41 protein-coding genes and 1 pseudogene (1 of these 42 running past the window's edge) are annotated in these 57,671 nt (G+C 58.0%); 21 read left to right on the top strand and 21 right to left on the bottom strand.

What is annotated here, in order from left to right:
• Positions 1–338 precede the first annotated feature (338 nt).
• Positions 339–1,452: pseudogene (locus CJ255_RS04490) on the top strand (IS1-like element ISBeg1 family transposase).
• Positions 1,453–1,778: 326 nt separating this feature from the next.
• Positions 1,779–2,900: a class F sortase gene (locus tag CJ255_RS04495; protein ID WP_097642898.1), complete on the top strand. Its 1,122-nt coding sequence runs from the start codon at positions 1,779–1,781 to the stop codon at positions 2,898–2,900.
• Positions 2,901–3,212: 312 nt separating this feature from the next.
• On the opposite strand, the gene CJ255_RS04500 is transcribed toward CJ255_RS04495, so the two are convergent.
• Positions 3,213–4,844, bottom strand: coding sequence for a protein O-mannosyl-transferase family (locus CJ255_RS04500; protein ID WP_097642899.1), 1,632 nt, complete (start codon positions 4,842–4,844; stop codon positions 3,213–3,215).
• Positions 4,845–5,020: 176 nt separating this feature from the next.
• Between CJ255_RS04500 and radC the strand changes: the two genes are divergently transcribed.
• Positions 5,021–5,719 carry a RadC family protein gene (gene radC, locus CJ255_RS04505; RefSeq protein WP_097642900.1) on the top strand — a complete coding sequence of 233 codons (699 nt, stop codon included), beginning with the start codon at positions 5,021–5,023 and terminating at the stop codon, positions 5,717–5,719.
• 70 nt (positions 5,720–5,789) lie between these two features.
• Complete coding sequence (locus CJ255_RS04510; RefSeq protein ID WP_245863192.1) at positions 5,790–6,560, top strand: sulfite exporter TauE/SafE family protein; 771 nt, start codon at positions 5,790–5,792, stop codon at positions 6,558–6,560.
• Between the two features lie 66 nt (positions 6,561–6,626).
• Here the strand turns inward: CJ255_RS04510 and CJ255_RS04515 are convergent, their stop codons facing one another.
• From CJ255_RS04515 to CJ255_RS23340, 3 genes are all read right to left on the bottom strand, one after another.
• Complete coding sequence (locus CJ255_RS04515) at positions 6,627–8,294, bottom strand: ArnT family glycosyltransferase (RefSeq protein ID WP_097642901.1); 1,668 nt, start codon at positions 8,292–8,294, stop codon at positions 6,627–6,629.
• 202 nt (positions 8,295–8,496) lie between these two features.
• Positions 8,497–9,432 carry a methionyl-tRNA formyltransferase gene (gene fmt, locus CJ255_RS04520; protein WP_097642902.1) on the bottom strand — a complete coding sequence of 312 codons (936 nt, stop codon included), beginning with the start codon at positions 9,430–9,432 and terminating at the stop codon, positions 8,497–8,499.
• Between the two features lie 318 nt (positions 9,433–9,750).
• Positions 9,751–10,047, bottom strand: coding sequence for a hypothetical protein (locus CJ255_RS23340; RefSeq protein WP_165774566.1), 297 nt, complete (start codon positions 10,045–10,047; stop codon positions 9,751–9,753).
• On the opposite strand from CJ255_RS23340, the gene CJ255_RS04530 reads away from it, so the two are divergent.
• Entirely contained in the window at positions 10,046–10,993 is a 948-nt protein-coding gene (locus CJ255_RS04530) for an MDR/zinc-dependent alcohol dehydrogenase-like family protein (RefSeq protein ID WP_097642904.1), read from the top strand. The two genes, CJ255_RS23340 and CJ255_RS04530, sit on opposite strands and share 2 nt — an antisense overlap.
• A gap of 164 nt (positions 10,994–11,157) precedes the next feature.
• On the top strand, positions 11,158–12,147 hold the full coding sequence (locus CJ255_RS04535; RefSeq protein ID WP_165774567.1) for a GGDEF domain-containing response regulator: 990 nt from the start codon (positions 11,158–11,160) through the stop codon (positions 12,145–12,147).
• Here the strand turns inward: CJ255_RS04535 and CJ255_RS04540 are convergent.
• The 3 genes from CJ255_RS04540 to CJ255_RS04550 all read right to left on the bottom strand — a co-directional run bounded on the left by CJ255_RS04540 (position 12,107) and on the right by CJ255_RS04550 (position 15,479).
• Complete coding sequence (locus tag CJ255_RS04540; RefSeq protein ID WP_097642906.1) at positions 12,107–13,537, bottom strand: hypothetical protein; 1,431 nt, start codon at positions 13,535–13,537, stop codon at positions 12,107–12,109. The genes CJ255_RS04535 and CJ255_RS04540 overlap by 41 nt on opposite strands.
• Positions 13,534–14,544, bottom strand: a complete 1,011-nt coding sequence (locus CJ255_RS04545; protein WP_097642907.1) for an AAA family ATPase — start codon at positions 14,542–14,544, stop codon at positions 13,534–13,536. Before CJ255_RS04545 ends, CJ255_RS04540 begins: the two co-directional genes overlap by 4 nt.
• A gap of 62 nt (positions 14,545–14,606) precedes the next feature.
• Positions 14,607–15,479 (bottom strand): CAP domain-containing protein, encoded by an 873-nt coding sequence (locus tag CJ255_RS04550; protein WP_097642908.1) that lies wholly within the window; start codon positions 15,477–15,479, stop codon positions 14,607–14,609.
• Positions 15,480–15,587: 108 nt separating this feature from the next.
• Between CJ255_RS04550 and CJ255_RS22480 the strand changes: the two genes are divergently transcribed.
• The 3 genes from CJ255_RS22480 to CJ255_RS04560 are packed head-to-tail and all read left to right on the top strand — an operon-like array spanning position 15,588 to position 18,144.
• Positions 15,588–15,773: a hypothetical protein gene (locus CJ255_RS22480; protein WP_165774568.1), complete on the top strand. Its 186-nt coding sequence runs from the start codon at positions 15,588–15,590 to the stop codon at positions 15,771–15,773.
• A 21-nt stretch (positions 15,774–15,794) separates the two neighbouring features.
• Complete coding sequence (locus CJ255_RS04555) at positions 15,795–16,628, top strand: substrate-binding domain-containing protein (RefSeq protein WP_097642909.1); 834 nt, start codon at positions 15,795–15,797, stop codon at positions 16,626–16,628.
• Entirely contained in the window at positions 16,621–18,144 is a 1,524-nt protein-coding gene (locus CJ255_RS04560; protein ID WP_165774569.1) for an STAS domain-containing protein, read from the top strand. The genes CJ255_RS04555 and CJ255_RS04560 overlap by 8 nt, the downstream gene beginning before the upstream one ends.
• Here the strand turns inward: CJ255_RS04560 and CJ255_RS04565 are convergent.
• The 7 genes from CJ255_RS04565 to CJ255_RS04595 all read right to left on the bottom strand — a co-directional run bounded on the left by CJ255_RS04565 (position 18,110) and on the right by CJ255_RS04595 (position 28,425).
• Entirely contained in the window at positions 18,110–18,868 is a 759-nt protein-coding gene (locus tag CJ255_RS04565; RefSeq protein WP_097642911.1) for a formylglycine-generating enzyme family protein, read from the bottom strand. The two genes, CJ255_RS04560 and CJ255_RS04565, sit on opposite strands and share 35 nt — an antisense overlap.
• Complete coding sequence (locus tag CJ255_RS04570) at positions 18,861–19,475, bottom strand: FFLEELY motif protein (RefSeq protein ID WP_097642912.1); 615 nt, start codon at positions 19,473–19,475, stop codon at positions 18,861–18,863. Before CJ255_RS04570 ends, CJ255_RS04565 begins: the two co-directional genes overlap by 8 nt.
• A 4-nt stretch (positions 19,476–19,479) precedes the next feature.
• On the bottom strand, positions 19,480–22,950 hold the full coding sequence (locus CJ255_RS04575; RefSeq protein ID WP_097642913.1) for a tetratricopeptide repeat protein: 3,471 nt from the start codon (positions 22,948–22,950) through the stop codon (positions 19,480–19,482).
• Positions 22,951–23,095: 145 nt separating this feature from the next.
• Entirely contained in the window at positions 23,096–24,514 is a 1,419-nt protein-coding gene (locus CJ255_RS04580; protein WP_165774570.1) for a sialidase family protein, read from the bottom strand.
• Between the two features lie 204 nt (positions 24,515–24,718).
• Positions 24,719–26,785, bottom strand: coding sequence for a hypothetical protein (locus CJ255_RS04585; protein WP_124681813.1), 2,067 nt, complete (start codon positions 26,783–26,785; stop codon positions 24,719–24,721).
• A 7-nt stretch (positions 26,786–26,792) separates the two neighbouring features.
• Positions 26,793–27,365 (bottom strand): D-glycero-beta-D-manno-heptose 1,7-bisphosphate 7-phosphatase, encoded by a 573-nt coding sequence (gene gmhB / locus CJ255_RS04590; protein WP_097642916.1) that lies wholly within the window; start codon positions 27,363–27,365, stop codon positions 26,793–26,795.
• A 163-nt stretch (positions 27,366–27,528) separates the two neighbouring features.
• On the bottom strand, positions 27,529–28,425 hold the full coding sequence (locus CJ255_RS04595) for a hypothetical protein (protein WP_124681814.1): 897 nt from the start codon (positions 28,423–28,425) through the stop codon (positions 27,529–27,531).
• A gap of 299 nt (positions 28,426–28,724) precedes the next feature.
• Between CJ255_RS04595 and CJ255_RS04600 the strand changes: the two genes are divergently transcribed.
• The 3 genes from CJ255_RS04600 (at position 28,725) to CJ255_RS04610 (ending at position 32,382) form a co-directional block, all read left to right on the top strand.
• Positions 28,725–29,720 (top strand): GHMP family kinase ATP-binding protein, encoded by a 996-nt coding sequence (locus tag CJ255_RS04600; RefSeq protein WP_097642918.1) that lies wholly within the window; start codon positions 28,725–28,727, stop codon positions 29,718–29,720.
• Between the two features lie 195 nt (positions 29,721–29,915).
• Positions 29,916–31,412, top strand: coding sequence for a DNRLRE domain-containing protein (locus CJ255_RS04605; protein ID WP_097642919.1), 1,497 nt, complete (start codon positions 29,916–29,918; stop codon positions 31,410–31,412).
• A gap of 328 nt (positions 31,413–31,740) precedes the next feature.
• The gene (locus CJ255_RS04610) at positions 31,741–32,382 is read left to right on the top strand and encodes a biotin transporter BioY (protein ID WP_097642920.1); all 642 of its coding nucleotides are present in this window, start codon (positions 31,741–31,743) and stop codon (positions 32,380–32,382) included.
• 146 nt (positions 32,383–32,528) lie between these two features.
• Here CJ255_RS04610 and CJ255_RS04615 read toward each other — a convergent pair whose 3' ends face one another.
• Entirely contained in the window at positions 32,529–34,871 is a 2,343-nt protein-coding gene (locus CJ255_RS04615) for a hybrid sensor histidine kinase/response regulator (protein WP_165774571.1), read from the bottom strand.
• Between the two features lie 149 nt (positions 34,872–35,020).
• Between CJ255_RS04615 and CJ255_RS04620 the strand changes: the two genes are divergently transcribed.
• Entirely contained in the window at positions 35,021–36,067 is a 1,047-nt protein-coding gene (locus tag CJ255_RS04620) for a CehA/McbA family metallohydrolase (RefSeq protein WP_097642922.1), read from the top strand.
• A gap of 163 nt (positions 36,068–36,230) precedes the next feature.
• Here the strand turns inward: CJ255_RS04620 and rpmB are convergent, their stop codons facing one another.
• The gene (rpmB, locus tag CJ255_RS04625; protein ID WP_097642923.1) at positions 36,231–36,419 is read right to left on the bottom strand and encodes a 50S ribosomal protein L28; all 189 of its coding nucleotides are present in this window, start codon (positions 36,417–36,419) and stop codon (positions 36,231–36,233) included.
• Between the two features lie 129 nt (positions 36,420–36,548).
• Between rpmB and CJ255_RS04630 the strand changes: the two genes are divergently transcribed.
• The 3 genes from CJ255_RS04630 (at position 36,549) to CJ255_RS04640 (ending at position 41,557) form a co-directional block, all read left to right on the top strand.
• Complete coding sequence (locus tag CJ255_RS04630) at positions 36,549–37,403, top strand: DegV family protein (protein WP_097642924.1); 855 nt, start codon at positions 36,549–36,551, stop codon at positions 37,401–37,403.
• Between the two features lie 15 nt (positions 37,404–37,418).
• Positions 37,419–40,046, top strand: a complete 2,628-nt coding sequence (recG, locus tag CJ255_RS04635) for an ATP-dependent DNA helicase RecG (RefSeq protein ID WP_097642925.1) — start codon at positions 37,419–37,421, stop codon at positions 40,044–40,046.
• A gap of 224 nt (positions 40,047–40,270) precedes the next feature.
• Positions 40,271–41,557 (top strand): hypothetical protein, encoded by a 1,287-nt coding sequence (locus tag CJ255_RS04640; RefSeq protein WP_097642926.1) that lies wholly within the window; start codon positions 40,271–40,273, stop codon positions 41,555–41,557.
• A 74-nt stretch (positions 41,558–41,631) separates the two neighbouring features.
• On the opposite strand, the gene CJ255_RS04645 is transcribed toward CJ255_RS04640, so the two are convergent.
• Positions 41,632–41,997, bottom strand: coding sequence for a hypothetical protein (locus tag CJ255_RS04645; protein ID WP_097642927.1), 366 nt, complete (start codon positions 41,995–41,997; stop codon positions 41,632–41,634).
• On the opposite strand from CJ255_RS04645, the gene CJ255_RS04650 reads away from it, so the two are divergent.
• The 3 genes from CJ255_RS04650 to metH all read left to right on the top strand — a co-directional run bounded on the left by CJ255_RS04650 (position 41,998) and on the right by metH (position 48,530).
• Positions 41,998–44,196: a heavy metal translocating P-type ATPase gene (locus CJ255_RS04650; protein ID WP_174714050.1), complete on the top strand. Its 2,199-nt coding sequence runs from the start codon at positions 41,998–42,000 to the stop codon at positions 44,194–44,196.
• Positions 44,197–44,323: 127 nt separating this feature from the next.
• Positions 44,324–44,845 (top strand): adenine phosphoribosyltransferase, encoded by a 522-nt coding sequence (locus CJ255_RS04655; protein WP_097642928.1) that lies wholly within the window; start codon positions 44,324–44,326, stop codon positions 44,843–44,845.
• Positions 44,846–45,008: 163 nt separating this feature from the next.
• Positions 45,009–48,530, top strand: coding sequence for a methionine synthase (metH, locus tag CJ255_RS04660; protein ID WP_439100138.1), 3,522 nt, complete (start codon positions 45,009–45,011; stop codon positions 48,528–48,530).
• Between the two features lie 389 nt (positions 48,531–48,919).
• On the opposite strand, the gene CJ255_RS04665 is transcribed toward metH, so the two are convergent.
• The 4 genes from CJ255_RS04665 to CJ255_RS23345 form a co-directional block, all read right to left on the bottom strand.
• A complete protein-coding gene (locus CJ255_RS04665) occupies positions 48,920–49,699 on the bottom strand; it encodes a DUF5131 family protein (protein WP_097642930.1) in 780 nt (259 codons plus the stop codon).
• 657 nt (positions 49,700–50,356) lie between these two features.
• Positions 50,357–51,292, bottom strand: coding sequence for a tellurite resistance TerB family protein (locus CJ255_RS04670; RefSeq protein WP_245863194.1), 936 nt, complete (start codon positions 51,290–51,292; stop codon positions 50,357–50,359).
• 3 nt (positions 51,293–51,295) lie between these two features.
• Entirely contained in the window at positions 51,296–53,443 is a 2,148-nt protein-coding gene (locus CJ255_RS04675) for a DUF6311 domain-containing protein (protein ID WP_124681815.1), read from the bottom strand.
• 57 nt (positions 53,444–53,500) lie between these two features.
• On the bottom strand, positions 53,501–56,254 hold the full coding sequence (locus tag CJ255_RS23345; protein WP_097642932.1) for a coiled-coil domain-containing protein: 2,754 nt from the start codon (positions 56,252–56,254) through the stop codon (positions 53,501–53,503).
• A gap of 154 nt (positions 56,255–56,408) precedes the next feature.
• On the opposite strand from CJ255_RS23345, the gene CJ255_RS04685 reads away from it, so the two are divergent.
• Together CJ255_RS04685 and CJ255_RS04690 are read left to right on the top strand one after the other, a co-directional pair.
• Complete coding sequence (locus CJ255_RS04685; RefSeq protein ID WP_097642933.1) at positions 56,409–57,341, top strand: apurinic/apyrimidinic endonuclease family protein; 933 nt, start codon at positions 56,409–56,411, stop codon at positions 57,339–57,341.
• Positions 57,342–57,413: 72 nt separating this feature from the next.
• Positions 57,414–57,671 carry the beginning of a peptidylprolyl isomerase gene (locus tag CJ255_RS04690; RefSeq protein ID WP_097642934.1) on the top strand. Its footprint extends 546 nt past the window's final position, so only the first 258 of its 804 coding nucleotides appear in the window; its start codon is at positions 57,414–57,416; the stop codon falls past the right edge of the window.

Genomic DNA, 57,671 nt, shown 5'->3' on the forward strand with positions numbered 1-57,671 from the left:
GAGGTACTCAGAGTGACAAAGTAATGGGGTACGCAACAAAATCTGCTTCCCCAACAGCGCTCCTTTTGCGCTATTGCTTTATATTAAATGTGTGTTAGGTACACTTGATTTCATATTGCTATCAAGTATAGCATTATAGCACTGTTTGTTACTTTTGGGTAGTGTCCCTCAACTGCCTTGATGAGGTACGATAGTTCATTTACACGTTTTCTGGTACTCTGTACGAAGCAGCAAGTGACTGTTTCGTGAGGATCAGATGGATTGGGAAACACTCTACTGTCCGAATCAGCAGTGTGGCTCTTACGGCGTGGTCTTTCGCCAGAGCTGCCTCGTACGCAATGGTTCAAGTCATGGTCATAAGCAAGCCTTGTGTCGTTCCTGCGGGCAAAGCGTGAGTATACGATATGGTACTGCTTACTTGGATTTGAATACTGATCCATCGCTCTTCGAGATGGCCGTGCGTGCCTTGGCAGAGGGCAATTCGCTCCGCAGTACGGCGCGGATTGTCCAAATTGACAAGGACACCGCGTGTAACTGGCTGCATCGGGCCGCAACGCATTGCCGTCTGGTGATGCTGTCCCTCTGGCGTGACGTGGTGGTGACCGAATGCCAACTCGACGAATTGTGGGGGTTTGTGCATACGAAAAACGAACATCTTGCGGGTGCCAAAATGCTCTCAGCAACCTATGGTGATACGTGGATTTGGCTGGCCTTTGCGCCTGCCTATCGGTTGGTTGTGCATTTCTCGCCGGGAAACGCACACAGGCGGAAGCGAATTTGTTGCTTGAGCGGGTAGCATATGTGAGTCCGTCGACCATCCCGTTCTTTACCAGTGACCAACTGGCAGCGTATCGGACGGCATTGTTGCATGTGTATGGTCAGTGGGAACAACCCGTGCGGCAAGGCTCGCGGGGCCGTCATCCACACCGCCGTCGTGTAGCACCGCCGGAACTCTTGTATGCCCAGGTCGTGAAACAACGTGAGCGTGGTGCCGTCGTATCGGTCAGCACCGAGGTTGTCTTTGGTGATGCGGCAGCCATTGAGGCACGGCTGGCCGAATCGTCGAGCAGCCATGCGGTGAATACGAGCTTTGTTGAACGCACGAATTTGAGCGTCAGACAGCACAATCGTCGCTTGACACGCAAGACATTGGGCTTCAGCAAAGAACGATCTTGGCTTGAAAAACAACTGTGGCTTTCCTTGGCATATTACCACTTGGTTCTTCCACACGATAGCTTGCGGGAAGAGTTGACTGAACCAGAACCAACTCGTGGTGATGGTTCAGCCCGTCGCTGGCGTTAGGTTACCCCTGCAATGGCTGCAGGAATCACCGATCACGTCTGGACAACGAGCGAGTTGTTGTCCTATCGAGTACCGGTCTCCTTTTTAGAGCAGTTGGAAAAGTTGGAACATTTGTTTCCTTCTCCTGATTCTGCTCATCAAGGCAGTTGAGGGACACTACCCACTTTTGGGGTATGCTCTTAGGACTACCGCCCTAATACCAATTACCCTCGCACCACACCAACGCCCATCTGAACGCAACCTATGGTATATTTCGGGGGTGAACCATGCGCCTACGCTGGTTCGATCCGCTTTCGACATCCTTCTGTAATCAAAGCCTAAGAAGCTGTCTGAAAAGCCGGGGGGCACACGCTGGAGTGCCGGCTTTAGCCGGCTGAAGCCGGCACTCCAACGCCAACCCATTGTAGATTGTAGATTGCCGAACATGGCGTCCCAATGGGCTTTCGTGTTCTTGATTTGGTATTAGGAGGGGCTCTATGCTGGCACAGCGCATCGTGGTGACCATAATTCTGTTCGCGCTTGTTGTGCTTGGTTTACTTCATCCACAGCCCGCGCACGCCCAAGGTGAGCGCTGTTTCAGCGAGACAAGCTATTGTATTGCGGGTGAGATCCGCCGCTTCTGGGAGCAGAGTGGGGGCTTGCCGGTCTTTGGCTTTCCAATCACTCCGTTGCAAGAGGAGGTGATCGAGGGGCGGCGCATCCAGGTGCAGTGGTTCGAGCGCCATCGCCTCGAATTGCACCCCAATCTCGCCCCGCCCTACCGCGTCCAACTCGGGCGTTTGGGGGTGGATCGGCTTGCACGCGACGGGCGCAGTGGCGTCCATGGCAATGCCAGCAGTGCTGAAGCGGGTTGCCACTTCTTCCCTGAAACCGGCCATACTGTGTGTGGCGAATTTTTGGCCAACTGGCGTTCCGCCGGGGTTGAGTTGGACGGCCAGCGCGGCTTTAGCGCAGCCGAAAACCTCGCCCTCTTTGGTCTGCCCATCAGCGCCCCTCAAGAGGAGCGCCTCAGTGATGGGAATGTCTACCTGGTACAGTGGTTCGAGCGGGCACGCATGGAGTTGCATCCCGACCTCCCAGCCGGACGGCGCATTCTCAACGGCCTGCTTGGGGCCGAAATGGAGCCTCAAGCCCAAGCGCGCCCTCAGCGCAGCCAGTTGCAGCCGGTACGCATCAGCATCCCCGCAATTGGCCTCGATACCCAGATTGTCTCGGTGGGCCTTGATGCCCAAGCCGTGCCGATTGTGCCGCACCACGATGTGGGTTGGTACAACCTGAGTGCTGTGCCTAGTGAAGGCGACAATGTCGTCCTCTGGGGCCATGTGCTGCGCTGGTCTCATGCGCCCCACATTCCGGCCCCCTTCGCCCAAGTACGCAACCTGCAACTCGGTGCCACGATCATCATCACCACGCGCAACGGCGAACAGCATAGCTACCGCGTCAGCGCACAGCGCTGGGTGCGCCCCGACGAAGTGAGCTACATCCTGCCCCAAGGCAGCGAACGGCTCACCCTTGTCTCCTGCATTGGCGACCAGGTCATCCAGGATGGCTCGGTGGTGGATATGAGCCACCGTTTGATTACGATTGCAACGCGGTAGTGAGGAGGCGAGGATGCGTGAGGCGATGACGCGAAGCTCCTCGCCTCCTCGCGTCATCGCCTCCTCGCGTCATCGCCTCGCCTCCTCGCGTCATCGCCTCCTCGCGTCATCGCCTCGCCTCCTCGCGTCATCGCCTCCTCGCCTCATCGCCTCGCCTCCTCGCGTCATCGCCTCGCCTCCTCGCGTCATCGCCTCCTCGCCTCCTCGCCTCGCCTCCTCGCGTCATCGCCTCCTCGCGTCATCGCCTCGCCTCCTCGCGTCATCGCCTCCTCGCGTCATCGCCTCGCCTCCTCGCGTCATCGCCTCCTCGCCTCATCGCCTCGCCTCCTCGCATCCTCGCGTCATCGAACGTAACTCCCCACTAGCCACCTGCACAACCCAACACGGCGGGCGGGTGGGATTCTGGGCGATGAGCGCCATGTCCCAGCCGGAGCCAAGACCATGGGGTAGCACAAGATCAGGATAGTAGCGGCGCAGGTTCGCCCGGTACCAATCGTAGGGTAGCAGCGGGGTGACTACCAACACCAGATCGGGGCGCTGGCCCTGGCCATAGTGGGCATACCAGAGTGGGAAGCTGTCGCGATCTTCGCGGGTGAAGATGATCGCTCCGGTTGGCGCTTGGGCCAAGAGGGTTGCACTGAATTGCGCTGCCGCCTGATCATGGCGTGCCGCCCGCATTGCGGGCCATGGGCTTGTAAGGCGCAAGAGCAGCAGTACGAGCAGTAAAACCAGCAGGATACTAGGGGTTATGCGTGCAATCTTCTGGCTAACCACCAAAACCCACGCCACTGCCACGCCAACGCCCACCGCACCAAGCAGCAGCACCGGCAGCAGGTAGACCTGAGCGTCATGGCTGCGGTAGCCCACCGCGAAGGCGAGAGTCACGAGGGCGACAAGGAGCATGGCGAGGCGCAACGGGGCTGCCGTTCGCATTGGTACCAGCAGCAGCCCCGCGAGGGCCAGCCCAAGTCCCAGGCTGCCCATTTGGGCATACAGCAACTCCAAGGCGTAACTCAAGGGGCGCTCTAGGGGCTGCAAGGCCATATGGTGGTAGAGTTGGCCACTCACCAACCAAACCAACCCCTCGATACTGCGTGGATCGCCCCAACTCGCCGGGGTCGCCCCGGCCCGCACGGGCAATAGCAGGTAGACCATCAGGCCCAAGAGCAACCAAAGTAGGCAACGAGCTACCGGCTGCCACGGCAGGTAAGCCGAGATGTTTGAGGCACTAGTTCGGAGCCACGTTACAATCTTTCGCGGACGCGAGGAGGTGAGGGCTTCGCGTCCTCGCCCCCTCGCGTCACGTATTGCCACCGCCCAACAGCGCCAGACCAAAAGCAACAGCAGCGCCACCACCGTTGCCGCAGCGGTCAGATGGTTGCCCAAAGCCAAGCCAGCACTAAGCCCAGCAAGGCCTACCTGCTGGGCGCTTGGCAGAGCCATACGGTCATGGTGGGTTGGCGGCACACACCAACCCGCAGCCCACCACCAGAGTAGGGCCGAGCAGAGCGCATGCAGGCTATAGACCTCCACAATGACCGCTTGGCTCCAGAAGAGCGGGGTAAAGCCCAACCAGAGCGCGGCAAAGCCAGCGGCCACAGCGGACTGCCAGCCCTGCAGCGGGCTCAGAGTCAGCACGAGTTGCACCACGAGTAGCGCACTCAGAATCGCACACAGCGCAGAAAAGATCGCCTGCTGCAATGCTAGATCGCCCAACGGCAACCAACGAAAGCCGTCCATGAGCAGCAGATAGCTCGGATAGCCTGTAGGATGCGGCACCCCACCAGTCGCCACTGCGGTCAGCAGATCGCCGCTATCGGCCCCGTGGTGCGCCCAGGTCACCCCTGGCACCAACGTCAGCCCGTAGACCAGACTGAGCACCAGGGCCACGAGCATAATGGTGAGGAGACGCATAGGGCGTTCAGGGAGTGAGTAGTGGTGCAAATTTTTATACCTTTTGAGTGAACGTTGTTATGGGCAACAGACTTCATCCTTCATCCTTCATCCTTCATCCTTCATCCTTCATCCTTCCCCAAAAGCGTATCTTTTGGCCTGTTCCAACGGTATAGATACAGAGAGACTCAATTGCAGGGTCTCAAACAAGCTCCCAGGAGAAGGATATGAGCGTGTATCAGCCTCGAATTAAGGAAATACCACTCAGCGACCAGCCGCGTGAACGGTTAGTGCTTGTTGGCCCCGGCGCCCTGAGCGACGCCGAACTCTTAGCCATCCTCTTGCGCGTCGGCGTGCCAGGGCTCAATGTGCTGAACCTCGCGCAACAGATGTTGCACGAGCATGGCGGCTGGCCTGGGCTGTTGCGTATGGATTACCATGATCTCTGTCAGCGCCACGGCATGGGCGCGGCGAAAGCGGCAACGGTGAAGGCTGCCCTCGAGATTGGCCGACGCCTGCTGCTCGCTGGCCCCGATGAGCGTATGCAGATCAAGAGCCCCGCCGATGCTGCGACCCTGCTTATGGTTGAGATGGGCCATCTCGATCAAGAACACCTGCGTGCTGTGCTGCTCGATACCAAAAACCGCGTCCAACAGGTAGCAACGATCTACATCGGTAGCGTTAACAGCGCCCAGATCCGCATCGGTGAGATCTTCAAAGAGGCGATTCGGCGCAATAGTGCTGCCCTGATTGTAGCCCATAACCACCCCTCTGGAGACCCCACCCCCTCACCAGAGGATGTCCTCGTGACGCGCCAGATTGTTGAGGCCGGGAAGCTCCTCGATGTAGAGTGCCTGGACCACCTGGTCATTGGGCACGGACGCTATGTGAGCATGCGCGAACGGGGCTTGGGGTTTACGGTATAATGCCATTTCAGATTGTAGATTGTAGATTGTAGATTGCCGAACATGGCGTCCCAAAGGAATTCTCACCCCCATGCCCATCGAACCAACCCATATGTTCCTCCTCTTCATCGCCGCCATGGTTGCAGGCATACTCAATGCTGTTGCGGGCGGGGGGAGTTTTATTTCGTTTCCGGCACTCCTTTTTACCGGAGTGCCGGCCATTCCGGCCAATGCGACCAATACTGCCGCCTTGTGGCCAGGTGCGGCGGCGAGTGTTGGTGCCTACCGCGAGGAGTTGCAGCGTCAGCGGGGCCAACTGAAACTCTTTTCGGGCTTGAGCCTGCTCGGCGGGCTATTGGGGGCGCTGCTGCTGCTCCGTATGCGCGAGAGCGTCTTTGTGCAACTGATTCCCTACCTCATGCTCTTGGCCACGGTGGTCTTTATTGCCAGCCCGGCGATTACGCGCTTCACCCGCCAGCGGCAAGGCAGCACCGGCCAAGTGAGTCCCTTGCGCCGCTTGGGGCTGATGTTGGTCTATCTGCTCGTAGCGATCTATGGTGGCTTCTTCGGAGCCGGGCTGGGCATCTTGACCCTGGCGGTTCTCGCGCTGCTTGGCGGCGAAAATATTCACGAGATGAACGCGCTCAAAACCCTCCAAGCAGCACTGATCAACGGGATTGCCGTCTTCACCTTTATCTTCGCCGGGATCATCCAATGGCCCCAGATGATAATCATGACCACCGGAGCGATCATTGGGGGCTACAGCGGGGCCGCAGTAGCGCGGCGCATGCCCACCCGCGTCGTGCGGGGCATCGTGATTGTGATCAGCGTGGTGCTGACGACCTACTTTTTTGTAAGATAGCCTATATTCTATGTATATTTATTAGGGTTTTCTATCGTAACAAAAGTATACCAGCTTTCGCTCGCCCTAACCATCCTGTAGTTCCCTCCGTTCAAACAGATCAAATCCGCCTATAGTTGCCGTCAACTGATAGCCCTGCTCCTCAAAGAAGGGGTGAACGCCAATTGGACGCACGTTGTGGTAGGTGATGATCAGTGGGGGCGCATGCTGCCGTAAGCTGGCAAGCAGTTCCTCGCGGGCACTGGGCAGACGATCCACGGGGTAGTCGTAGACAAAGCGAGAACTAGGACGGCGCTGGGCGAGGTAGTAGATCTGTGGTTCGGCAGCCCAGACGAAGATAGGTTGATCGGGGGGGACGTTGTTTGCTACATAGGCGGCGACTTCGCGCGCATAGGCAAAGAAGTAGGCACCGTCCCATTCGTAGAGTTGGCTGATCTGGTCGTTGGGTTCCATCTGGCGCAGTTCGGCTATCTCGTTGGGCACGGGGGCGATCAGGGCGCCTGTGATAAGGCTGGCAAGCAGCGCGGCGATCCAGGTTTGGCCCATGCGTTGGGCCAGACCTTGGGCCCACCACGCCAGCCCGGCCCCCGCCCAGAGGCTAAAGATGGGCATGGCGGCGAGGTAGTAGTGCGGGTAGGGCCGTAGGCTCAAGAAGGCCGTGGCTAACAGCGCCAAGCCCCACAGACTCACTAGGCTATGGGCGGCCAGCCAACCTATGGGCATGCTGCGTGGCTGAGGTGCAGCCTGCCCGCCTGTGGGTATGTGTTCAGCCTTGGCAAGTCCAGAAGAGCGGGCCTTCCGCCCTTGTCTGCTCTTTGAGGACGAGACGGCTTCACTCTCAGGCGCAGAGTCCATCGTGGGCTTACGGGCAGACGAGCGCCGCAGATAGAGCGCCATGCCTAGTGAAATCCAGAGCCAGCCCAATAACGCCGGCAGGCCTAGGGTGAGCATCGGTTGCCAAATGCGCCAGAGTTGCGCCCAGTTCCAGCCTTGCGCCAGGCTCTCGGCGGCATAGAGCCGGTTGTAGACCCAGAGTGCTTCGTAGGCCGCCCCTAGGGCTCCTTGCATCCAGATGATCAGCATGAAGGCCAAGAGGGGCGCGAGCAGCCCCAAGGCGGCGAGGCTCACCCCAAGCAGGATGCGCTGCCAAGTCCAACGCGCCAGCAGCGGGGCGAGCAATAAGGGCACCAGTAGCGCCAAACCGATGGGCTTGGCCAAGGTAGCCAAGCCTACCGCCACCCCGGCCCCAAAGAGCCAACCCGGCCTTTGGCGCAGCAGCGCCTCAACCGCCAAAAGACAGCCGAGGGTCGCGGGTAACATCAGTACCGCTTCGCTGTTGAATGTCAGCCCTTGAAAACGCCAACTACTCGCGTAGCTTAGGCAGAGCGCCAGACTGGCCAGGGCCGCAAGCCTGCCGTAGAGCCGCCAAGCCAACGCGAACAAGAGCCCGCCACTGACCATGAGGTAGCCGGTTGCCCATTGGCGCACGGCCACCACGGGATCGCCGGGGAGCGCCACTGCCCCCATATAAACAAGGTGTACCAAAGGGGGCTTGTGGTCGAAGAGATCGCGGTAGAGTACGTCGCCTGCAAGCAAACGTGCCGCGATGATTGCATAGGCCCCTTCATCCCGTTCGAGCGGCAGCGCATGCAGTGGTGCCCGCAGCCACCACGTAAACCCAACCAGCAGTAAGGCACAGAAGAGCGTAATGCGATGATGGTGCAGATGGTGCATTGGGCTATCATACCATGCGAGGACGAGGGAGCATGAGGCTACCGAGGGCACAGAGGATTACACCACAGAGGCACCGAGAGCGCAGAGCGTTGCACCACAGAGGCTACCGATATCTGATAATTTGGGCGTCCCTCCTAATCAGCAGCATCTCTGTGTTCTCTGTGCCTCTGTGGTAAAATTCTCTCCATCTCTCTCCACCTCTCTACACCTCAAAGCAGCCCAGCTTCCCCTTGAGCCCCGCCAGCCACGCGCTGCCGCTCATGGCCCGTCGCCCAGCCGGTTGCACCTCAAGTAACTCCAATGCCCCAGAGCCGGTTGCAACCAATGGCCCGCCGCTGTTCCCGCGCCCGATCAGACAACCCTTTGGCTCATTGCCCGCCCAATCAGCCTGCACCGCCGCCGCGAGAACCCGCAGACTCTGGCTTTGCCACAGGGTTGTTGTGCCAGGCCATGGATCATAGGCGCGCACCATACGCTCAAGTACGAGCGCAGGCAACGACCAATCGATCCATCCATGCTCCTTCTTGAGCATGGACGTTACCGAAGCCTGGGTATGGTCTTGCGGCTGGGGCACAAGCTCGCCTGCGGCATAGCGCGGCAACACATCCACCAACATGCGCGCCCCAAGCTGAAAGAGCTCATCGGTCAACGGGCCTGCGCGGGCAGTACGGGGCAACGGCACCACCGTCTGGGCCAAGAGCGGTCCACTATCCATGCCCGGATCAAGGCGCATCAGCGAAACCCCAGTCTCACTATCGCCCGCCAGAATCGCCCCTGCGACCGGGGTGGGGCCACGGTGCAAGGGCAGGAGCGAAGGATGAATATTGAGGTAGCCCAAGGGTGGAAGAGCCAGCATCTGCTTGCGTAGAATCGCCCCATAGGCCGCCACCACACCAACATCGGGGGCTAGAGCCGTAAGTTGAGCCAACACCTCAGGCTCGCGCAAATTCTCCGGTTGCAGCACCGGCAAACCCAACGCCTCCGCCGCCACCTTGACCGGCGGAGACGTCACCCGCCGCTCACGCCCCGCCCGCCGATCAGGCTGGGTCACCACCGCCACAATTTCATACCCCGCCGCTGCTAAAGCCTCAAGCGGATAGACTGCAAAGGCCGGACTGCCAAGAAAGATGAGTCGCATTATTGCCTCTAGTTTAGGAGAAGAGAGAACAGAGGAACAGGGGAACAGGGGAACAGAGAACAGAGAACAGGGGAACAGGGGAACAGGGGAACAGAGAACAGGGGAACAGGGGAACAGAGAACAGAGAACAGAGAACAGGGGAACAGAGAACAGAGAACAGAGAACAGGGGAACAGAGAACAGAGAATAGGGGAACAGGGGAACAGAGAACAGAGAACAGAGAACAGAGAACAGAGAACAGAGAACAGAGAACAGGGGAACAGGGGAACAGAGTACCACCTCTTAATAATGTTCCAACCACATAACCCATTGCATCCTACTATGCTACCATAGTATAATTGCACTGTCGCAAGTTCTGTTCTCTTGCTCTTCTGTTCTTCTGTTCTTCTGTTCTCTTGCTCTTCTGTTCTTCTGTTCTCTTGCTCTTCTGTTCTTCTGTTCTCTTGCTCTTCTGTTCTCTTGCTCTTCTGTTCTTCTGTTCTCTTGCTCTTCTGTTCTCTTGTTCTTCTGTTCTCTTGCTCTTCTGTTCTTCTGTTCTCTTGTTCTCCTGTTCTTCTGCCCTCCTGTTCTTCCGTTCTTCTGTTCTTCTGTTCCTCTTTAAGGTACCCCCTAGCATGCAAGCACTCATCTTCGACGGAGAACTACATTTCAGATCGGACTTCCCTGAGCCTAAGCTGCGCCCGGGTGAGGCGCTGATTAGGCCGCAGCTAGTTGGCATCTGCAATACCGATATTGAGATTACCCGTGGCTACATGGGCTTCCAGGGTGTCTTGGGCCACGAGTTTGTTGGGACGGTAGTGGCCTGTGCCGATCAGACGTGGATAGGCCAACGTGTGGTTGGTGAGATTAATGCTGCCTGTTTAACATGTCCAACCTGTCTGCGTGGCGATTATACCCACTGCCCACACCGTTCCACCCTGGGTATCTTTCAGCGCGATGGGGTGATGGCTGAGTGCTTTAGCCTCCCGATTCATTGTCTGCACCGCGTTCCGCCTACTGTCAGCAATGAGGCCGCCGTCTTTACCGAGCCGCTCGCGGCAGCTTTGGCCATCCTCGATCTGCACCATCTACGCCCAAGCGATCGGGTTGCGGTCGTGGGCGACGGCAAGTTGGGTGCAATGATCGTCCAGACGCTACGCTTAAGCGGTGCTGAAATGACCTTGGTAGGGCGTCATCCCGAACGTTGGCAACTCTTTCAGAGCCAGGGCATCGCCTGTTGCCATAGCGATGATCTTGGTCAGGCCCAGTTTGATTTCGTGGTGGATTGTACCGGTCAAGCGGCTGGCCTGGCTACCGCACGGGCGCTGGTGCGCCCACGCGGGCGTTTGCTGCTCAAGAGTACCTTCCACGGCCCTTCGCAACTCAATCTCACCCAGTTGGTGATAGATGAGGTACTCCTGCTTGGGTCACGCTGTGGCCCCTTTGCCCCCGCCCTGCGTCTCCTTGAACGCCGCTTGATTGAGACCGAACCGTTGATCCATGCCCGCTACCCCCTTGCTGAAGCTATCAGCGCCTTCGCTGCCGCCCACGGAGCTATGAAGGTACTCTTAGAGGCTATCTGAAAAGTCTATGAACTGGCGCTAGAGTGCCGGCTTCAGCCGGCTAAAGCCGGCACTCCAGCGCGTACCCACTAGCTTTTCAGACAACCTCTTAGAACTTGCATAGCTTATGGAAACTTGACTACCCATACCCAGTGCCTATGCTCACCCTTCCCTTGAGGAGCGTTTTGTCACTTAGCCACGCCACGCAGTTTGCTGAACAGACTACCAATGCGTCACCCAGAATTTTGCTGGCTGACGATGACATGAGTTTTTGTCAGTTGATGTCGATCCTGCTTGGTCATGCGGGCTACCACCTCATTGTGGTCAATAATGGCCATGATCTTGTTCGCACGGCTCAAGAAGAACGTCCCGACCTACTCTTGATCGATCTGGTGATGCCTAACCTTGATGGCTATGAGGCGTTGCGCCAACTACGCAATGATAGTCGTACCGCCCACCTGCCGATTATGATCCTGAGTGCCCGTAGTGATGCCTCCGATCTCGTGTGTGGCTTTGAGACTGGGGCTGATGACTATATTACCAAGCCGGTCACGAATGAAGAGTTACTGGCACGGATTCGTGGCCAATTGCGTCGTGCGAACCGCCGCCCTGTCCATAGCCCGCTTACAGGGTTGCCCGGCAATGCGCTGCTGATTGAAGAGATCCGCTACCGTATTCAGCGTAAGCTCAGTTTTGCGCTGCTGCACCTCGATCTGACCAACTTTAAAGCCTTTAATGACACCTATGGCTTTGCGCGTGGTGATCAGGCAATTCATCTGCTGGCCAATCTCCTGCGTGAACGCACAACCAATGAATCCGGGAGCTTCGTGGGGCATATTGGTGGCGATGATTTTGCGCTGCTCTGCATGCCCGAACGCGCTATACCCTTAGCCCATGCCATTATCGCTCAATTTACCCAAGTCGCACCTAACCTCTATGATGAAGCACATCGGCTGCAAGGCTGCATTGAGGCCCAAGACCGCGAGGGTGTGTTGCGGCGCTTTGCGCTGATGGGCCTTGTTATCGGCGGTGCCATTCAGACGCCAGGCCGTTTCCAAACCCCCGAGAGCATTAGCCACTGCGTTGCTGTAATGAAGCAGTTTGCCAAACAGCACCCCACCAGCGCCTTTGTCGTCAGCCTTGCTGATCATCAGCCCCCTCTGACTGGCCCGTAGTGCGGTTAGGGTTATACCAAAACCCCAGCCAGCAGAGCGCTGCGAGGATGAGCATGAGCGCCAAGAGCGCCAGTGAGGGTAGCGTTGCAACCGGTTGACGGGCTGCGTTGAGCGCCATGAGCCCGGCCCAGGGCCAGAGTTCGATGCTGCCAAAAGGGGTGAGCCCGCTTTGCAATTGGGCCGCAATCGGTGCAAGCAGGTTGGGGATGATTAGTGGTGCGCCCAACGCTACTCCAACGCCGAGCCCAATGGTTTGGTAGTGCAGTAGGCTGGTAGGTTGTGCTCCTTGACGCGCCAAGCGGGCCACCGGCAACGCGGCAAGCAGCGCGGCGGCCCAGAGGCTTACGGCCAACAGTGTCATGCCCCCGGCAAGGGCGGCGGCTACAGCAAGCCATGCGCTGATGAAGGGGGCACTGAGCGGCAGAGCAGCGCAGAGCAACCAGTAGCTCCAGTGGGGCGCTTGGGGCTGGCTTAGGCTGAAATGGACAATCGGCATAAGCAGGAGGCTATACGTAGCAAGGATGATGCCCGCGTCGGAGCCGAGTCCCGCGCCGGTGATGATCAGTCCGCTGAGGTAGCCCCCTTGCCATGCCGCTGTCTCGTTGCTGGGCGCGACGGCCCCTTGCCATGCGGCGGCAAGGACGATGGCACCACCCACGAGCATCGTGGCGAAGAGCCAGCCTATGTTCCATGGCCCTAAGCTAAAGAGCCGCAAAAGACAGTAGAGGCATGCCACGTTGATCAACGGGTCGAATTGAGGTACTCGTCCGCGTACCAGATCGAGCCCGCCGCTGCCAATGGTGGCCGCCAAGAGCAACAGGCCAAAGCTGAGGCTGTTGAGCCCACTGCCCGCCATGGGTGCGGCGTAGTGCCATGCGCCACTCTGAAGACCAAGCAGGATCAGTCCACCCGCTGCTGCAAGGCTGGCCACGAGCAGAACTGCGAGAGATCCGAGAGCAGCGCTATTTTGTTGCGTACCTTGAACATAGGCATGACGACCACGGAGCAGCGCCGCACCCACGAGCAGGCCGCTCAAGAGCATCAGGTGACCAGTGAGCATAGCGAGACTCAACAGGATCACTGGTAGCAATAGGTGTACTTCTGCTCGCGTTGCAACCCCGCCCACCTGATCGCCTAGCTGCGACAAGCGCGGCCAGCGTTGCCGACCCTCTGTCTCACGGGCCATGAGATCTTCAGCATGAGCATCGTGCTGCTGTTGGCGTACTTCGCTGAGCCCATAGCCGGCAAGGACACACAGCAGCAGGGCGCTGAGCGCATCGGCACGTACCCAACCCTGGAGCCTACCTGGATCAAAGGGCCGGTCGGCAACAACGAGCAGCAGTACGAAGCCACTGGCCAGCAGGGCGAACAGGAACAGCGTACGCATCATCGGCGCGGCCCTGAGACCAACTCCTGGCGGCGGTAGCGACAGTGATCGCAGTAGGCTACGCGGTAGCCTGCGACGGTGGCGCGTTGCAACGGCCCACCACAATTGGGGCAACTCAACGAAAGCATGCTGCCTGCGCCGGTCACCACGGGTGGCACGCTTGGTTCAGGGCGGGCGGCGGGCGGCGGGGGCGTAACGGGCGGGCCATTGGGCGACGGATCACTCATGGATGCGGGGGGAGCAGCGGGGGTCGGGCGTAATCGAGCCTGAAAGCCCCACCTGCTACTCAGATGTTCCACAAGGCGCGCATAGTCAGCCGCCCCACGCGAGCGGGGGTCAAACTCATAGATCGAGCGCCCCAGCGCCGAAGCCTCCGAGAGGCGCACATTGACACGGATCGGCTCGGTGACGAGGGCACCATACTGGCTCCGCAGATCGTCGAGCAGGGCGACGGATTGGCGCGTGCGCGGATCATAGAGCGTAGGCACAATCGCACACAGGCTATTATTGCTCCCTTTGATCCGCATCAACTGATTGAGTAGGAGCGTAAGCCCCTTAAGCGAAAAGGGTTCGACCGTCGTTGGCACCAGCACATCGGTGGCGGCATTGAGCGCATTGATATTGAGAACCGTCAGCGAGCCACCGCAATCAATAATGGTGAAATCATAGTTCGCGTGGAGCGGCTTCAGGGTTTGTTCAAGCACACGGGGCCAATTGGGGCGTTGCGCCAACGCGGGTTGGGCCATCAGCAACGACTCATCGGCGGCAAGCAGATCGAGGTTAGGGCGGGCATTGGTGAGGCAATCGGCGGGTTGGGCCCCATCAACCAACACCTCGTAGAGCGTGCGACGCGGGCGGATACCAAGGGCCATCGCAAGATTACCTTGGGCATCAACATCCACCAACAGCACACGAGCGCCCTTGAGCGCCAAGCCCGCACTGAGATTAACGACCGTCGTCGTCTTGCCAATCCCGCCCTTAAGGTTTGTAACTGCAACCACACGGCCCATAGCTGCCTAGCCTAAGACAAAGCGGATCATGTGGAAGTAGTGTACCACAGACGTAACCCTGATTACTCCTCCCCCGTGGCAAAACTCCATCTCAGATCAAAGGCTTGCCCCAAGTACGACCCTTGTACCTGTACCTCGATGGTGGTGTTAGGAGGTAAGTTGGTATCGGGGGTGAGGACGATGCCTTTGTGGCGTGAGGGCAGATTTGTGGTGGCCTCGTGGCTGATGGCTGTCCCAGATGCGGTACGGAGCTGGCTAGAAGTCAGGATGGGCGCTGCGTCAAAGTAGGGCCATTGGAGTGAGATGGGCATGGCGATGGGGGGGACATTGCGCTGCTCGGCCTCAGGGTAGCGCACCGGCCACCCGTTATAGGCGCTATCCGCATCCATATTGGCCCGCGAGAGAATATCCATCGCTGCGCCACTCGATCCGTTATTGCTGTAGAATCCATAGCCAACCGCGCTGGTGGTGGGGTAGAGGAGCCAGAGGCGGTGCCCAACCGAGTGCATCCAGCTATCAATCGTCTGGTAGGGCTCCCATATGCCACTATAGCCAATCCACACATTGCCCCGTTGGGCGCAATGCTGACCCTCAGGCGAGGCCCAAGGGCGGCTCGTGTCTTGGCTGTGGGTCAGATGGCGATTCTCCGCAACATAGCGGGCGTGCTGCTGGCAGTTCTCATTCAGCGTCGCATCCTCGCTGACGGGCGGAACCCCCGCGAGGGCGCGGTAGGCATTGACCCGCTCGATCCAATTGGTTGGCAGGCGCTCTGGTTCTGCCTCCGGGGGGCTACTAATCAGCGGTAGAAAAACCATAAAGCGCTGATTGGCCGCCGCTTGTGGGGGGGAGAGCCAAACCATGACTAGTGCTAAGAGCAGCAGTAGGCTCATGAGGATAGTGCGGAATGGTAGCTTACGAACGGAGATGCGATCCATGGTGGCTGCTCCTGCGTGTGTTTTGGATTACTGGTTTAGATAGTATAGGGACTGATTAAGTATAGAATAAACCTGTTTCCAACATGTAACCAATGGTTCTTCGTCTTGGTGGCGAAGCCGCCAAGACGAACAAAGCAGGTTTGGGACGCTGTTCGGCAATCTGCAATCTGCAATCTGCAATCTGCAATCTACAATCTGCAATCTGCAATCTACAATCTGCAATCTGCAATCTGCAATCTGCAATCTGCAATCTACAATCTGCATTGGCATTATCTGGTACACTATGCCTATTGACAGATTAGGGAGATTACGATCATGCGTTCGTTGGCTCACATCCTATCCTTCGTCCTGCTCCTCAGCTTGGTTGCTTGTAGTAGCCCGCTAGAGCCCGCACCAGAGCTGGTGGAGCTGCCGACAACGACGTTGACGTTCGCTGGTTCGGGTGCGGGTACCGTTATTTTGCGCCATGTGCTTGCGCCTTTTGAGCGTGAGTATGGCATCCGGCTTGAGTTTCTGGTGAGTAGTGGTGGGCAACCTGCCCTGCGTGGGGCTCAGGCGGGTGAGTTTGATGTTGCGGTGCTGCTGACGGATAATCCGGCTGGTATTAGTCGCCCGGGTTTGACGCTGATCAATCTAGCAAAGGATCCGGTGGTCTTTCTGCGCCATGCCGACCTGCCGATCAGTGGGCTCTCCTCTGAGCAACTACGGGCGATCTATCTGGGCAGTGTGACCAACTGGGCCGAGTTGGGTGGCCCCAATCTGCCGATTGTGGTGCTGACCCGCAATGAGGATGATGCCGCAACCCGCATTTTGCGTCATCACCTCTTTGGTACGGGGGCGTGGCCACCGATGGCGATTGTCTTTAGTCGTTCGGCTGACCTGCGTGAGGCAGTGCAGCGCACGCCGGGCAGTATTGGCTTTGATTCCTATGGCGCTGCAATGATCAATGGTATGGCAGAGCAGGTCTTGACCGTTGATGAGCTGCATCCCGGCGCGCTGGCGCAGGCTGGCTACCCGCTGCCGCCGCGCCGCTTGGTACTCGCCTATCCCACCGCCCAACGTGAAGCCCTTGCCCCGTTGTTGACCTACGTGCAGAGTGAAGCGGCACGGCATGCCTTGGCCCTTCAGGGATTGGTACCCAATGAGTAGTCATAAGAATAGTTCGATTGCCCTGCGTTTGTTGGGGCTGATTTTGGGCATGTTCCTGACGTTGCTGTTGATTACGATTGCGACCACCCTGCTGGGTTTGAGCCAGTTTGAACAACGGGTCATGGCGAGTGAATTGGCAGAAGAGCAACTTCTATTCCAGCAGAGCATGCAGATGCAGCAAGATCACCTGCGTTTTACCGCGCTTGTGTTGGCTGAAGATGCAAGCTTGCTGGCGGCGGTGCAGGCGAATGATCGCGCTATGCTCCAGCGTGTCGCTATTCCGTTACAGGTGCGCTATCAGCTTGATCACCTCAAACTAGCAGGCAGCGCGGGGCAAACGCTGTTGCATACCGGGCCAACGCCCGCTGAGACGCAGGTGGCGCTGCGACGGGCGCTACTCACCATTGAACAGGCTTCGCTGGGCGTGGTGCCCGAAGGTGTGATGCTGCTTGCAGCAGTGCCGATCAAGGGTGATGATGGGCTTACAGGTGCGCTGGTGGTGGGCCAGTTACTCAATGATCGGCTCTTGCATACGCTCAATGCGTATCGTGACGACCCGCTGATCGGGTTGTACACCAGTACAGGTGAACTCTTGGCGAGTAGTACGCGCAATGAGGCTGCGCTGCGCTTGGCCGATCGTCAGGCGAGCTTTTGGCAGCGCGTTGGACAGGGTGAAGTGAGCGAAGCCTTCCAGTTGGGGCGTGCGGATCGCTATCAAGTAACCTATGCGCCACTCAATCCAGGCGATCCGGCGACGCCTATCTATAGCATTGCGTTGTCTACCAATCTATTTCAGACCCTGCGCTTTGCGATTGTGCAGCAGAACCTCATTATTCTCGTGCTTGTGGCGCTGATCACTACTGGTGTGCTGGTGACTTCAGTTCGTACAATGATTGTGCGTCCACTCGGCGAGTTGGATGCTGCTACAGCACGTGTCGGTGACGGCGAACTTGATTTGCAATTGACGAGTGAGCGCAACGATGAGATTGGGCGGCTGACCAATAGCTTTGGTGCGATGACCGCACGCTTGCGGGCGCTCTTTGCCGCCCTTGATGCGCGGAATCAGGAGTTAGAGACGGAGCAGGTGCAGATCGAGACGGCCCGCGCCCAGTTGCAACGCGAGGTCGAGCAGGCACAGCGCACCATTATGAACATGGTGATGCCACTCATCCCCATTGATCGCCAAACGATCATTGTGCCTCTGGTTGGTGCCCTGGATGAAGTGCGGGCAACCCAACTGCTCGCCACGCTGCTTGAGGGGGTCGAGCAGCGTAGAGCCCGTGTGGCGATCATTGACATCACCGGGGTGCCAGTGGTTGATCAAGCGGTCGCACAGATTCTGCACCAAGCGGTGCAGGGCGTCCGCCTGCTTGGAGCCCAGGTGATCATCACCGGCATCCAGCCCGAAGTGGCCCAGAGTATGGTGGGGGTGGGCCTGGAGCTTGAGCAACTCCAGACCTATGCTACCCTGGAGCAGGCGATTAGTGCGGTGAACAAGCGAGGCGGAAGCCGGTAAACTCGTTGCGTACTTCGGGCAGCAGGCGGAAGCGACAGGCGCAACGAGCGAAGCCGTGGGGGTTGGCATAACAGCCCCCCCGCATAATCCGGCGGCCAGAGGCGTGCAAATCCTCGCGGCCATCATCGGGCTGGTAGGGGTAGCCCGCATCGAGTGAGCTTGTCCATTCCCACACATTGCCCGCCATATCGAGGGCACCAACGGGGCTTGCGCCTTCGGGGTAACTCCCAACCGCCGTCGTGCCAGCGGCGGCACTCTCGCGGGTATTGGCGTAACGTGGCTCGAAGCTTTCGCCCCAGGGAAAGGTGCGCCCATCGCTGCCGCGCGCAGCCCGTTCCCACTCGGCCTCGCTCGGTAGGCGCAGAGCCAAACCAGGCAGTTGGCTGTTCAGCCATGCACAAAACTCCAGCGCATCGTGCCAATTCACATCCACCACCGGATGCTCATCGAGCATGGTGGGGGGCGTGGCACCACGCCAGAAGAGCGGTGCCCGTGCATTGGTAGCAGCCACATAGGCCGCATAGAGCCGATTGGTTACGGGCGCTACGGCAATTCCAAACGCTGCCAATTCAAGTGTATGACGTGGTGCCTCTTCGCGGTAGCTTTCACGGGTGCCGCCATAGCGCACCGCCAATTCACTCAACTGTGCGGCTGGGGTTCCCATCATGAAGGTGCCAGCGGGCACCGTGATGAAGGCTGGTAAGGAAGCTTGTAGATCACTCATCGCGGCCAAAGATGCGCTTGAGGCGCACTATCTCACGCGTATAGACCGTTTCGGCAAAGAGGTTGATGTTCTGCACGCCGGTGACCGCATCGTAGCCCCTGACCAAGAAGGTATGGGCGGCCTCTAGGCCCAAGATACGGGCGAAGATTTGCGAACTGTGGAGTGCAATGCCGAGCAGGTGCGAGCGCGAGAGGCGAAAGACATTGTAGATGCTGTTGTCTACCAGCTTGATCTGGTGCAGCCGCTCTTCGTAGTTGTCTAGTTCGCGGTAGCACTGCTCATAGGCTGGCTCATCAAAGTCGAGTCCAATCTGCTTATCGAGCATCCGTTGTGCCAATTCATCATCGAGCCGCTTGGTCAGTTCAAGCAACTCCAAGACCTCATTGACATCGCGCATGCCCACACCGGGTAGGATTTGGGTCAACTGATGCAAACGACGGGCGGCAGCATCACGTTCACTAAAATCGTGCGGGCCATACATCTCGTTAAAGAAGAAGTCACCAACCGGCTGATACTGCGAAATTTCGGCTAGGTCGCTATAATCACGACTCAACCGTTTGGACTGGAAGCTTTGAAGAGCTAGGCGATACTGTTTGAAAGTTGTCATTAGGCTAAGTAATCAGGCGCTCTAGTTGTAAGCGGGCACGCAGTGTAAACTCACGCTGTGCATCAAGTTCGATCACGGTACGATAGGCATTGATCGCGTCGTTGGTACGTCCGAGATCTTCGGCCACCAATCCACTGTAGAGGATGGCTTCAACATAGGTAGCATTATAGCTGATCGCACGCTGAAACGCATGCCACGCCGGTTCAAGGCGGCCTTGGGCGTAGTGGGCCCGTCCAAGCCAGTAGGCCGCTTCGGGGAAGTTGGCTTGCAGATCGGCAGCACGGCTCAGGTCACGAATGGCGTTATCGTAGTCACCCTGCTGAATGCGTAGCACCCCACGGCGGTAGTGGCTCTCAGCGATCTGTGCATCAGCAGCAATCGAGCGGTCATAGACATCAAGGGCTTGGGCCATGTTGCCCTGTTCTTGCAGCAGTTTACCCTTGAAGAGCAGCGCTTCCGCATAGGCTGGGCGCTGATTGAGCCCAAGGGTGACGGTCGCAAGGGCTGTGGCAAGATCCCGCTGGGCATAGCGGGTCTGGGCGAGGCCCAGGTAGGCTTCGGGGAAGGTGGGCTGCAGGGCGATGGCACGTTCAAAGCGGCTTGCAGCCCCCACCAGGTCGTCGCGGCGCAACAGGCTCTCGGCGAGCCAAAACTGGGCAGCGGCATGCTCGTCGCCTGCAGGTTGCGCGGTGGCAGTAGCAAAATGGCCATGAGCAACGCCCCAATTGGCTTGGCCAACCGCCACCAAGCCCAAGCCGATGTGGGCCTCAATCCGCGTGGGATCGAGTTGTAGCGCCTGGTTGTAGCTGTTACTCGCTTCATCAAGGCGACCCTGCAAACGGCGCGCCTCAGCGAGGCTCACGAGGCTGCTGGTACGCAGGGTGACTCCCTCTGGATCGGTAGTGTCAGCGAGCAACTGGAGGGCACGGTTGTGGGCAACCGCAGCGGCTTCATATTGGCCGCGTTTGGTTTGCGCCAACCCAAGCTTATGGTACAAACGCGGCTGCTCAGGTTGCAACTCAACCGCTTGGGCATAGGTGGTCTGGGCCTGATCCGCATTGCCATTGGCCATTGCGGCATCACCGATACGTTCGAGCCACTCAGGATCATTGACCCCTTGGCGCAGCGCAGCCTGGAATTCCCGTTCGGCCCGTCCCGGATCATTGAGCGGCCCTTGGTAGAGATCAGCGAGGGCCAAACGGGCTTCAAGGTGATCCGACTCAAGCCGTAGTGCATCACGCAGGGCTTGCTCGGCGGCAGGATAGTTCCCTTGGCGGATGAGGGTTTCGCCCAACTCAAACGCAGCCACGCTACTACTCCGATCAATGCGCCGTGCATCGCGGTAGGCACTGATCGCCTCATCGGGGTGTCCGGTATCATTGTAGAGCCGTGCCAATTCAATCGCAGCCATGGCATGGTTGACACTCAAGGGCCGCAGGATGTGTTCAGCTTCGGTCCAACCATCAGGACCACTGCGCCGCAGATCGTGGGCAAGGGCGATCAGATTGCGCGGGCCGCTACGGATTTCGGCGAGGGCGCGGCGATGAGCCACCGCTGTAGCCCAATCGCCATGCTGCTCCGCAAGGCGGGCCAAGGCAATCCGAGCGGGAAAGAAGCTCTCGTTGCGCTCTAGGGCCACCATATAGAGTTCGCTTGCCCGTGCCAGATTGCCCTGCTCGTAGGCCACTTGGCCCTGCCCAAAGAAGCCAATCGGCATCTGCGGGGCCAAGCTCACCACCTGCTCATAGTACGCATTGGCCCGCTCAAAGTCGCCCGCAATCAGCGCCGAGCGCGCCATCGCTGCGTGCAGGGCGGGATTGGCTGGCTGGCGCAGCGCCAACTCTTTCAGTAGGGTCATACTGGCCGCTTCAGAGTCGCCGGTACCAAAGAGAACATCAAAGAGACTCGGAGCCTGCCGGGCGGTCATGCGTTCCTGCTCAATCATGATCAGCGCGAGGTAGTAGCGCTGGCGTGCCGCTTGGAACTCAAGCTGTTCCGCTTGGCCCCCGGCCAAGAGGCCGGTTCCCGCTTGCGCTGCGCTCTCCGAGGCCGCGATCCGCCGCCACTGCTGGACAGCCTGTTGACTCAAGTCGGCGGCACTACTCAGGTCGTTATGCATCGAACGTAGCGTTGCTGCAGGGTGGGCCGGGGCGATCTCAAGTTCCCACACTAGTGGCCCCTGCATCTCCAAAAACTGAGCCAAGGCCAAAAGCCCCTGCTCTTCACGCAGGATGGCGTTGAGCCGTTGGGTTTGGAGCGTGCGGTAGGGACGGGGCACCAGGCGCTCATCGCGGCGCACCTGAGTTGCTGCACGCTGCAAGACTGCCTCGGCATCAGCGAGTCGACCGCTCTCGCGGTAGGCCGTAGCCAGATCGAGCAAGAGCGGCGCATTGGTGGGCAGCATGTTGCGGGCTTGTTCCAGTTCACTCGCCGCAGCCACAGGGCGACCATCAGCGAGCGCAAGCGCCCCCAGATTAGCACGTAGCGCCCCCAGATCACGCCCATCGAGCAGACGTACCGCTTCAGCGAGGGCCGTTAGCACAGCGGGATCGCCCGCATCGAGCAGGATCGCGGCAAGATTATTGACCAATAGTTCAGGTTCTTCGTTCGGCTCACTTAACGCGATACGGTAGGTCTGCGCCGCTTCGCCGTAGAAACCCCGCGCCCAGAGGATATTCGCCCGCAAGAGACGCGGCAGGCTCGGATTGAGGCTCGGATAATCCTCCATCAAGCGGGTCAACAGCATATAGGCATGGTCGGGACGACCATGGATATAGTCACCAACGGCAACAATGAGCGGCACGAGCACCGCTTGGCCATTGATCGGCGCATTGGCCAGCGCAAAATTGGCGGGCATCACAAAGCGACCCTGGTAGCCCGCCCAGGCATTGGGCCCATAGGGGCCAACGGGGGTATAGACGAGTTGCGGGCGCAGGCTTGGGCTATCGAGCATTGCCCCGGGCTCTACCTCACCCCAGATCAGCAGGTCGGCCTGTTCGGTTTGCGCCAAGGCAAGGGCATCGGCGCGATCCTGGGGGCTCCGCAGCGCCACCGCGACAGTCGTATCGCCACTCAGTTGCTGATTGAGCAGCCGCACCAACTCTGCGGCCACATTGCGCCCCGTCTGCCCATCGGCACCATCATTGAAAGGGGCCACAATCACCACAAAGCGCTCAGGGGCACGGGCAGTACGGCGCTCATTGAGCATATAGCCCAAACCAGCAAGCAGCACGAGGGTCGCAAACACCAACAGCAGCATGCGACGACCAAGCCGCCACGGTGGTTTAGGCGGTGGCGCTTCATCCGCACTCACCACCAGATTGCCATCCTGATCCTCAACCTGCATCTCGATCTCAGGTTCAGGTTCGGGTGGCGGAACATGCTGCTGACTGTTGCGGCGTCGCCGCCAGACCAGCCCGAGAACAACGACGACCACCAACACGCCAAGCAGAATCAATAGCGACAGCGTATCCATAGGTTTCGCGGGCTCCTTGGCAGGGCAGGCCAACACCGCCTGATCTACGCCCTATTGTAAGCGATTGTGGGCAGAGATCAATAAGGGAAGGATACAGAAACGAGAAAATAGAAGGTGGGTCTGCGGCATCCTGCCCCAATGGAAATTACGGCTCGCGTGCCCGCCTGCGCAAGGTAGTGATGGTAAAGATACCAAGGATAAGGATAACGCCTACGAGGGCGACGCCAACTCCGGCTACTTCGCGCCACACATTGAACACGGTAGGTGGGGGGCGCTCATGCAAGTCTCTTGCTACAACCGGATCATGTGGCGCTTCAAGCTGGACAAGTGGTTCGCCCAGGGGCTGTGTGGTGGGGCGAGGCACGGCAGTTGGCAAGCTGCGTGGTGGTGGTGCGGCTACCTGCGGGCTCGACAAGGGCCGACTGCTATGCCAAATCCGCCGCTCGCCCCAGTCACTCACCTCGGTATAGGTGAACCAGACGGCATGCAACGTATTTCCTTGGGCCACCACCGCCCGCAACCACATCGGGCGCTTCGTACTCTGATAGACAATCTCTGGTGATGACCACGTTGTACCGTCCCAGATGAGGTGCAGCACCATCGGAATACTTGCCGGGCTATCTTCGGGAAAGCCGACCATCAGCAGATGCAGCCGATTGGCGCTATCGCGCGCTAAACTAAAGCTATCCAGCCCCCGCTCAATCGCTGCCCGCGCCCGTACCCCTGGAATCACCGCAGGCAATTGCCACGTCGTTCCCCCATCGGGCGAATACTGGGAGAAGAGCCGCTCGCCATTGGCACTCCGATAGACCACCAATGGATTACCCTCCACCGTCAACCCAAGGGTCGTCTGTAGCGTGGGCTCATTGGCAATACCCAATGCCTGGGGCACGTGCCAACTGACCCCTCCGTCATCCGAGCGCCGGTAGATCCCATAGGCGGGATTGTCAATCCCCAGATACCAATCGCTGCCATGATCCCAAACCACATGGATGCGATCCTGCTGATCCACTTGGATTTGCATGCGTTCATCGCCACCCGACAGGTAGGCAATATTCTGCCGAATAGTCCATGTCTGCCCGCCATCCTCCGAGCGGCGGTAAAACACTTCACTTGCCAAATTGGCTTGTTCGCTTGGATCAAAGACAAACTCATGGTAGAGCATATGCAAACGCCCTTGACTATCAGTAGCGAGGGCATTGTAGTAACTGGTTCCCAAATAGATCTCATTGCTCCAAGCGGATGCCGTTCCCGCCTGATCGGCAGGAGCACTCATGGCCATCACACTGGTGCAGAAGCGCACCAGTGCGTTTATCTGTCCATCAATATTGACCACAAGGCTATTTCGGACGGTATAGCCACCTTCACAGGTAACTGCGATATCGGTCATAGGGCCCCAAGCCCCATTGCGTAGCACGCGGTAGCGTAGCAGATCAACATCTACAACGCTCTGATCAATCTGCCGCATCCGCTGCGTGCCCCCGCCCCAGATAACATGGAGATTGCCGTCAAGATCAACCGTGAGATCAGGAAACCAGCCGAACTGATTCTCAGAGATCTCCAACGCGGGCCGCCAGGCCGACTCTTCAGCCCATACAGAAGAGCCCCTCGCGAGCACGAGGAGAAGCATGAGCAGGAATATGAGCAAACGGTTGTTATACCATTTACGATTGTAGATTGCAGATTGCAGATTACCGAACATGGCATCCCAATGGGCGTTAGCGTTCTTGATAATGCGGCATGTTCAAGGGTAATTGGTATTAGACATTCAATCCAGCACCACTTCACGCCGAGGACGGCCCATACGGATCCGTGAGCTACGCGAACCATTGGCAATCCGTGGGCGGCGTTGCGCGTTGTTGCTACGACCGAATGAGATATTCTTCCAAAAGCCCGCCTGAGCATTCTGGGTAGTAGCTTCGGATGTTGCCTCACGATGCCCATGCGTCTCAGCTTCAGGCGTTGTCTGGGCGGATTGCTCAAGCTTCAGCAGATCTTCCCAACGCAATGTGACATCTTCATAAGCGGTTGCGGTTGGCTTTGGGTCTGTCGTGAGATCGGTTGCTTCATTGGGCGCAGGATTAGGTGTGCTGGATTGTTCTACCGAGGATAGTGCCAAGTGATGTTGATGATCGTAAGATTCATGCGACGTAGCATGAACTGCTTGTGACACCACATCCTGCTCACCCAAGACGATGGTGATGCCCTGACGGTTCAGAGCCAACTGGAAACGCTTCTTGCCTCCTTGCGAGGGCTTACTAGGCGTATGCTGCTGCCATCCGCCAGATGCTTGGCGCACCACAATGGCCCCCAAGAACTGCTCTTTCAGAGCTTGACCCAAATGCTGACGCGCCTTCATGACGGTCGAACGCGGGTCTTGACGCCCATCAAGCACCAGCAGCGAACCATCAACCAAAGAGGCCAAGATGCCCGCCTCGGGGCCTTGTAGTGACGCAGGGCCATCAAAGATAATAATGTCGGCAACATTGCCCAAGCGGGACACCATTTCAGACCAATAGACCAACGGCACAAGTGAGGTCAAGCGCTGATGCCCTGCATTGCGCCCAGACAACACAAGCACATTATCAATTGCACTCGGCTTGAGGTAATTCAACAGCCCATTCTGTTTGTTTTGTTCCACCACGTGCTGCTGATCGTTTGGATGCCAGCCACTCTGGGCCAACTGTGCAGCAACAAGCTCAAGCTGGTCAAGCAAGGCATCTTCATCGTTTGCAGCATCCACAATAATCACGCGATGACCCGTGCGCGCATACATGGTTGCGAGGTCAAGCGCTACTGCGCTGCGGGCTGCACTTGGTTGCGGGCTACTGATGAGCAACGAACGCGGGAGCCGGTTCTGGGCTGCTAACACCATGTTCGTATAGGACTGATTGATTGCATGTTCACGTTGCCCCGCAAGTTTGGGGGGGGCTGCCAGCGCCGGCGGAGTGTCGGGAACCTCACCCAAACTCTTCAGGCGTGTGCGGCTCTGGAGTTCGCCTCCAGTGCGCCAACGCTCATCGAGCATATCGAGGAGCAGAATTGCCATGATCGCCAGCACCAAAGCTCCGGCTCCTGCCATCGCCATCGTCAACGTCGTCTTCTTGGGCAACGGATAGGGCAAGGGCTCGGCGGCCTCAAAGACCGTAAGGGTATTTACGAGGGTCTCGTTGCTGAGCCCCACAAGGATGCTATACTCGCCACGCAGGCGCTCACGGACAGCCTGATTCGTTTCAATTTGCCTTTGGATGTCATTAATATCAATCGCCGACGTGAGCGAAGTCATGCGCGACTGCAATTCCGCCAATCGTGCCTCTGTCTCTTGAAGATCACGCTCTATCTGCTGGATTTGGCGATTGATCTGACTCTGCTGGGCTTCAATATGATCTTGTGAGGTTGGGGTAAAGCGAATCAGCGCATCACCAAGCGCATTCGCAATGATCGCCGCTCGCTCTGGATCGGTATCAGCAATGCGAATCTCTAAAAGATTGGCACCACGATCAACGCGGGTACTCAGCATGCGATCGCGCAGCACCCACCAAGAAAAATCCAGGCCCAGTTGCTCAACCACTGGCCCAATAATTACTTCACGTTTGGCTATGGCCGCATAGTAATCGGCCAATACATTACTCAACCCCACCTGCGCTTGGTCTGGTGCTGCAACCGAAAAGTTGGTACCAACCGACAGCGTCATCACGGAGCTGTACATATTGGGTTGCTGACGAACCACAAACCAAGCTGTGCTGGCTGCCAGAATGATGGCCGCCACAATCACAAACCACCAGCGCAGGAAGAGTTTCACATAGTAGAAGACATCTCGCCATGTGAGCATCATGCGCTCCTTACGCTACAACACCAGCCTGCCGACGTTCAAGCTCAACTAATTGTACCGCTTCTAGGAGGTCGGATGCAACATGCGTTGGTGGCGAATTGGCCCACTCAGGCATGCTCAGTTGCGCCTGACCGCGCCCCGTGCGTACCAAAATGGTGCGACATCCAGCCGCTTGGCCAGCCATAATATCAGTCAGGGCATCGCCAATCATGTAGGTTGTAGACAACTGAACACCCATCTGGGCCGCCAGCGTGAGCAACATGCCCGGTTGGGGTTTACGACAGGTACACTGCGTTTCGGGACGGTGGGGACACCAACGTACCGCACTGATCTGCGCCCCATGCTGTGCAGCCACTTGACCCATCCGCCAATGGATCTGCTCAAGTGTGGTGCGGCTCAACAACCCGCGCTCCACTGCGGCTTGGTTCGTCACCACAAAAATACGGTAGCCCCACTGGGTCAAGCGGCGCAAGGCTTCCAATGAACCCGGCAGAAAACGGAATTGCTCCCACGTCGTTACATGATCGACGCGATTCTCGTTAATCACTCCGTCGCGGTCGAGGAAGATAGCTGGTCGTTCCATAGTCTTCCGAGCCTAGTCCTTCTGCGTAAACTGGCGCTAAATCAAGCCGTATGAGAAGCTGACATTTCATTTACAGCTAAGGGGGATGGTTTCAGAATGTCGCAAACCTATTTTCTATTTTCTCGTTTCTGTATCCTTCCCTTAACCAACCTACCTACGGCCCCTACTCGCCAGTACTTAGCACAGGCCAAAATGCCACTTTTGCCACCTCCCCACTCATGACTACCGGCATACTCACGGGTGCTTGACCATGAGCTGCAATAAACGAGACGCTTCCCCGGCCCCCGCCAATGATCTCTTCACGCTCGTTGTAGGCAATACCATAGATGGTCACACCCTCAAAATCACGATCAAGCGCGTTGCGTACTATGCCGGTCAAACTTGGTTGATCACCTGGTACCAATGCTGGTTCAACAACCGTTAATCCTTCCAAAAGCGGAGCTACCCCATCGGTCACCCCAATGGCCCGAGCTCTAAACACATCCACATCAATCCGCGAGACGGTCAATTCGGCATTTAAGGTGATGCTTCCTACAATACCAATCTCTTGGTTTGCTCCAATCTGGGCAATAGTGCCATCATGGGTACTCAAGACAATTCCGGTGCTATCATAGGCGGCAATGCGGTAGCGTACTTCCTGAAAGAGTTGATCTGGATTGGTGTTGCTCACAATAAAGGCATAATTCACGGTTCCTGCAACTTGGCCAAAGCCCGATGTAAGCACCTGTGGCAACGCTGGTGTTGGAGTTGAGGTCAATGCTACAGGCCCCTCGATGGTTGGGGTTGCGGTTGGGCTAGGGGTGCTTTGCTCGGCTGTAGGCGTGACCGTCACCTCCAAGCGCTCAAGGGTTGGGGTGGCAGTCATTCCACTGGGGGCCGTACTCGTCACTGTTTCGGTGTCGTACAACCCATCCGCCGTTAGGCTTGGAGAGGGCAAGGGATCAGCTTCGGCCAGCATAGGAGGATCGCGTAAGATGAAGCTTACACGTAGCAATAACATGATGCTGATGATGAATATGAAGGTCGCAAAGATGGTTTTCCAAGAAATATGAATCTGCATGATCTCGATCAAAGGCTTTCAATAGCACGCAACACGCCACATTATACCATTTCAGATTGTAGATTGTAGATTGTAGATTGCCGAATATGGCTTCCAAATGAGCTTTCGCGTTCTTGATGATGCGGGATGTTCAACGGTAAGTGGTATTATACCCCACTTCCCTTCGCTGACGATGAAATACGCATTGATTAACGTTATGTCATATCTTGCAAGCATTTATTTACAGCTTATTTAGTGTGAGTTGCTACGATGCTTGTTGCTACATTACGAAGCCCCCACGCCACATGTAAGGAGTTCTCATGATTATCTCACGTACACCATTACGCATCAGTTTTGCCGGTGGGGCCAGCGATCTGGCTGCCTTCTATCGCCATGAGCCGGGTGCGGTTGTCACCATGGCGATTGATAAATATATCTATATCACGGTTAATAAAAAGTTTGACAATCGCATTCGTGCGAGCTATTCGATTACTGAGATTGTTGACAGCGTTGATGATCTAAAACATGAATTGATTCGTGAGGCACTGCGGATTGTGCAAATTGACCGAGGGATCGAAATTACCTCGATCTCCGATATTCCCTCGGAAGGCACGGGCTTGGGCTCTTCAAGCACCTATACGGTGGGCATTCTCAATGCGCTCTATGCCCACTGCGGCCACTATGCCGGCGCTGAACGGATCGCCCATGAGGCATGTGAGATTGAGATTGAACGCTGCGGTGCGCCCATTGGCAAACAGGATCAGTATATCGCAGCCTATGGCGGCCTCCAGTTCATCCAGTTCAATCCCGATGAGAGTGTCTTTGTTGATCCGGTGATCTGCGCCCCTCAGACCCGCCAGCAACTGCAGCAACACATCTTGATGTTGTATACTAGTGGTACCCGTTCAGCCCCGAATGTCTTAGCTGAACAGCGCACCAATACCGAAAACGACCCGGCCAAGCGCAAGAACCTGCGCCGCATGGTACAGTTGGCCCGCGAACTCTACAGTGCTCTGCTGAAAAACAATATTGCCAGTTTTGGTGACATCCTCCACGAGAATTGGATGCTGAAACGTGAACTGGCCTCCGGGATCACGAATCCCCAGATCGATCACTGGTATGAGCGTGCGCGGGCTGCTGGTGCCCTCGGTGGTAAAATCCTCGGTGCTGGTGGCTGTGGCTTCCTGATGCTCTTTGCTCCGCCTGAACGCCACCAGATAATCCGCGATGCCCTACCTGAACTGCGCCCCGTTCCTGTGGCTATGGAACCCCAAGGCAGTAAGATTATCTATGTTGAGGAGGGATCGCGCAGTTGAGTCCCTAGAGAGAATGAGGAGCCTGTGCGAGAACACAGAGGTTTTCACCACAGAGGCACAGAGAACACAGAGGTATGGTAAGGTAGGAATATCCTTTTGTTCATGTGCGCTTAACATGCAGAATCTCTGTGCCCTCTGTGCCTCTGTGGTAAAATTCGCTCTAATCCTCTCTACAGCTCTTCCCAAGGAAAACCAATGCGCCGACTCATCCCCATTGTGTTGCTCGCCCTCTTGTTGCTGGTTGGTACCTTGGGTGCCAGCGGGACGTATACGCTCTACCTGCCGCTTGTTGCTCGCTCTGGCACCCCCGCAGCACTACCCTCGCCTACGCCCACTGTATCGCCCGCCCCCGCCCCTTCGCCAACGCTCCAGCCCGCCCCCGCCCCTTCGCCAACACCTCGCCCCGATGCTCCACCCCCAACCCAACGCCACCGCGTCAATGCGCCCTACTTTGCTACCCAAGAGCTTGATGATCGCTTTCCTGAAATGGCGATCTTCTGGTTTGGTCGGGTTGACCGTACCAACAACTATGCCGATGTGCGCGTGGGCTATAACGATAGCGAACTCTATGTTGATGTGACCGTCTTTGATCGCCGTCTCTGGTATGCTCGCAACCCTACCCGTGCGACCCTGACCGACTGGGATGCGCTGACGCTCTTCCTCGATACGGGCGATACCCGTCATCGCTTTGTGGCTCAGTTTAGCCACGAAGATCTGCCGCGCGAACCATACCAAGCTGCCTATCGGGCCCAAGGCAGCACATGGCAGGTAGCCAATACCGCCTTTCAGTCGCGCCCTGGTTGGCGTGGTGAGGGGCTCAATGATGACGTGGACGACCGTGGTTGGGCGATGACCTTCCGCATCCCCTTTGCCAGCCTGGGCCTTGACCAGCGCCCGCCTGAGGGTACCCGTTGGCTTATGGCACTGCGCCTCGATGACCGCGATGATCGTGCGGGTACGCCCATTGAGCCTCAGTTCTGGCCGCCTGCATGGCAAGTGGACGATGCTGCCTCTTGGGGGTTGCTCAATTTTGGGCTGCGACCAAGCTATACCCCGCCGAGTACACGCAACCCCCAGAGCTTTACCCTGCGCCAAGGGCTTGATGGCCTGACGGTGCCCGATGTGGCGGTCGGTGGTGGCACCGTTTGCGGCGATGGCATCGATTTCTGGACTGAATGGGGCCACTTGCCCCACCACGCAGGAGCCAGAGATTTCAATATCCAAAATCAGTCTGAAATTGCCGATTGGCCCTGCTTCTCCAAGTATTATGTCACCTTCCCGCTCGATAGCCTGCCCTCAGGTCGGGTGGTGGTTGACGCCAAGCTCATCCTGCACCAATTCGGCAATTCGCAGCCCGCAGATGCTGAACCTTCCCTAATCCAGGTCTTCACCATTGATGACGATTGGCAAGAAAACACGATCACATGGAACACTGCGCCCCTTGCCCGCGAGAATGTTGGGGCCGCGTGGGTCCCTGTGTTACCCGACTTTCCCGGCTGGCCTGGCGTGCCCCGCGAGTTTGATCTGAGTTCTGCGGTTGCCGAAGCCTACGCCGCTGGCGAACCCTTGCGCCTCGCGCTCTACTCGGCTGATAGCGCCTACCATAGCGGAAAGTACTTTGTCTCTTCCGATACCGAAGATTGGAATGCCGTGGCCCGCCCTACCCTCGTGGTCAGGCTAGGTAACCCTTAGAGGCTGTCTGAAAAGTCTATGGTTTGGCGTTGGAGTGCCGGCTTTAGCCGGCTAAAGCCGGCACTCCAGCGTGTGCCCCCCGGCTTTTCAGACAGCTTCTTAGGGTTATAGCGCACAAGCAGCAATTATGCGGTACATAGGTAACCCTTAGAGGCTGTCTGAAAAGTCTATGGTTTGGCGTTGGAGTGCCGGCTTTAGCCGGCTAAAGCCGGCACTCCAGCGTGTGCCCCCCGGCTTTTCAGACAGCTTCTTAGGGTTATAGCGCACAAGCAGCAATTATGCGGTACAATAGCCTGCATCAATTCGCCTGAAGTGAAGGAGTGACCACATGACCACTGGCGTCACAACTGCTGGCACCTTGGCCGACCGGCTTGTGCCTGCACGGGGTTCCTTGGCCAATCCCCTCGTCCGCGACGGTCTGCTTGTGTTGGCTGGTACCATCCTTATGGCCCTCCTCGCCCAGATTAGCATCCCGCTGGCACCCTTTAGCCCGGTGCCGATCACTGGGCAGACCCTGGGCGTCTACCTGATTGGTGCTATCTATGGGCCGCGCTTGGGCGCGATTACACTCGCTGCCTACTTGGGCCAAGGTCTGTTGGGCCTACCCGTCTTCGCCATGGGGCTGAATGCCTGGAGCCCCAGCATGATCCCTGGTCTGCCGGTGATCATTGGCCCGACCGCAGGCTACCTCTTGGCCTTCCCCCTCGCCGCCTTTGTGGTCGGTCTGCTTGCCAATCGGGGCTGGGATCGCAATGTCCGCACCGCTATCCCTGCGATGCTGATCGGTGAACTGATTATTCTCGTCTGTGGCTTTGCGTGGCTCGTTACCGCCACCTTTATGCTCACCGGCAGCGTCAGCCTCACCGCGCTCTTCCTTGTCGCCGTCCTCCCCTTCCTGCCCGGCACCGCGATCAAGATTGCCCTCGCGGCGGTGGCCCTGCCCAGCGGCTGGCGCTTGATTGGGAAGTAGGAGGTTAGGAACGTAGGAACGTAGGAACGTAGGAACGTAGGAACGTAGGAACGTAGGAACGTAGGAACGTAGGAACGTAGTCTAGGTTACAGCTTTCCTATTTCCTACCCTTTCCTCTTTCCTACTTTCCTACCCTTTCCTCTTTCCTACCCTAAGAGTCGCACCATCTCAGCACGCAAGCCCCGTAGGCTGACAGGTTTGGCGATATATGCATTGGCCCCCGCTGCCATACAGCGTTCGCGGTCGCCCGGCATGGTGAGGGCAGTCAGCGCAATAATAGGGGTATCTTGCAAGCCATTGGCCCGTATGTGCCGCATCGCCTCTAGCCCGTCTAAGCATGGAATCTGGATATCCATCAGGATGATGCTTGGCTGGAGTGCGTTTGCCATATGGATCGCTGCGATGCCATCATGGGCAATGTGAAACGTGCAGCCCAGTTGATCAAGGTAATCGCTCATCACTGCGATATTTTCACTATGATCCTCGACCAACAGCACCAGTGGTGCTGGGTATAAGGGGGTAATCTGAGTTATCCCCTCCGCTGAACCATCAGGTTGGGGCGTTGCTTGGTCGGTGCTGGTACGCAATGAGCCGAACGTCATCTTGCGCCAAGGCAACAGCACCTCAAAACGACTTCCATGCCCCGGACTGCTCGTTAGGCTGATGCTGCCTTGGTGCAACTTGGTGAGCCGTAAGACCAGCGCCAAACCAAGTCCGCTACCACTATGCGTGCGGCTGAGCGAACTATCAATCTGGACAAAGGGCTGGAAGAGCCGCGCCTGATCATGGGTCGCAATCCCAATGCCCGTGTCCCACACCGTAAAGGTGACCCGCTCATGCTCAAGGTTGCCCTCCACCTCAAGGCCCACGCTGCCACCTTTGGGGGTAAACTTCACCGCATTACTCAGGAGGTTCACCAAGATCTGCTTGAGCCGCCGTGGATCAGCGATGATGTTGGTGACGGTAGGATCAAAATGGCTGCTCAGGGAGATCTGCTTACTCAATGCCAACTGCTTGACCATACGGATAACCGAGCGGCAGAGATCTTCCACCTCACACACTTCAGGGCTGATTTCCAGCTTGCCCGCTTCGACCTTGGAGAGATCGAGAATATCGTTAATCAGGCTGAGCAGGTGGCGTCCAGATTCTTCAATGCTCTGGATAGCGTGATCCTGGCGCGGTGTGAGGGTGCCATAGATCTGTTCACGCAGCAATTCAGAGCGGCCAAGGATGGCATTGAGCGGGGTACGCAATTCGTGGCTCATATTGGCCAAGAATTCGTCTTTGAGTTGCACCGCACGAGCCAATTCCTGGTTAGCCGCCCGCAAATCAGCGGTACGCTCGGTCACTCGTTGGGCCAAGAGCGCCCGTTCTTGTTCAAGGGCTGCCTCGGCCTGACGGCGCTCCTCGATCTCGCGCTGGCTCTGGGCAAAGAGTTGCGCATTGGCAATCGCAATGCCCGCCGAAGCGGCGAGCAACTCGGCGGTACGCACATGATCGGTACTGAAGCCCCATGGTTCGCTGTGATCAAGCGAAAAGAGCCCAATCAACTGCCCCTGAGCCAATAGTGGCACCCCAATCCAACAGCACACATGCTCGGTGCCAGGCAAGCGCACCCATTCTGGGTCCGCAGCCGTATCAGGAATAAAGACGGTTGCCTGTTGCTCGACCAAGCGCCGAATAGGGCCAACGGAGCGAATATCAAAGGGGAAGGTCCACAAGGATGTGCTATCTGTCCACGCATCATAGTGGCGCAGCGCCTTAATGCGAAAGCAATATTCATCGCTACGCAGCATAATATTGGCCGTATCGTAGGGTACCAACTCAGCCAAGGCATCAAGCAGCATGGTAAAGACCTCACTTGGATCAAGTGAGGTCGAGAGTGCCATGCCAATCGTATGCAGCCGCTCGGTAAAACGGCGTGCCTGTTGTTCGCGTTCAATCAGGCGGGTACAATGGACAGCCACTGCCAACTGGTTGCCAAGTGCAATGATCGTAGCGACCGCTTCAGCGTCGAAGGCGTTTGGTTCACGCGCCAAGAGCGCCAAGATGCCAATCTTCTTGCCTGCCAAGCTTAACGGCATACGCACAAACGAACGAATTGAGCGCAAACGCAACACATCAGCAAAGGCGCCCATGTAGTGCGCATAATCAACAAACGCTTCAACCTGTGCTTGGCCATAGGGAATTTCATCTAGCCGATCTTCAGGCGGAATTTGAAAACGCCGTCCAATTGGTGGCGGTGGCCCCAACGCATCGGCAGCGATCAGCGTAGCCGCCGTGCCGTCATCATCATCCAACAAGACCGCCGTATACTCACAAGGGATCATCTGGCGCAGACGCACAACCACATGCTGGGCAATCGCTTGTGGCGCTTCCAGCGATAAAATGGCGCGATCAATGTCACTGAGGATCGCGAGGCGCTCGGCATAACGTGCTAGTTGTTGATTGTGTACCTGCTCGCCTAGATTGTGGGGGCCATCTGCCATCGTGTGGTTCATTATGGTTCGGCAATCTGCAACCTGCAACCTGCAATCTGCAACCTGCAATCTGCAATCTGCAATCTGCAATCGTAACTGGTATTAGTGTAGCATATCATGGATTACCATGGCTATATTGTAGGAGTAAAAAAACAGTTATGGGCTACACCTTCTGCTACCCTGGTGCGCTCCACATTCATACCCGCTACTCCGATGGCACGGGCAGCTTTCCCGAAGTGATTGCTGCCGCTCGGGCTGCTGGGTTGCGCTGGATCATTGTCACCGATCACGATACTCAAGCAGGAGCGAGCTTTGCCGGTTGGCACAATGGCCTGCTCGTCATTGTGGGCCACGAGATTACGCCTGAGCACAACCATTTCCTCGCCTTGGGCCTCAACACGGTTGTGGATCCATGTCTGCCGCCTCAAGCATTTCTTGATCAGGTCTATGCCCAAGGGGGCTTTGGGATCATTGCCCACCCCGATGAGCGCGTGGCCAACCGGTTCAAAGAGATTTACCGCTGGGATGATTGGCAGATTGACGGCCCTACGCAGCGCGAAGGGTGCAGCGTCGGGCTTGAACTCTGGAACCTGATGAGCGATTGGAGCGAAAACCTTACCTCGCGCAACCGTGTCCTCAACTATTTCGTGCCCACCCTCGGACTAAGCGGCCCCACTCCGGCGACCCTCGCTTGGTGGGATCGCCTCAATATGAGCGGGCGGCGCACCTTCGGGGTAGGTGGGGTAGATGCCCATGCGTTCAAGTACGCGGTGCCGTGGGGCGAGGTTGAGATCTTCCCGTACCGTTGGCTCTTTAGAACGCTGACCAACTATCTGCTGCTGCACGAGCCGTTCAGCAGTGATGCAACCACGGCCACCGCCCAGGTCTATGCAGCACTAGGGCAGGGCCGCAGCTACTTCATCAATCGGCTGGAGGCCAGTGCGCCACCGCTGCTCTTTAGTGCCACGCGGGGCAGCGAGTGGTACGGCATGGGCGACAGCGCTACGCTTGGGCCAGGGCCGCTCACCATCAGCGCCGATGTGGGCCAGCGTGCCGACGTGCGCCTCATTGCTAATGGCAAGGCGATTGCCACGGCGCGACGCCAACTCCACCTGCGCATCACCACTCCTGCCGTCTATCGCCTCGAAGCCTATCTTGGGGCTAGAGCCTGGCTCTTTAGTAATCCGATCTATGTGACGGCCTAATGCCTGTAGAGGGGCGGGGGGAAACCTAGTTACCCCCCAACTTCGTATTGCACCCCGCGCCCCCTTCCGTTATAATGGCTCCCAGTTATGCGAGTTCGCGTAGGATAGCAAAAGGCCAGGGTTGTGACAACCCTGGCCGCCCTTCCACTCAAGCAAAAACCGTCTACCCTTGGGGTTTCATTAACGTGCGGATACACTGGGTACACATCCGTACCTGTACCGAAGAACCATCATGGTTGATAATGGTCTTCTTCTGCAGGTTCGGACGCCACATGCGGTTGGTGCGGCGCTTCGAGAAGCTAACGTTATGGCCAAAGGAAGGCCCTTTACCGCACATCTGACACTTTGCCATAGCAGACAAACTCCAACATCATTATATTGCACTATCTCCGCGCAACTATACCATACACTAACCTCTTTGGCAAACTCTTTGGTCACCATACCGCTTTGGTATGTGTGTACCCCCTACTAGGTTTTTTCGATGGCGAAGATTACGATTGTGACCGATAGCTCGTCCGATATCGATCCTGAGCTGGCTGCTGAACTTGGGATTGAGGTTGTTCCTGTCTTGGCTGAAGTTGATGGTAAGGTGTATCGCGTTGGTATTGATCTGAATGATGATCAAATCTATGAATTGATGGCGACCGGGCAGAATCGGGTGCAGATCAAGGCACCCTCTTCAGCAGCTTTCGAGCAAATCTATCGGCGCTTAATTGGCGATGTGGACTATGTCTTTTCGATGCACTTGGGTGCGCGTCTCGGTTCACTTCATGCCAATGCGGCGGCGGCCAAGAGCCGCTTACCGGCTAGTACCACCCGGCTTGAGGTCATTGATAGTAAATCGGCATCCTATGGCCTTGGCTCGATTGCCGTTGCGGCAGCCCAAGCCGCCCGGGCGGGGGTTCCGCCCGATGATTTGAGTCGTATGATCCATGCGACCATCCGCCATACCCATGTGGTCTTTTTTGTGGATACGATGGAACACCTTGAGGCGAGTGGTCGCTTGACCATTGCGGCCTCGGTGCTTGGTTCCATGCAGCGCATTAAGCCGCTCATGATTCTTGATGAGGGCGAGATTGTGCCCTATGAGCGCACCCGTACCCGTGCGAAAGCGATTGAAGGTCTCTTTACCTTTGTCGAAGATTTTCCGCGTGTGAAAGAAGTGACCGTTCTCTATGTCACGTCGCCCGAAGATGTCGAGAAGTTGCTCGATAAGCTCGATCCCATTTTCCCCCGTGATCGTGTGCGTGTTGCTCGCTTTGGGCCATCCATCGCTATCCACTTGGGCCCCGGCGCTATGGGGGTCGCGGTCTTTGAAGGTCTTGATGAAGGCTAATTCCTCGTTGTGACGATGCAGTATCGTGAACCAATCATTACCCTGGGGCGGGTCTTGGCCGCTGAACAGCGCGGTGGCTGTAAGGATCAGGCGACCGCCCAGGGGCTCGATCACTTCTTGGCTGACTGGCAGGCTGCCCATGGTGAGGCGTTGGCTGAACCGGCGGTGCGGAGTGCCCTTGAACTGCTGACCGACTACCGTGCGCAGACGCTCTCTGCGCGCTATACCCACATCCAACGGGCAATTACGGGTCTGCGGGCGCTCTTTCGCCCGGCTCAGCAGCCCACTCCATCTGCAGCGCTTGCGCTTGAACATGAGGTTGCGCCGCGTGCTGATGCTCCAAGCCCCCCACACACCACGCAGCAGGCTGACGCATCCCCGCCACCACCTAAAACGAGAACCCGCAAGCCAAAAACGAGGACAAGCGCTGCCCCGCTTGATCCGAAGCCAGCCTTTGATCTCGAATTGAGCGATGGGCTTGAACGGGTACCGGGCCTCAGTCGTACTGATATTAACGCCTTCAAACGGCTGGGGCTGCGTACCGTGGAAGATCTGCTCTACCACTTTCCCCATCGCTACGATGACTTTTCGCAGCAGCAGGGGATTGCTCATCTCGTCGTGGGTAGTAGCGTGACGATTGTGGGCGAAATCACTGATGTGCAACTGCGTGGTGGCCCGCGCCCCCGCGTGGAGGTGGTGGTTAGTGATGAGAGCGGTTCGATCAAAGCGGTCTACTTCAACCAGCCTTGGCTGATGAAGCAGCTTACGGTGGGGCGGATGATTACGCTTAGTGGCAAGGTTTCGACCTTCAATGGCCTGCGCCAACTCACCTCACCCGCTTGGGAACCCTACATGCCCGATGTGGAGTCGCTCCATACTGGGCGTTTAGTGCCGGTGCATCCGCTCACCAAGGGGCTGATTGAGCGCAATGCCCGCGCCGCAATTAAACTGGTGGTTGATGCGGTCACGCCGAAGGTGCCCGACTATCTGCCCGCAGCGGTGCGAACCCGCCGCAACCTGCTGCCCCTGGGCAGCGCATTGGCCCAGATCCACTACCCCGCCGATGCGGCTCAGATGCAGCGTGCCCGCGAACGCCTCGGCTTCGATGAGTTCCTCTTTATTCAACTCGGTGTGGTGCAGCGCAAGCTGCTCTGGCAGGGCGAATTGGGCTACCAATTGCGCTTTATGCCCGAACTGCACGCCGAACTGCAACAACAACTGCCCTTCAGTCTTACCGCAGCGCAACGCCGCTCGCTCGACGAAATCTTTGGCGATATGGCCCACCCCAAACCAATGGCGCGCCTGCTGCAAGGCGATGTTGGTTCAGGCAAGACGGTTGTCGCGGCGGCTGCGCTGCTGCAGGCCATCGGCAACGGCTTCCAAGGGGCGCTCATGGCCCCTACGGAAATCTTGGCTGAACAGCACTACAAGGGGCTGAAGCAACTCTTAGGCCGCGTGGCCGTGCCGCGCAGTGCCGCCCAAGCCTCCGACGAGAACGCATGGCAAGCCGAGCTTGACCCCGAAGAGGCGGCCCGTCTCGCTGAGATCAAGGCCATCCTGGGCATGAGTGAAGCCGATGACATGGAGGGCAAAGGGGTGCGTGTCGCGCTGCTCACTGGCAGCCTGGGCGCCCGCGAACGCCGCCGCGTGCTAGAGGGTATTGCCAAGGGCGACATTGATCTCGTTGTAGGCACCCATGCACTGATCACCGAAAGCGTGCGCTTCCATGCCCTCGGCCTCGTAGTGGTAGATGAACAGCACCGCTTTGGGGTTGAACAGCGCCAACGCCTGCGCGATAAGGGCTTCAACCCGCATCTGCTGGTCATGACCGCTACGCCTATTCCGCGCACGCTGACCATGACGATCTACGGCGATCTCGACACCTCGCTGCTCGATGAGTTGCCGCCGGGCCGCCAGGCGATTCGCACGCGCTGGGTGCGTAAGCGCGAACGCGACAAGGCGTATCGCCACGTTCGCCGCGAGGTTGAAAAGGGGCGTCAAGTCTTTGTCATCTGCCCGCTTGTTGAAGAGAGCGAGACGCTGGATCTGCCCTCGGCTGAGGAGATGTACGAGCAGTTGCAAGGCACGATCTTCCCCGATCTGCGCGTCACACTGCTGCACGGACGCATGCTGCCGCGTGAAAAGGACGAAGTGATGGTCGCTTTTCGTGAGCGCCAGTACGACATCCTTGTTGCCACGTCGGTCATTGAGGTAGGTATAGACATCCCCAACGCCTCAACGATCATCATTGAAGGCGCAGAGCGTTTTGGCCTCGCCCAGTTGCACCAGTTTCGCGGGCGGGTCGGGCGCGGCCAACACCAGAGCTACTGCATCCTGATTAGCGATAAAGACGACAACGAGGCAACCAAGCAGCGCCTCGAAGCTATGGAAGCCTCTACCGACGGCTTCAAGCTCGCTGAGATTGACCTGAATCTACGTGGCCCCGGCGAATTCTTTGGCACACGCCAAAGCGGCACACCCGACCTCAAGATCGCCGGGCTGACCGACACACGCCTGTTGCACGCCGCCCGCGAAGAGGCGGTTGCGATCCTTGAGGCCGACCTGCAACTAGCCCAAGCCGAGCATGCGCTGCTGCGCCAGAAGGTTGAAGCCTTCTGGGCTGAAGCAGCGAAAGCTGGCTAAGGCATGCCTCAGCCCTATCTCCTATCTCCTATCTCCTATTTCCTATTTCCTATTTCCTATCTCCTATCTCCTATTTCCTATCTCCTGCTTCCCTTCCCTCTCTAGCCTTGACATTCACTCATGTGTAAAGCTATCATGAGGATCAATAAGGCAACATTGCAGCATAGACATGGTGCTTTTGCTTTACGGTTTGTAGTAGACTCTTGATATGCGCGGAGGTCTCTATGGCCCATAGCTTCAGGTTCGCTGCGCTCAAAAGCGCACTGGCGTTGATCGTAGTAACCACATTGCTGTTGAGCGCCCTTCCGGTTCAGGTTCAGGCCCAAACCGATGAGCGCTTCTTTCCCGAGACAGGCCACAGTATCAGGGGCGGATTTCGGGCCTTCTGGGAGGCTAATGGTTCGATTCCTAACTTTGGCTTCCCCATCACCCCCGAGTATCAAGGCCCCAATGGGCGCATCATCCAGTGGTTTGAACGGGCACGCTTTGAGTTGGTGACTGAAGGCGGCCAGAGTCGCGTTGAGCTTGGTAACTTGGGGCTTGAGTTTACCCAGGGTCGGGTCTTCCCCAAGGTGCCGCCAATTGAGAACTCAGAGAATTTCCGCTATATCCCTCAGACACAGCATATTATCAAATTTGGCTTCAAAGAGATTTGGGAGACGCGCGGTGCCGAGCGCATTTTTGGCTACCCGATTAGCGAAGAGATCCAAGAGGTTCTCGATAATGGCGAGTGGCATACGGTTCAGTACTTCGAGAAGGCACGCTTCGAGTATTGGCCTGAGCTGCCCCCCGGCCAGCGTGTGCTGATTAGCCACCTTGGCCGTCGTTTGGCTCCGACGCAACTCCCCGAAAGCGGCCCGCCCCCACCGCCCTCTCCGCTCGGCGAGTTGATCCACGACCAACTGCCCCGCCAGGGCGATGCCTTCATTATGCCGCTGGCCGCACCTCCAGGTGAACCCTTCTTGCTCTATGGGGCTGGCTTTGACCCCAATGAGCGGATTAGCGCATGGCTGACCAATGCTGAGGGTGAGAGTATCCCCCTTGATCATGAATGGGTAGAACGTGACGAGGATACGGCATGGCTTGGGTTTGACACCACTGATCTGCCCGAGGGCAATTATATCGCGGTGATGCAGGGCACAAGCAGTGAAACGGTTGCGGCGGCCCATTTCCGCCTAACCCGCGCCTTTGTTGCTGGGCCAGGTACACCCCGTCCTGCCAACATGAATGGCAATGCTACCCCGGCTGAGGTCAACCCGGGCACCCGCGTGCGCATCACGGGCCATGGCTTGCGGCCTAACGAAATGGTTGAGCAGTGGCTGACGGAACCCGATGGCTCCTATGTCCTGATGTTTGTCGGCGATCAAGCCGATGCTTCCGGGCAGATTGGGGTACAGTCTGAAGCGATCTTCTGGGTACCTGAAGATTCATTGCCCGGCGTCTATGGTATTCATATGCGCGGCCTCGAGAGTGGGGCACGCATTAGTGTCTACTTTACAGTTGTGCGCTAAGAGAAGGATACAGAAACGAGAAAATAGGAAATAGGTTTTCTGAAGCCTCAGCCCTATTTCCTATTTCCTTGCGCTTACAACCCAAGCCCGTTCTTGCCATCGCGCTTGGCCATGGTGTCGAAGGCCCACAAGCAGAGGAAGGCGGCACAGAGGCCCGCCATTGCGACATTGCTGAAGGTTGCGGCGTTCAGGCCGAAGCTCTGTGCGCCAATGAGACGAGCAACGTTGCCCAAGGGGGCAAGCATGCCCAACAACGCTACCACGCCTGCCCCCAGAATGGCCGTGTTGCCAACCTCTGGACGACGGGCGAGTAATCCTGCGATCAACATGAGTAGCCCAAAGATGGCTGGGATGGCGGCAGTGCCCGCTCCGGTAGCGATCCATCCCCCCACGCCTAAGACGATCAGTGCGGTACCAAGCCAAGTCGAGATACTAGCCATATGCTCTCTCCACAAACAGAAGGCGAACCAACCAACACGGCAGCAGTAGTATACCCGAATTGTGATGACTTTCGCAACCACGCTGGCTTGCAGACGCTGGAATTACGGGTTGTGGGTATGGATTGCGCCGAATGTGCGCACCATGTCCAGACGGCCCTAGCCGCACTGCCTGGTGTCGCAGAGGTGCAGGTATTGCTGGCTGCCGAAAAGGCTTTGGTGCGCCTCGATCCGCAGTCTGTGGATCGCCAGACCCTCGCGCAAGCGGTGGAGGCGGCTGGCTATCATGTACCGACCGATGCAACCCAACACGCGCCCAATGCCCCCCCGCACCATGGGCCCAACGTTGCCAACCAAGTCCTGACCCTCTTTGGTTTGGTCTTTGGTGCTGTCCTGCTCGTGGTAGTCCTTGGCGAGTGGCTTGGTCTCTTTGCTGCACTCACTGCTCAAGTACCCTTTTGGCTTGGCGCTGCGCTCGTTATCCTCGCGGGCTGGTCGCTCTTTGCCAATGTTCTGCGCGCCGCTCGACGTGGTCAGGTGCTGGCCCATACCCTGATGAGCCTGGGCGCTCTTGCGGCCCTCGTGGTTGGCGAATGGCCCACTGCTGCCGTGGTGGTCTTCTTTATGCGTATTGGTGAGTATGCCGAACAGTTCACCGCTGCACGAGCCCGCCGTGCCGTGCGTAACCTGACGGCCCTTGCACCGCAACAGGCTCGGATTGAACGCGAGGGCACAACGTTCATGCTGCCGCTCCATGAAGTTCAACCCGGCGATCTCGTGATTGTGCGTCCTGGTGAACAAATCCCGGTGGATGGTGAGGTGCTTACGGGCCAAGCTACGGTCAATCAAGCTGCGATCACGGGCGAGAGTATGCCTATCGAAGCTATGCCCGGAACCCCCGTCTTTGCCGCAAGCATCATTCAGTTTGGGAGCCTGCGTCTGCGTGCGACGCGCATTGGGGCCGATAGTACCTTCGGTAAGGTGATTCGCCTGGTTGAAGAGGCCGAGACTCATCGGGCTGAGGTGCAACGCCTCGCCGACCGCTTTTCAGCCTGGTACCTGCCGGTGGTCATTCTGGTTGCGCTGCTGACCTTTATCCTGCGCGGCGATGCACTGGCGACCGCTGCCGTGCTTGTGGTTGCCTGCTCGTGTGCGTTTGCGTTGGCCACGCCCATTGCGATGCTCGCTAGTATCGGTGCTGCCGCCAAGCATGGGCTGATGATCAAAGGTGGCAAGTATATTGAACAACTGGCACGCGCAGATCTGCTGTTGGTAGATAAGACCGGGACACTCACGTTAGGTCGTCCGCAGCTTACCGATGTGTTGCCGCTGGCTACTTGGAGCAGCGACGAACTGCTTGCGCTCGCCGCCGCTGCTGAAGAGGGCAGTGAACATCCCTTGGCTGAGGCGGTACGCCACGCGGCCCACGCACGCGGTTTGCAGGTGCCAGAGGCCGCGCATTTCAGTGCTATTCCTGGCCAAGGGGTACGGGCCATCGTCTCAGGTCAGCAGATCGCGGTTGGCAACGCCCGCATGCTGCAACGCTTACCGCCTGAGATTGGCAACGAGCTCGCAACTCAGGGTAAGAGCCTGCTCTATGTTACGATTGACGGTCAGCTTGCGGGCCTGCTCGCTGCCGCCGATACCTTGCGCCCTGAAGTCGCCGCTGCCCTAGAGCGCGCCCGTGGCTTGGGGATCAAACGGATCGAGATGCTCACCGGCGACAACGCAGCGGTCGCGGCAACCCTTGCAAACGAGCTAACAATAGACTATCGGGCCGATCTTTTGCCCGAAGACAAAATCGCCGCAGTGCAAGCCTACCAAGCCGAAGGCTACACGGTCGTGATGGTTGGCGATGGGGTGAATGATGCCCCCGCCCTGGCTCAGGCCGACATCGGCATCGCCATGGGTGCAGCAGGCAGCGACATTGCACTCGAAGCGGCCCACATCACGCTCATGCGCGACGATTGGCGGCTCGTGCCACAAGCCCTTGCCATCGCCCAACGCACCATGGGCGTGATCCGGCTCAACTTGGGCTTCACCGCCGCCTACAATCTGATCGGCCTGAGCCTCGCGGCAAGCGGCATTCTGCCCCCAATGCTCGCCGCAGCCGCCCAGTCGCTACCCGACCTCGGCATTCTTGCCAACTCCTCGCGGCTATTGAAATGGCGCGAAGAGAGAGGATGGTATAATGGCCCCTGAGGGATGGTTTGTAACCACGTTACCATTTGCGAGGACGCGAGGATGCGTGAGGCGAAGCTCTCGCCGCTTCGCCTCACGCATCCTCGCAAGATGGTAAAGCAACCGTTGTGCCCTTCACGGAGGTGTTATGTCCCAGCTTGATCTCGCGAGCCTTGTACGGAACATTCCTGACTTTCCGCAGCCCGGTATTCAGTTCAAAGACATTACAACGTTGATTGGCAACGGCCCAGCGTTCCAGCAGGTTATTGACAGTTTGGTGGATCGCTACAGTGGCATGCAACTTGATGCCATCGTTGGGGTGGAGTCGCGGGGCTTTATCTTTGGTGCGCCCCTCGCCCTGCGCCTCGGTTTGGGCCTGGTGCCGGTGCGGAAGCCCGGTAAGCTGCCCGCCGATACCTTCCAGATCGAGTATTCCCTTGAGTATGGCACCAATAAGCTCGAAATCCACCGCGATGCGCTCAATGCCGGTGCCCGCGTCGTCGTCGTTGATGATCTGCTTGCTACCGGCGGAACGATTGAAGCCACCGCCAAGCTGGTTGAGCAAGCCGGCGGCAGTATCGTTGAGATGGCCTTCGTGATTGAGTTGGCTTTCCTCAATGGGCGCGAGAAGCTCGCGCCCCATAGTGTCTTTTCGTTGATCCAATATTAATTTTTTTGTTCCGTTTTTGCGGCAAAGCCGCAAAAACGGAACAAAATTTTTGCGGGAGAGGCGTAGCCTCCCACCCCCCCAAAGGAGATTCATCAGCGTGAGTGAGCCTCAGTCCCCCTACCTTGCGGCGTTGCGCCAGCGTGTGTTGCTTTTTGATGGTGCGATGGGCACCAGTATTGATACGTTCGATCTTTCAGTGGAAGATTATGGTGGTGAACAGACGTTTGGAAATCGGGATTATTTAGCCCATACGCGCCCCGATGTGATTGCGGCGATCCACGCTTCGTTCTTTGAGGCTGGGGCTGATGTGGTTGAAACGAATACCTTCCAGTCTTCGCGTATGCGCCTTGAGGAGTGGGGGCTGGCTGAGCGGACGATGGAGTTGAACCGTGAGGCTGCTGCGTTGGCGCGTGGGGTTGCCGACCGCTTTGCAGCGCAGGATGGTCGCCCCCGTTTTGTCGCGGGTTCGCTTGGGCCGACCGGCAAGCTGCCTTCCTCTGATGATCCCGCCCTCTCTGATATTACCTTCGCTGAACTGAGTGAGGTCTTTCGTGAGCAGGCGGTTGGCCTGATCATGGGTGGCGTGGATGTGCTCTTGGTTGAGACTTCGGTTGACATCCTGGAGGTGAAGGCGGCAATTGATGGCATCCGCCGCGCCAAGGAGGAGTTGCAACGCCCCGATGTGGCGGTGCAGGCGCAGGTCTTCCTCGATCTCTCTGGGCGTATGCTGCTTGGCACCGATGTGGCCTCGTTCCTCGCTACGCTTGAGGCGTTGCCGATTGATCTGATTGGTCTCAATTGTTCCACCGGCCCTGAACACATGCGGAGCGCGATTGAGTATCTCACCAGCCATGCGCGCAAGCTCGTCTCCTGTCTGCCCAATGCTGGCCTGCCGCTCGAAGTGGACGGACGCACGGTCTATCCGATGGAACCGGAGCCCTTTGCGCGCATTCTGGGTGAGTTTGTGCGCGAGTATGGCGTGGCCGTGGTTGGTGGTTGCTGTGGCACGACGCCCGCCCATATTGCGCGGTTGCGCCAAGAGTTGGGTGATGCTTGCGCCCCAAAGCCGCGTCAGATCGCCTACCAGCCGAGTGCTTCCTCCGGTATTCGTGCCGCCGCGCTGCGCCAGGATGGTACGCTGACCATGATTGGCGAGCGCGTCAATACCCTTGGCTCGCGTAAGGTCAAACGGCTGCTGCTCAACGATGATTACGACGGTGTGCTTGAGGTGGCCCGCGAACAGGTGGATAGCGGCGCCCACATGCTCGATGTCTGTGTTGCGATGACCGAACGCAGCGATGAGCGTGAGCAGATGGTGCGCTTGATTAAGCAGCTCACAATGAATATTGAGCTGCCGCTCGTGATTGATACGACTGAACCAGAGGTACTGGAAGCGGCCTTGGCGATGTATCCGGGCCGCGCTGTGGTCAACTCCGTCTCGCTTGAAGGCGGGCGCGGGGCCAAGATCGATCAGGTGTTGCCGCTGGTGGCGCGTTACGGCGCGGCGACGGTGGCGATGACGATTGATGAAGCGGGCATGACCCACACCCGCGAGCGTAAGCTGGAGGTGGCTCAACGCATCGCCCAGATCGCCCACACCGAGTATGGCCTGCCCGCCGAAGCGCTGATCTTCGATGTGCTCACCTTCCCGCTTACCACCGGCCAAGAGGAGCTACGCGGTGCTGCGGTTGAGACCATCGAAGGCATTCGGTTGGTAAAGCAGCAGATTCCGGGCTGCTTCACGACTCTCGGCGTGAGCAACCTGAGCTTTGGGGTCGCGCCCCATGCCCGCGCTACACTCAACTCGGTCTTTCTCTACCACGCTGCCGCCGCTGGTCTCGATAGCGCGATCATCAATCCGGCCCATATCACCGCCTACGCCCAGATTCCCGCTGAAGAGGTGGAACTCTGCGAAGACCTGATCTTCAACCGGCGCGAAGATGCCTTGGCGCGCTTCATCAGCCACTTTGAGCAGCACGGCGCTACGAAAGAGACGGAGCGGATTGATCCGACGGCGGGGCTCAGTGTGGACGAGCGGTTGCACTGGAAGATTCTCAACCGCAAGAAGGAGGGCATCGAGCCCGATATTGATCTTGCCGTGGCCCAGCGCATGGGACTTGAGCAAGCGGACGATCTTGCCGCCGCGATCCTGGCGGCAGGCAGCAACGCCACCACGCCCAAAGGCGAAGCGGCGGTGGCGGTACTCAACAATGTACTGCTGCCCGCAATGAAGCAGGTGGGCGACCTCTTCGGCGCGGGGCAACTGATTCTGCCCTTCGTACTCCAATCGGCGGAGGTAATGAAGCGAGCGGTGGCGCGCCTCGAACAGTACCTCGACAAACTCGAAGGCAGCACCAAAGGCAAAGTGGTACTCGCCACCGTCTACGGCGACGTTCACGATATTGGCAAGAACCTCGTGCAGACCATTCTGGTCAATAATGGCTACACCGTCTACGACTTGGGCAAACAGGTGCCGATCAACACGATCATCGAGAAGGCGCTTGAGGTAGGCGCGGATGCGATTGGGCTCTCGGCGCTCTTGGTCAGCACCAGCAAACAGATGCCCCTCTGCGTGCAGGAGTTGCACAAGCGCGGCCTCAGCTTCCCGGTACTGATTGGCGGTGCGGCGATCAACCGGCAGTATGGCCAGCGCATCAGCTTTGTGGGTGAGGAAGCAGCCTACGAAGCGGGCGTCTTCTACTGCAAAGATGCCTTTGAGGGGCTTGAGACCATGGATCGCCTGAGCGATCCTGAGCAGCGGGCACAGTTTGTTCATGCCACACTGAGCGAAGCGGCCAATGCGCTCAACCGCCGCCCCACCGGGCGGGTCGCGCTAGAGGCATTGGGCCAAGCCAGCATGGGGGCCAACGACGTGCGCTCCAACGTAAGCCGCGACATTGCGGTGCCCACGCCGCCCTTCTGGGGGGCGCAAGCAACCCAACGCATCCGCCTCGACGACATTGTGGCCTGCCTGGATCGCAACGCGCTCTACCGCCTGCAATGGGGCGCAAAGAATGCCAAGGGTGAAGAATGGGAGCGGCTCAAGGCCGAGTTTGAGCTCAAGGTGCGCGAGCTCATGCGCGAGGCCGAGCGTGAGGGCTGGTTGGAGCCCAAAGTGGCCTACGGCTACTTCCCGGTGCAATCGGCGGGCCACGACCTAATCGTCTACGATCCTGCCGAGCGCAGCCGCGAACTGACCCGCTTCAGCTTCCCGCGCCAGCCCGAACGGGAACGGCTCTGTCTGAGCGACTACTTCCGCAGCGTCGAGAGTGGTGAGTATGATGTCGCCGCCTTCCAGGTGGTGACCATGGGCCAGCGCATAGACGAAGTGACCGCCGCGCTCCAGAACGAAGGCGACTACAGCCGGGGCTACTTCATCCACGGGCTGGGCGTCAGCCTCGCCGAAGCGCTGGCCGAGCAGACCAACCGGGTCGTGCGGCAGAGCCTGGGCTTAGGCCCAAACCGGGGCAAACGCTACTCGTGGGGCTACCCGGCCTGCCCCGATCTCGCAGAGCACACCAAACTCTTCGCGATCCTACCAGTCGAACAGATCGGCATGAGCCTCACCAGCGCCTTCCAACTGATCCCCGAACAGAGCACCGCCGCCATCGTCGTACACCACCCCGAAGCCAAATACTTCAGCATCGGCAGCGTCGCCGAGCGGGCGGAGGGGGATGTGGTGTGATGCCATTTCAGATTGTAGATTGTAGATTGTAGATTGCCGGAGAGGATGGCAACGCTGCCACCACGCTCCACCTGGCGGGTCTGAGGTGCCAAGGGCCCATGATTGGTGTGTAAAGGGTTTTTGACGCGCTCCAATGAACCAAGAGCAATGCACCTGACCTAGCAGGTGGGGCGCGTGCAGCCGCTCGTGGTACCCAAAGAGCCTTCCGCGCCGCACCTGCTAGGTCTCATGCTTGAACAGGCCGCATGATCAAGAACGCTAAAACCCATTGGGACGCCATGTTCGACAATCTGCAATCTACAATCTACAATCTGCAATCTGCAATCTACAATCTGCAATCGTAAATGGTATGATACGCTCAAGGGCTTTGGTGCCGTGCAAAGGGCTGCTCAGGCAACTTCTCGCGTTTGCAGATCATCTGGCTCATGTTGAGGATACTCGTCCCAAGTACGCCCATCGAGCAGACGCCCCCCACGTTTTGGCGTCCGCCCGCCCCACTGCTTGAAGAAGAAGGCTGTCCCTGTTGCTTGGCACTGATCGCGCAGTTCACGCACCCAGGTGGGATCACACGGGCGGTGCGCGGGGCCACTCTCGCCGCCAGCGATAAGCCAGTGGATGCCAGTGAGATCAAGGGTTTGCAGCGAGCCAAGCAGCGGTTCGGCGCTGATGAAGCGAATGGCTGCGGGCACCTGACGTAGTTGCTCGGCGCGCCAGGTGTACTGCATCGTCTCAATCGAGACGCCCAGCCAGATGTGGGCGGGCCAGGTTGCGTTGCGGCCAGTGTGGTGTCGCAACTGTTCACTGATCTGTGGCACCATACGCACGAGACGTGCTGATCGCTTGGTCAACACCTGGAAGGTGTGCCAATGGGCCTGGGCCATAATCGCAAAGACTTGCAGAATGAAGGCATCGGGCACATCGCGATGGAAGAGATCCGACATCGAGTTGGTGAAAATGCGGCGCGGCTTCTTCCACTGGAGCGGGTACGTGAGGCGCTCTGGCCAGAGTTTTAGGTCAAAGCCTTGTTCGTAGGGATGGTTGGGTACGCCGCGAAACCGTTCGGCAAAGGTGCGCGCATAGCAGTGATCGCAGCCTGGCGAGACCTCGGTACATCCGGTCACCGGATTCCAGGTCGCATCAGTCCACTCGATGTCAGATTGCAGGCTCATGGGTGCTTACTAGAGAATAAACAAAGTTTCTATTCCTTCTCAAATATAATATTTCTCTCCCTTTTTTCTTCTGCCACATTTAGTGCAAATATATCGATCTGTATAGGCGTTCAAACCATCGTTATATATATCAGCAACTTCTTTAGAGTTGTAATATGGATCCCATTGATGATTGCACTCATCATGCGCGAGATGGTCTCGTGTACCGTTCCGCTCTTTAATCGCAATATATATAACTATTGTGATTACAGTGAGAAAGACAATAAATAGTATAGTGTTTGACATTGTTCCTCCGTGGATTAAGGGAAGCGGATGTTGTTGATTGCCTCGTTGCTTGGCCACCCTGAGCGAAGGTTCGTAGGAACGTTCCTGTTTGCGTCGTAGGTAGTGCCGACGTTAGTCGGCTTCCCATCGCTGGCAAAGACCTCAGCCGACTAACGTCGGCACTACGATGCCCGCCCATGGACTATTCAGCATAACAGGCTGCTGGGGTACTTAAAAATTTCTGCTTCCCTAACACCCTGTGGGATGCCATGTCCGGCAATCTGCAATCTACAATCTGCAATCTACAATCGTAACAAGAACGCTAACGCCCAGTGGGATGCCATGTTCGGCAATCTGCAATCTACAATCTGCAATCGTAAATGGTACTCCCCCCTACTCCCCCAGGGCACGCCGTTTCGCCTCAGCGAAGTTGCGCGATTCGAGGCGGATGCTGGTGGTGAGGCGGCTGATCTCGGCGCTCTCTTCGCTGGTGATTGGCCCATCGGCGGCGGCAACGGCGAAGAGTGCATCGAGAAAGCGTAGCCGCTCTTCAACGCTGGTGATCTGGGAAAATTCGTAGGTGAGAATGTAGGTGTCGAGGTTGCCATCGCTCTCAGTAATGGCCGCCTCGGCCACAATCTCGGCCCGCGTGCGATCCAATTCCCAACCTTGCATGAGCGCTTGCACCATCTTTTCGCGTTCCACGTCATCTACCCGGTCATTAACGCGGGCCACGGTGGCCATGATGCCGCCCGCGAGCGCCAGTTTCCGCGCCTCAATCGCGGGCACCCCTAAGCCTTCAGCGGGTGATTTCCCCAGGCGCACGCGCACCGCGTAGTAGACCCGGTTGTGCAGAAATTCTTCGAGGAATTCTTCGCGGTTGGGGCCATGAGCGCCACGCGGGGGCAAGCCGATGCTGCGCCTGAGTAGCGCACCTAGCCCGGAGAGTAGGCCCGCATCGGCGCGACTGAGCGCCGCCCGTACCTCTTCGGCCACCTTGCGCTCCTCCTCGGTATGGACACGATCGGCAGCCATCAGCCGATCAAGCGCACGCAGCGCCATATTGCGCTCCTCAGGCGTCTCCATGACGGCGGCCAACTCGGCCACAAGGCGGCGGCGCTCGGCGGTGCCCACCGGAGAATAGAGGTAGATATCCAACTCGGCCCAATCCTCCATGGTTAGCGCCATCTCGCCGTGGCCACCAGTCTGCCCAAGTTCAGCGAGGAGATTTTTGAGGCTATTGACCTCTTCATTGGCCAAATGGCCATCGGCCCACGCGGCTGCAATCACCACCTTGGCCAACGCCATCGCAATTGGTTGTTTCGTCATAAATTACTCTTCTACCCATAACGCAGTAATTGGAAAGCCGATCTGTCGGGAAGTATCAGGTTCAGCATGCGTGCTTGAACGCAACGTAAGCTGGGTTGCCCCGGAGGGTATGATGAAGACGAGGGTATAGTCACGTCGCGCCGGCAGGGTATCCCAGCGAGCGAGGAGTTCCTGGCCGGCCCAGAGTTCACTCCTGGATTCGTACTGGCCATCCACTGCAAGCTGGAGCCTGATGGTACGCGGTTGCTCGCTTGGATTGACGAGCCAAAGCCGATTCTCGGCTCCAGTCCAACGCCAGACCTGTGCGTCGTCGCGCTCCAGTTCATACCAATCGGGATCAAGCAAGATGAAGGGCCGACATGCAGTCGCAAAGAGTGGCAGTTGGTAGACAATGTAGCTACCATCATTATACGTAGGAGTGAGTGGCATGCCAGTTAGGGTTTTGAGGATTGCGCGCAAGGAGTGCAACTCTTCAGTGCTCATCGTTGCCCGATCCACAATCACATGGCGCAGGCGATAGTAGCACTGCATCGCACGCAAGCTCGTGGCATCAAAGGGGATAATATCATGCTTCCACGCTTGCAGCGATCCAATTTGACCAAGCAGCGGATTGTGGGTGAGCGTTGGGTAGGCTGGACGGCGTGCGACATAGCCGCCCAAGATGGGTTGTTGGTGTACAATTTGGTGGCGTAGCGCACGGCTGGTCCAGAGGGCTTCATAGGGAAGATCGGCAACAGCCCCTGGTTCCTGACGGATGTTTTCAAGGAAGGTTGGGGTCTTGAATTCATAGTGAATCCACGAACTGGGCCAGAGTTCAAGCATGGCAAGCGCAATCAGGCTGGTGAACAAGATGCTACGCATGGGTTGGTTGAGCTTCTGCAAGCTCTGTTGCAGACCAATGGCAGCAAAGATCATGAGCACAACGATGCACAATGCCGCGAAGTGGCTAGGGCGTCGCGCCACTGAGAGTAACGGCAACTCCTGCAGGATGGCATAGGGCATAGGGATGCCCAATTTGAAACCTGCGACCGTCAGGGTTGGGCCCAGCGAAAGCAGCCACATGCAGCCGCCAACAAACAACCAGCGCCAACGGAGTGCGCCTGCATACCAGACCCCAACGGCGGCCAAACTCAGCATGAGCCATCCCGCCCCCACATACCAGGCTTCAGCGCCATACTGCGGGGGCGTATGTGGCGTGAGCGCCTGAAGGATGCTGCGGTGCTCTTCAGGCGCTAAAAAGGGCCAGAGGGCGGGAAAGAAGAGCCCAAGCGCATCGGCAGAGAAGTGTTCATTCTCACCACGCCACCACTGCTCGCCTGCCACCGGGTTCAGTTGCAGACTCTCACGCACACTCCAGATGCCCAACAGCAGAGGAGTTGTCAGCATCAATGTATAGAAGACAAACCACCCATAGGCCCGCAACTGAGCCTGTGGGGCTGCGTGACGCACCAAGCCAAAACCCAACCAAGCCAGCGTAAAGAGCGCACAAGCGAAGACCCAGTACCAGTCGGTGAGCGCCACCAGCAACGCAAGCAGCGCAAGGAGCAAGGCAGAACGTTGATCACGTCGCTGGTCGAGCCAGATCAGGGCCAAGAGATAGAACACCATCCACTGCATACTCAGCAGATTCAGGTGGTTGCCCTGCAACTTCATCAGGTGGAAGGGGCTGGCGGTAAGGAGCGCCCCGGCGAAGAGCGGAACCGCCATGCTTGGCACAAAGGCCCGCGCCAGCAGAAAACCCGCATAGCCCGTCAGGGTCAGTGCGAGCAGAATGGCACAACTATAGGCCACTACCGGGCCAAAGGCATAGTGGATCGGCAAGACCGGCACAATCCCGGCGAGATTGAGGGTCTGAAAGTAGAACTGAACCCCTTCTGGATAGTAGAGCATGTCACTCCAGAAGGGGTTCTTGCCCTCAATGAGGGCGTGGCCAACCCACCAGACATTCCAGATATTCTGTGAGGCATCCTCAAAGGCAAAATTGCGACTCTCGTAGCCACCAATCACGAGGCTACCGGGGTGTGTAGCGAGTGGCCAGGTTAAGGCAACAGCGAGCCCAAGATAGAAGAGTAGTACCCCAAGATGGCGCATGAACGATGTTATACCAATGAGCCTTGAACATGCCGCATGATCAAGAACGCTAACGCCCATTGGGACGCCATGTTCGGCAATCTGCAATCTACAATCGTAAATGGTATTAGCCTTATTTTAGCGCCGACGGCCACCGCCGCCACCACGCCCAACGCGGCCACCGCCACCACTACGCCCGACGCGGCCACCGCCGCCGCCGCGACTGCCCCATGAGGAACTGCCGCTACTGCGGCTACTACTGCTGCCCCTACTGCTACTCCAACTGCTACTGCTACCCCAACCACCACTAGAGATCGGGCCAGGGCTGCTCATGCTGGGGGAGCTACGCGGGATGCGCCGACGCACGTTGGCACTCGCTTCGCGTGCCTCCCGTGCGATACGCTGAGCTAACGCTACGGTCTGTTCAAGGTTTGCTTGGCCGGTAATGGGCATACGGATCGCGTCAAAGCTGGCACGTGACTGCTGGAGCACTTGGACATCACTTGCAAGGGCGTGTGAACGGGCTTGGCGCACCATGCTTTCGCCCTCATCAAGCGCGCGTCGCGCGTCGGTCAGGTGTTTATTCAGTTCGGTACGCAACTGCTCAAGGCGTTGCACATCAGCGAAGGCCCGTTGGTAGACCCCCTCGCCCTCGCCTTGGATGCGGGCATAGAGGGCCAGCGCCTGCTCAAGAGCATCACGGCGCTGGTCTTCAATGCGCTCTTCAGCTTGACGCTCTAAGGCTTGGGCCTGTTCATGCTGCTGCACCAAGTTCTTCACTGCCGCTGTGGTTTCAGCCTGAATGTCTTGGCCGTGGAGCGTGACATATCTCGCAATCTTCGCAACCTCAGCGGTCGCAAGGGGGCGCAACTTGGCAATCTGCTGACGCATGCGATCCATGCTGACGGCTTCATCGCGGGCACCGGCGAGAGCCGCATCGGCGAGGCGGTCGGCGGCACTGGCCGCAACAGAGAGGCGCAGCCAGTCGGGTTTGTCCTGTTGAGCCTCGGTTTTAGCCTGATTGAGATACTGAGTTGCCTCGCGGATCTGCTGCTCAGGCTCTTGGCCGACATCGTCATCATTAGAACGCACAAACTCAATGGCATCGTTGAGGCTACGTTCAGCTTCAGCCAGCAACGCGGGAGCACCATCACGGGCTACTTCGATATCATTGAGGCGCGTAATGATCGCATCAACCAGTTGTTCAACAAACTCCAACTCAGCAGTAGCAGACTCCAAATGGTTACGGGCAGCAAGAAACTGTTGCTGCTCCATCGAATTGGCGGCAGCGGCCAATTCCCAATGTTCTTGGGCGCGATCAGCAGCGGCCTGAGCCTCAGTATCATTGCCACTAATATCGCTCCAACTGCTCTCAGCAAACTCATCTACCTGATCAAAGGCTGCAAGCCCCTCATCAATGCGGGCTGAAGTGGCTTCGCCCAAAGCCTCCACCTCAGCGAGGCGCTCTGCATTGGCGGCGCGCAACGCAGGAGCGCCACTGCCACTTGCAATCGCCTGCTGCAACAACTCCTCAGCCTTTTCAAGGTGGGGGGTTGCCTCGGCTGGGCCTTGACGCGACTTCAGGGCCGTAGCGGCGGCAGTGAGGGCAACCGCTCCGGCATCAATGGCTGCGTGGGAAGCATCAAGGCGATAGCCCTGCTCGACAACGGCGCTACCAGCGCTGCGTTCAGCGGCGAACTGCTGCATGATTGTACCGAGACGCTCGGCAACATGGCCAATCGCTTGGGCTAGTTCTGACGCTGCTTGGGCCGCTTGGGTGGCGGGGATGGCTTCATAGCGCTCCATCGCCGCCTCAGCGTGCGCCATCTGCTCATTGGCGGATTGGAGGGCAGCCGCCGGATTGGCCATAGCGTTGCCCAACGCCTCAAGCTGATTGGCAGCGTCAGTTAGGTCTTTTTTTGCGCGTTCAATTGCCTCCCGTGCCGCTTGGGCTTCGATGTCGAGTTTAGCCCGCAACTCCTCAATTGCGCGCATCTGCTCTTGCACCTGCTCGGCTTGGGTTTGCACCCCCTGGTAGCCTGCGGTCGCCTGTTCTAGCTGTTCATTGGTTGGCTGCTCACGGCGATTCAGCTCCTCGGCGGTTGTCTTGAAGCGATCCTGGACTTGGATAAAGGCTTGAGAGACTTGCGTCTGCATTACTCTGAGGCGATCAACATCGCCGGCAGCATAGGAGACGCGATCAAACTTAGCCTTCTCCTCCTGTGCGCGGAAGCGCATGCCCAAATTGGTAATCAGGGCACTCGCCTGCTCACGGGCATCTTTCAGTTGTTCTTCGAGCCTGGCCCGAACCTCAAGGGTCTGGCGTCTGCGCCGATAGGCATAGACCCCGCCGCCAGTAGCGGCAACACCACCGCCAACCAGGGCAGGCCAGAAGAAATCGTTGACGGTTACCCCGCCCGGCCTGGGTGGGTTCGCCGCAGCAGCTTCAAATGCCCCCAGGGTATTCACCACCGCAGCAGTAAAGTCGCCCACATCAAGTTTGGGATCAAGCACCGTTTGCCGAATAGCTTCGTGGTTATCATTCACTGCAAGAGCGGGATTCCACTGCGTTCCAAAGGCAAATTCACTCCAGCGATCACCAAGCTCATAGTAGATTGCCAGCCCATTGGAGCGAAAAGCACCATCGGGTGACTGCAAACCAGCAGCAACTAAGCGATCATCAAAGTCATAGACGCCATCGTTATCAACAATATAAATGGCAAGCATTGCGCCTCGGGCAAGCAATGGTTGCGCGGCGGCACGAACTGCGGCCTCGTCCAAGCGTCCATCGGGATCATCAATAAACAGGCTCCCCTGAGCCTGAACGAGGCTAGGCAGGGCCAAGAGCAGCAACAAACCTGCCACTGCGGCCCAACGGATGAGATAGCGCACTGCAAGACTCCTTCCCTGCCGGGCTACGAAGGATGCCACTTCTGAAGATTATAGCATGCCCAGCAGATTCAAGGAGCGCGGTAAGGCAAAGGCTTGCCTGTTTAAGCGATAGCGTGTATACTGTCTACACGATACCGACTAGATGGAGGGTGCAGTGATCCGACTCGGCTTTGCGGTGCGCGCCTTAGGGCGTCCGGGCTTGGTATGTGGCGGGCGTAGCGACCAGCAACACCTGAGTATCGCCCTGACTGGCTTGGGTGATATGGTGAGCTACCTGGGGCAGATTGGGGTAGGCTTCTACCGGGCGGCCTTCGTGTTGCCAGCAGAGCATGGGATGCGCCAAGTGGCCGACTGTAGTGATCTGCTTCGCATCCTGGCCAAGCGTTTAGCCGCAAACCATGTACGCATCAGCCTGCACCTGCCCACCAACTTGAGCCTAGCGAGCAGCGATGCAAGCCACGCAGCAGCGGCCAGCGCGATAATTGAGGCCACCGCAGTACTCCTAGCCGCCCTTGATGCGGCGCGCCCACCAGAGGTTATCGAGGGGATCATGGTGGTCCACTTGGCCGCCCCAAGTGGCGAGGCGCAGAGCTACCACCGTTTTGCCACGCGCTACCACGCGCTCTCAGCACAAGCGCGGCAGCGTCTGGCTATTGAGCATGGCAGCAGCGGCCCTAGTTTGGGCCAGTTGCTCATGCTGCACCAGCAGTGTGGCGTAGCCATTGTCTTCGATGCGCTGCATTGGGCCTTGCACAACCCTGAAGGCTTAACCCTCGACCTCGCCTTGGGTTTAGCCTTAGCCACATGGTCGCCCAGCGTCCGCCCCGAAGTGCATCTGAGTAGCCAACGGGGCGAAGCGCACCTCTTGCCCGCACGGGCAGGCCAAGCAGCCCGCATCCTCCCGCCCCGTCCTGGGCAACATGCCGACTATGTTGCGTTCAGCGATCTTGAGCGTCTCCTGCATGCCGCCCATGGGCTGCCCCCGTTTGACCTCATGCTCGAAGCGAAGGCGGGCGATCTCGCGCTGTTGCGCCTGCGCCACGAATTGGCCCAGCGTGCGCCTGCACTGGTGCAGCGGGTTGCATAATTGCTATATAATGCTTGCGCTTGTGCCACCCTTTGCACCTTCTATGCTGAATGTTACTGAAGAGGAAATCCGATGAGTTCACCACGTTCCAAAGGTCGTACTACTCCACCACCAAAGAGTCCCTTGCCAGGGATTATCTCAGCCTTAGTCGTAGTCGTGATCCTTGTTTTGCTGGGCGTCCTGCTCTTCAACCGGGCAAATGAGCAGACTGCCGCTGTGCCAACTCCGCTACCAGATACGCCCTTGGCCCCAGAGTCAGATGATCAGTTTGAGCTAGAGACGATCTCTGAACCGGAGTTACCGGCTGAACCTGCGATAGGCTCATTGCCC

The organism is Candidatus Viridilinea mediisalina, assembly GCF_002532535.1.
Classification (GTDB): domain Bacteria; phylum Chloroflexota; class Chloroflexia; order Chloroflexales; family Chloroflexaceae; genus Viridilinea; species Viridilinea mediisalina.

What these genes read in the sequence shown, in the direction of transcription:
- CJ255_RS04495 (WP_097642898.1), top strand. Translation starts at nt 1,779, where the DNA reads ATGCTGGCACAGCGCATCGTGGTGACCATAATTCTGTTCGCGCTTGTT.
- radC (WP_097642900.1), top strand. Translation starts at nt 5,021, where the DNA reads ATGAGCGTGTATCAGCCTCGAATTAAGGAAATACCACTCAGCGACCAG.
- CJ255_RS04510 (WP_245863192.1), top strand. Translation starts at nt 5,790, where the DNA reads ATGCCCATCGAACCAACCCATATGTTCCTCCTCTTCATCGCCGCCATG.
- CJ255_RS04515 (WP_097642901.1), bottom strand. Translation starts at nt 8,294, where the DNA reads ATGCACCATCTGCACCATCATCGCATTACGCTCTTCTGTGCCTTACTG.
- fmt (WP_097642902.1), bottom strand. Translation starts at nt 9,432, where the DNA reads ATGCGACTCATCTTTCTTGGCAGTCCGGCCTTTGCAGTCTATCCGCTT.
- CJ255_RS04530 (WP_097642904.1), top strand. Translation starts at nt 10,046, where the DNA reads ATGCAAGCACTCATCTTCGACGGAGAACTACATTTCAGATCGGACTTC.
- CJ255_RS23340 (WP_165774566.1), bottom strand. Translation starts at nt 10,047, where the DNA reads ATGCTAGGGGGTACCTTAAAGAGGAACAGAAGAACAGAAGAACGGAAG.
- CJ255_RS04540 (WP_097642906.1), bottom strand. Translation starts at nt 13,537, where the DNA reads ATGATGCGTACGCTGTTCCTGTTCGCCCTGCTGGCCAGTGGCTTCGTA.
- CJ255_RS04545 (WP_097642907.1), bottom strand. Translation starts at nt 14,544, where the DNA reads ATGGGCCGTGTGGTTGCAGTTACAAACCTTAAGGGCGGGATTGGCAAG.
- CJ255_RS04550 (WP_097642908.1), bottom strand. Translation starts at nt 15,479, where the DNA reads ATGGATCGCATCTCCGTTCGTAAGCTACCATTCCGCACTATCCTCATG.
- CJ255_RS04555 (WP_097642909.1), top strand. Translation starts at nt 15,795, where the DNA reads ATGCGTTCGTTGGCTCACATCCTATCCTTCGTCCTGCTCCTCAGCTTG.
- CJ255_RS04560 (WP_165774569.1), top strand. Translation starts at nt 16,621, where the DNA reads ATGAGTAGTCATAAGAATAGTTCGATTGCCCTGCGTTTGTTGGGGCTG.
- CJ255_RS04565 (WP_097642911.1), bottom strand. Translation starts at nt 18,868, where the DNA reads ATGAGTGATCTACAAGCTTCCTTACCAGCCTTCATCACGGTGCCCGCT.
- CJ255_RS04570 (WP_097642912.1), bottom strand. Translation starts at nt 19,475, where the DNA reads ATGACAACTTTCAAACAGTATCGCCTAGCTCTTCAAAGCTTCCAGTCC.
- CJ255_RS04575 (WP_097642913.1), bottom strand. Translation starts at nt 22,950, where the DNA reads ATGGATACGCTGTCGCTATTGATTCTGCTTGGCGTGTTGGTGGTCGTC.
- CJ255_RS04585 (WP_124681813.1), bottom strand. Translation starts at nt 26,785, where the DNA reads ATGATGCTCACATGGCGAGATGTCTTCTACTATGTGAAACTCTTCCTG.
- gmhB (WP_097642916.1), bottom strand. Translation starts at nt 27,365, where the DNA reads ATGGAACGACCAGCTATCTTCCTCGACCGCGACGGAGTGATTAACGAG.
- CJ255_RS04595 (WP_124681814.1), bottom strand. Translation starts at nt 28,425, where the DNA reads ATGCAGATTCATATTTCTTGGAAAACCATCTTTGCGACCTTCATATTC.
- CJ255_RS04600 (WP_097642918.1), top strand. Translation starts at nt 28,725, where the DNA reads ATGATTATCTCACGTACACCATTACGCATCAGTTTTGCCGGTGGGGCC.
- CJ255_RS04605 (WP_097642919.1), top strand. Translation starts at nt 29,916, where the DNA reads ATGCGCCGACTCATCCCCATTGTGTTGCTCGCCCTCTTGTTGCTGGTT.
- CJ255_RS04610 (WP_097642920.1), top strand. Translation starts at nt 31,741, where the DNA reads ATGACCACTGGCGTCACAACTGCTGGCACCTTGGCCGACCGGCTTGTG.
- CJ255_RS04615 (WP_165774571.1), bottom strand. Translation starts at nt 34,871, where the DNA reads ATGGCAGATGGCCCCCACAATCTAGGCGAGCAGGTACACAATCAACAA.
- CJ255_RS04620 (WP_097642922.1), top strand. Translation starts at nt 35,021, where the DNA reads ATGGGCTACACCTTCTGCTACCCTGGTGCGCTCCACATTCATACCCGC.
- rpmB (WP_097642923.1), bottom strand. Translation starts at nt 36,419, where the DNA reads ATGGCAAAGTGTCAGATGTGCGGTAAAGGGCCTTCCTTTGGCCATAAC.
- CJ255_RS04630 (WP_097642924.1), top strand. Translation starts at nt 36,549, where the DNA reads ATGGCGAAGATTACGATTGTGACCGATAGCTCGTCCGATATCGATCCT.
- recG (WP_097642925.1), top strand. Translation starts at nt 37,419, where the DNA reads ATGCAGTATCGTGAACCAATCATTACCCTGGGGCGGGTCTTGGCCGCT.
- CJ255_RS04640 (WP_097642926.1), top strand. Translation starts at nt 40,271, where the DNA reads ATGGCCCATAGCTTCAGGTTCGCTGCGCTCAAAAGCGCACTGGCGTTG.
- CJ255_RS04645 (WP_097642927.1), bottom strand. Translation starts at nt 41,997, where the DNA reads ATGGCTAGTATCTCGACTTGGCTTGGTACCGCACTGATCGTCTTAGGC.
- CJ255_RS04650 (WP_174714050.1), top strand. Translation starts at nt 41,998, where the DNA reads ATGCTCTCTCCACAAACAGAAGGCGAACCAACCAACACGGCAGCAGTA.
- CJ255_RS04655 (WP_097642928.1), top strand. Translation starts at nt 44,324, where the DNA reads ATGTCCCAGCTTGATCTCGCGAGCCTTGTACGGAACATTCCTGACTTT.
- metH (WP_439100138.1), top strand. Translation starts at nt 45,009, where the DNA reads ATGGGCACCAGTATTGATACGTTCGATCTTTCAGTGGAAGATTATGGT.
- CJ255_RS04665 (WP_097642930.1), bottom strand. Translation starts at nt 49,699, where the DNA reads ATGAGCCTGCAATCTGACATCGAGTGGACTGATGCGACCTGGAATCCG.
- CJ255_RS04670 (WP_245863194.1), bottom strand. Translation starts at nt 51,292, where the DNA reads ATGACGAAACAACCAATTGCGATGGCGTTGGCCAAGGTGGTGATTGCA.
- CJ255_RS04675 (WP_124681815.1), bottom strand. Translation starts at nt 53,443, where the DNA reads ATGGGCGTTAGCGTTCTTGATCATGCGGCATGTTCAAGGCTCATTGGT.